The organism is Propionivibrio sp., from assembly GCF_029255185.1.
Lineage (GTDB): Bacteria > Pseudomonadota > Gammaproteobacteria > Burkholderiales > Rhodocyclaceae > Propionivibrio.
The window spans coordinates 1-54,790 of the sequence record NZ_JAPUVO010000075.1; the positions used below are offsets into that span (position 1 = coordinate 1).

General features: G+C 57.4%; 65 protein-coding genes, 1 tRNA gene and 1 pseudogene (1 of these 67 cut by a window edge). 50 read left to right on the top strand and 17 right to left on the bottom strand.

Going from position 1 to position 54,790, the window contains the following annotated elements; genetic code table 11:
• Positions 1-367 precede the first annotated feature (367 nt).
• Entirely contained in the window at positions 368-1,207 is an 840-nt protein-coding gene (locus Q1J43_RS04075; protein ID WP_301101080.1) for a hypothetical protein, read from the bottom strand.
• A gap of 192 nt (positions 1,208-1,399) precedes the next feature.
• Positions 1,400-1,462, bottom strand: a pseudogene (locus Q1J43_RS15870) (hypothetical protein); the annotation flags it as partial.
• A 194-nt stretch (positions 1,463-1,656) separates the two neighbouring features.
• On the opposite strand from Q1J43_RS15870, the gene Q1J43_RS04085 reads away from it, so the two are divergent.
• From Q1J43_RS04085 to Q1J43_RS04150, 14 genes are all read left to right on the top strand, one after another.
• Positions 1,657-2,067 (top strand): helix-turn-helix domain-containing protein, encoded by a 411-nt coding sequence (locus Q1J43_RS04085; protein WP_301101082.1) that lies wholly within the window; start codon positions 1,657-1,659, stop codon positions 2,065-2,067.
• Positions 2,064-2,633: a DUF1376 domain-containing protein gene (locus tag Q1J43_RS04090; RefSeq protein WP_301101084.1), complete on the top strand. Its 570-nt coding sequence runs from the start codon at positions 2,064-2,066 to the stop codon at positions 2,631-2,633. Before Q1J43_RS04085 ends, Q1J43_RS04090 begins: the two co-directional genes overlap by 4 nt.
• Positions 2,626-4,140 carry a DEAD/DEAH box helicase gene (locus Q1J43_RS04095; protein ID WP_301101086.1) on the top strand — a complete coding sequence of 505 codons (1,515 nt, stop codon included), beginning with the start codon at positions 2,626-2,628 and terminating at the stop codon, positions 4,138-4,140. The genes Q1J43_RS04090 and Q1J43_RS04095 overlap by 8 nt, the downstream gene beginning before the upstream one ends.
• Positions 4,127-5,035, top strand: a complete 909-nt coding sequence (locus Q1J43_RS04100; protein ID WP_301101088.1) for a toprim domain-containing protein — start codon at positions 4,127-4,129, stop codon at positions 5,033-5,035. The genes Q1J43_RS04095 and Q1J43_RS04100 overlap by 14 nt, the downstream gene beginning before the upstream one ends.
• A 256-nt stretch (positions 5,036-5,291) precedes the next feature.
• Entirely contained in the window at positions 5,292-5,489 is a 198-nt protein-coding gene (locus tag Q1J43_RS04105) for a helix-turn-helix domain-containing protein (RefSeq protein WP_301101089.1), read from the top strand.
• Entirely contained in the window at positions 5,486-5,929 is a 444-nt protein-coding gene (locus tag Q1J43_RS04110) for a Bbp16 family capsid cement protein (protein ID WP_301101090.1), read from the top strand. Before Q1J43_RS04105 ends, Q1J43_RS04110 begins: the two co-directional genes overlap by 4 nt.
• An 11-nt stretch (positions 5,930-5,940) precedes the next feature.
• Entirely contained in the window at positions 5,941-6,618 is a 678-nt protein-coding gene (locus tag Q1J43_RS04115; RefSeq protein ID WP_301101091.1) for a hypothetical protein, read from the top strand.
• Positions 6,618-7,334 (top strand): hypothetical protein, encoded by a 717-nt coding sequence (locus Q1J43_RS04120; RefSeq protein ID WP_301101092.1) that lies wholly within the window; start codon positions 6,618-6,620, stop codon positions 7,332-7,334. The genes Q1J43_RS04115 and Q1J43_RS04120 overlap by 1 nt, the downstream gene beginning before the upstream one ends.
• A gap of 20 nt (positions 7,335-7,354) precedes the next feature.
• Positions 7,355-7,765, top strand: a complete 411-nt coding sequence (locus Q1J43_RS04125; protein WP_366141838.1) for a DUF5681 domain-containing protein — start codon at positions 7,355-7,357, stop codon at positions 7,763-7,765.
• Positions 7,766-7,777: 12 nt separating this feature from the next.
• Positions 7,778-8,077, top strand: coding sequence for a hypothetical protein (locus Q1J43_RS04130; RefSeq protein WP_301101095.1), 300 nt, complete (start codon positions 7,778-7,780; stop codon positions 8,075-8,077).
• Positions 8,074-8,343, top strand: coding sequence for a hypothetical protein (locus Q1J43_RS04135; protein ID WP_301101097.1), 270 nt, complete (start codon positions 8,074-8,076; stop codon positions 8,341-8,343). Before Q1J43_RS04130 ends, Q1J43_RS04135 begins: the two co-directional genes overlap by 4 nt.
• A 1-nt stretch (position 8,344) precedes the next feature.
• Positions 8,345-8,536 (top strand): hypothetical protein, encoded by a 192-nt coding sequence (locus Q1J43_RS04140; protein ID WP_301101098.1) that lies wholly within the window; start codon positions 8,345-8,347, stop codon positions 8,534-8,536.
• 238 nt (positions 8,537-8,774) lie between these two features.
• The gene (locus tag Q1J43_RS04145; protein WP_301101099.1) at positions 8,775-9,221 is read left to right on the top strand and encodes a hypothetical protein; all 447 of its coding nucleotides are present in this window, start codon (positions 8,775-8,777) and stop codon (positions 9,219-9,221) included.
• On the top strand, positions 9,218-9,478 hold the full coding sequence (locus Q1J43_RS04150) for a hypothetical protein (RefSeq protein ID WP_301101101.1): 261 nt from the start codon (positions 9,218-9,220) through the stop codon (positions 9,476-9,478). Before Q1J43_RS04145 ends, Q1J43_RS04150 begins: the two co-directional genes overlap by 4 nt.
• Positions 9,479-9,671: 193 nt before the next feature.
• On the opposite strand, the gene Q1J43_RS04155 is transcribed toward Q1J43_RS04150, so the two are convergent.
• A tRNA-Met gene (locus tag Q1J43_RS04155) sits at positions 9,672-9,748 on the bottom strand.
• A gap of 2 nt (positions 9,749-9,750) precedes the next feature.
• Here Q1J43_RS04155 and Q1J43_RS04160 point away from each other — a divergent pair.
• Genes Q1J43_RS04160 through Q1J43_RS04180 form a run of 5 tightly spaced genes read left to right on the top strand, consistent with a single transcriptional unit; the run spans position 9,751 to position 13,904 of the window.
• Complete coding sequence (locus Q1J43_RS04160) at positions 9,751-10,194, top strand: hypothetical protein (protein ID WP_301101103.1); 444 nt, start codon at positions 9,751-9,753, stop codon at positions 10,192-10,194.
• A 10-nt stretch (positions 10,195-10,204) separates the two neighbouring features.
• A complete protein-coding gene (gene miaB / locus Q1J43_RS04165) occupies positions 10,205-11,554 on the top strand; it encodes a tRNA (N6-isopentenyl adenosine(37)-C2)-methylthiotransferase MiaB (RefSeq protein ID WP_301101105.1) in 1,350 nt (449 codons plus the stop codon).
• Complete coding sequence (locus Q1J43_RS04170; protein WP_301101107.1) at positions 11,551-12,540, top strand: PhoH family protein; 990 nt, start codon at positions 11,551-11,553, stop codon at positions 12,538-12,540. The genes miaB and Q1J43_RS04170 overlap by 4 nt, the downstream gene beginning before the upstream one ends.
• Positions 12,537-12,998 (top strand): rRNA maturation RNase YbeY, encoded by a 462-nt coding sequence (gene ybeY / locus Q1J43_RS04175; protein ID WP_301101108.1) that lies wholly within the window; start codon positions 12,537-12,539, stop codon positions 12,996-12,998. The genes Q1J43_RS04170 and ybeY overlap by 4 nt, the downstream gene beginning before the upstream one ends.
• A gap of 60 nt (positions 12,999-13,058) precedes the next feature.
• Complete coding sequence (locus Q1J43_RS04180; protein WP_301101110.1) at positions 13,059-13,904, top strand: transporter associated domain-containing protein; 846 nt, start codon at positions 13,059-13,061, stop codon at positions 13,902-13,904.
• Positions 13,905-14,150: 246 nt separating this feature from the next.
• Here Q1J43_RS04180 and Q1J43_RS04185 read toward each other — a convergent pair whose 3' ends face one another.
• The 3 genes from Q1J43_RS04185 to Q1J43_RS04195 all read right to left on the bottom strand — a co-directional run bounded on the left by Q1J43_RS04185 (position 14,151) and on the right by Q1J43_RS04195 (position 15,342).
• Positions 14,151-14,345 (bottom strand): hypothetical protein, encoded by a 195-nt coding sequence (locus Q1J43_RS04185; RefSeq protein WP_301101112.1) that lies wholly within the window; start codon positions 14,343-14,345, stop codon positions 14,151-14,153.
• Between the two features lie 108 nt (positions 14,346-14,453).
• Positions 14,454-14,669, bottom strand: coding sequence for a glycine zipper 2TM domain-containing protein (locus tag Q1J43_RS04190; RefSeq protein ID WP_301101114.1), 216 nt, complete (start codon positions 14,667-14,669; stop codon positions 14,454-14,456).
• A gap of 61 nt (positions 14,670-14,730) precedes the next feature.
• A complete protein-coding gene (locus Q1J43_RS04195) occupies positions 14,731-15,342 on the bottom strand; it encodes a hypothetical protein (RefSeq protein ID WP_301101116.1) in 612 nt (203 codons plus the stop codon).
• A gap of 328 nt (positions 15,343-15,670) precedes the next feature.
• Between Q1J43_RS04195 and Q1J43_RS04200 the strand changes: the two genes are divergently transcribed.
• The 13 genes from Q1J43_RS04200 (at position 15,671) to Q1J43_RS04260 (ending at position 32,961) form a co-directional block, all read left to right on the top strand.
• Positions 15,671-16,780, top strand: a complete 1,110-nt coding sequence (locus tag Q1J43_RS04200; protein ID WP_301101118.1) for a hypothetical protein — start codon at positions 15,671-15,673, stop codon at positions 16,778-16,780.
• A 224-nt stretch (positions 16,781-17,004) separates the two neighbouring features.
• Positions 17,005-18,909, top strand: a complete 1,905-nt coding sequence (locus tag Q1J43_RS04205; RefSeq protein ID WP_301101120.1) for a SurA N-terminal domain-containing protein — start codon at positions 17,005-17,007, stop codon at positions 18,907-18,909.
• 203 nt (positions 18,910-19,112) lie between these two features.
• Entirely contained in the window at positions 19,113-19,493 is a 381-nt protein-coding gene (gcvH, locus tag Q1J43_RS04210) for a glycine cleavage system protein GcvH (RefSeq protein WP_301101122.1), read from the top strand.
• Between the two features lie 68 nt (positions 19,494-19,561).
• The gene (gcvP, locus tag Q1J43_RS04215) at positions 19,562-22,471 is read left to right on the top strand and encodes an aminomethyl-transferring glycine dehydrogenase (RefSeq protein ID WP_301101124.1); all 2,910 of its coding nucleotides are present in this window, start codon (positions 19,562-19,564) and stop codon (positions 22,469-22,471) included.
• A 33-nt stretch (positions 22,472-22,504) separates the two neighbouring features.
• On the top strand, positions 22,505-22,888 hold the full coding sequence (locus Q1J43_RS04220) for a hypothetical protein (protein WP_301101126.1): 384 nt from the start codon (positions 22,505-22,507) through the stop codon (positions 22,886-22,888).
• A 51-nt stretch (positions 22,889-22,939) separates the two neighbouring features.
• Positions 22,940-23,272 (top strand): DUF3301 domain-containing protein, encoded by a 333-nt coding sequence (locus Q1J43_RS04225; protein ID WP_301101128.1) that lies wholly within the window; start codon positions 22,940-22,942, stop codon positions 23,270-23,272.
• Positions 23,273-23,422: 150 nt separating this feature from the next.
• Positions 23,423-26,488: a BPTD_3080 family restriction endonuclease gene (locus tag Q1J43_RS04230; RefSeq protein WP_301101130.1), complete on the top strand. Its 3,066-nt coding sequence runs from the start codon at positions 23,423-23,425 to the stop codon at positions 26,486-26,488.
• Positions 26,478-27,320, top strand: a complete 843-nt coding sequence (dinD, locus tag Q1J43_RS04235; RefSeq protein WP_301101131.1) for a DNA damage-inducible protein D — start codon at positions 26,478-26,480, stop codon at positions 27,318-27,320. Before Q1J43_RS04230 ends, dinD begins: the two co-directional genes overlap by 11 nt.
• Positions 27,321-27,325: 5 nt before the next feature.
• A complete protein-coding gene (locus Q1J43_RS04240; protein ID WP_301101132.1) occupies positions 27,326-30,133 on the top strand; it encodes a site-specific DNA-methyltransferase in 2,808 nt (935 codons plus the stop codon).
• Between the two features lie 146 nt (positions 30,134-30,279).
• A complete protein-coding gene (locus Q1J43_RS04245) occupies positions 30,280-31,584 on the top strand; it encodes a phenylacetate--CoA ligase (RefSeq protein WP_301101133.1) in 1,305 nt (434 codons plus the stop codon).
• Positions 31,581-32,012 carry an ACT domain-containing protein gene (locus Q1J43_RS04250; RefSeq protein WP_301101134.1) on the top strand — a complete coding sequence of 144 codons (432 nt, stop codon included), beginning with the start codon at positions 31,581-31,583 and terminating at the stop codon, positions 32,010-32,012. Before Q1J43_RS04245 ends, Q1J43_RS04250 begins: the two co-directional genes overlap by 4 nt.
• A gap of 55 nt (positions 32,013-32,067) precedes the next feature.
• Entirely contained in the window at positions 32,068-32,373 is a 306-nt protein-coding gene (locus tag Q1J43_RS04255; protein ID WP_301101136.1) for an H-NS histone family protein, read from the top strand.
• Between the two features lie 96 nt (positions 32,374-32,469).
• On the top strand, positions 32,470-32,961 hold the full coding sequence (locus Q1J43_RS04260) for a glutathione peroxidase (protein ID WP_301101137.1): 492 nt from the start codon (positions 32,470-32,472) through the stop codon (positions 32,959-32,961).
• A 13-nt stretch (positions 32,962-32,974) separates the two neighbouring features.
• On the opposite strand, the gene Q1J43_RS04265 is transcribed toward Q1J43_RS04260, so the two are convergent.
• Positions 32,975-33,901, bottom strand: coding sequence for a LysR family transcriptional regulator (locus Q1J43_RS04265; protein WP_301101139.1), 927 nt, complete (start codon positions 33,899-33,901; stop codon positions 32,975-32,977).
• Positions 33,902-33,999: 98 nt separating this feature from the next.
• Here Q1J43_RS04265 and Q1J43_RS04270 point away from each other — a divergent pair, with 98 nt between their 5' ends.
• The 3 genes from Q1J43_RS04270 to ettA all read left to right on the top strand — a co-directional run bounded on the left by Q1J43_RS04270 (position 34,000) and on the right by ettA (position 37,156).
• Complete coding sequence (locus Q1J43_RS04270) at positions 34,000-34,776, top strand: ferredoxin--NADP reductase (protein WP_301101140.1); 777 nt, start codon at positions 34,000-34,002, stop codon at positions 34,774-34,776.
• Between the two features lie 99 nt (positions 34,777-34,875).
• Complete coding sequence (locus tag Q1J43_RS04275; protein WP_301101141.1) at positions 34,876-35,412, top strand: ACT domain-containing protein; 537 nt, start codon at positions 34,876-34,878, stop codon at positions 35,410-35,412.
• 79 nt (positions 35,413-35,491) lie between these two features.
• Complete coding sequence (gene ettA / locus Q1J43_RS04280; protein WP_301101142.1) at positions 35,492-37,156, top strand: energy-dependent translational throttle protein EttA; 1,665 nt, start codon at positions 35,492-35,494, stop codon at positions 37,154-37,156.
• 108 nt (positions 37,157-37,264) lie between these two features.
• Here ettA and Q1J43_RS04285 read toward each other — a convergent pair whose 3' ends face one another.
• Together Q1J43_RS04285 and Q1J43_RS04290 are read right to left on the bottom strand one after the other, a co-directional pair.
• Positions 37,265-37,549: a hypothetical protein gene (locus Q1J43_RS04285; RefSeq protein ID WP_301101143.1), complete on the bottom strand. Its 285-nt coding sequence runs from the start codon at positions 37,547-37,549 to the stop codon at positions 37,265-37,267.
• Between the two features lie 92 nt (positions 37,550-37,641).
• Entirely contained in the window at positions 37,642-37,845 is a 204-nt protein-coding gene (locus Q1J43_RS04290; RefSeq protein ID WP_301101144.1) for a SlyX family protein, read from the bottom strand.
• 89 nt (positions 37,846-37,934) lie between these two features.
• Here Q1J43_RS04290 and Q1J43_RS04295 point away from each other — a divergent pair, with 89 nt between their 5' ends.
• Positions 37,935-38,192: a hypothetical protein gene (locus tag Q1J43_RS04295; protein ID WP_301101145.1), complete on the top strand. Its 258-nt coding sequence runs from the start codon at positions 37,935-37,937 to the stop codon at positions 38,190-38,192.
• Positions 38,193-38,207: 15 nt separating this feature from the next.
• Here the strand turns inward: Q1J43_RS04295 and ylqF are convergent, their stop codons facing one another.
• Positions 38,208-39,092, bottom strand: coding sequence for a ribosome biogenesis GTPase YlqF (gene ylqF / locus Q1J43_RS04300; protein ID WP_301101146.1), 885 nt, complete (start codon positions 39,090-39,092; stop codon positions 38,208-38,210).
• A gap of 86 nt (positions 39,093-39,178) precedes the next feature.
• On the opposite strand from ylqF, the gene Q1J43_RS04305 reads away from it, so the two are divergent.
• The gene (locus Q1J43_RS04305) at positions 39,179-40,009 is read left to right on the top strand and encodes an SAM-dependent methyltransferase (RefSeq protein WP_301101147.1); all 831 of its coding nucleotides are present in this window, start codon (positions 39,179-39,181) and stop codon (positions 40,007-40,009) included.
• A 30-nt stretch (positions 40,010-40,039) separates the two neighbouring features.
• Here the strand turns inward: Q1J43_RS04305 and Q1J43_RS04310 are convergent, their stop codons facing one another.
• Both Q1J43_RS04310 and Q1J43_RS04315 read right to left on the bottom strand, forming a co-directional pair.
• Positions 40,040-40,321: a hypothetical protein gene (locus tag Q1J43_RS04310; protein ID WP_301101148.1), complete on the bottom strand. Its 282-nt coding sequence runs from the start codon at positions 40,319-40,321 to the stop codon at positions 40,040-40,042.
• 101 nt (positions 40,322-40,422) lie between these two features.
• The gene (locus tag Q1J43_RS04315) at positions 40,423-40,971 is read right to left on the bottom strand and encodes a YaeQ family protein (RefSeq protein WP_301101149.1); all 549 of its coding nucleotides are present in this window, start codon (positions 40,969-40,971) and stop codon (positions 40,423-40,425) included.
• Positions 40,972-41,113: 142 nt separating this feature from the next.
• Here Q1J43_RS04315 and Q1J43_RS04320 point away from each other — a divergent pair, with 142 nt between their 5' ends.
• The 7 genes from Q1J43_RS04320 to Q1J43_RS04350 all read left to right on the top strand — a co-directional run bounded on the left by Q1J43_RS04320 (position 41,114) and on the right by Q1J43_RS04350 (position 48,335).
• Complete coding sequence (locus Q1J43_RS04320) at positions 41,114-42,508, top strand: TolC family protein (protein WP_301101150.1); 1,395 nt, start codon at positions 41,114-41,116, stop codon at positions 42,506-42,508.
• Positions 42,505-43,695: an efflux RND transporter periplasmic adaptor subunit gene (locus Q1J43_RS04325; RefSeq protein ID WP_301101151.1), complete on the top strand. Its 1,191-nt coding sequence runs from the start codon at positions 42,505-42,507 to the stop codon at positions 43,693-43,695. Before Q1J43_RS04320 ends, Q1J43_RS04325 begins: the two co-directional genes overlap by 4 nt.
• A complete protein-coding gene (locus Q1J43_RS04330; RefSeq protein WP_301101152.1) occupies positions 43,695-44,417 on the top strand; it encodes an ABC transporter ATP-binding protein in 723 nt (240 codons plus the stop codon). Before Q1J43_RS04325 ends, Q1J43_RS04330 begins: the two co-directional genes overlap by 1 nt.
• Positions 44,411-45,634, top strand: coding sequence for an ABC transporter permease (locus tag Q1J43_RS04335; protein ID WP_301101153.1), 1,224 nt, complete (start codon positions 44,411-44,413; stop codon positions 45,632-45,634). Before Q1J43_RS04330 ends, Q1J43_RS04335 begins: the two co-directional genes overlap by 7 nt.
• An 8-nt stretch (positions 45,635-45,642) precedes the next feature.
• Positions 45,643-46,164 carry a gamma carbonic anhydrase family protein gene (locus Q1J43_RS04340; protein WP_301101155.1) on the top strand — a complete coding sequence of 174 codons (522 nt, stop codon included), beginning with the start codon at positions 45,643-45,645 and terminating at the stop codon, positions 46,162-46,164.
• A 414-nt stretch (positions 46,165-46,578) separates the two neighbouring features.
• Complete coding sequence (locus tag Q1J43_RS04345; RefSeq protein WP_301101156.1) at positions 46,579-47,706, top strand: flavodoxin family protein; 1,128 nt, start codon at positions 46,579-46,581, stop codon at positions 47,704-47,706.
• A gap of 194 nt (positions 47,707-47,900) precedes the next feature.
• Positions 47,901-48,335, top strand: a complete 435-nt coding sequence (locus Q1J43_RS04350) for an OsmC family protein (RefSeq protein WP_301101157.1) — start codon at positions 47,901-47,903, stop codon at positions 48,333-48,335.
• 283 nt (positions 48,336-48,618) lie between these two features.
• On the opposite strand, the gene Q1J43_RS04355 is transcribed toward Q1J43_RS04350, so the two are convergent.
• Positions 48,619-49,419 (bottom strand): Crp/Fnr family transcriptional regulator, encoded by an 801-nt coding sequence (locus Q1J43_RS04355; protein ID WP_301101158.1) that lies wholly within the window; start codon positions 49,417-49,419, stop codon positions 48,619-48,621.
• A gap of 234 nt (positions 49,420-49,653) precedes the next feature.
• On the opposite strand from Q1J43_RS04355, the gene Q1J43_RS04360 reads away from it, so the two are divergent.
• The 3 genes from Q1J43_RS04360 to Q1J43_RS04370 all read left to right on the top strand — a co-directional run bounded on the left by Q1J43_RS04360 (position 49,654) and on the right by Q1J43_RS04370 (position 50,754).
• Positions 49,654-49,839, top strand: coding sequence for a CsbD family protein (locus Q1J43_RS04360; RefSeq protein ID WP_301101159.1), 186 nt, complete (start codon positions 49,654-49,656; stop codon positions 49,837-49,839).
• Between the two features lie 95 nt (positions 49,840-49,934).
• Positions 49,935-50,480, top strand: coding sequence for a divalent metal cation transporter (locus Q1J43_RS04365; protein WP_301101160.1), 546 nt, complete (start codon positions 49,935-49,937; stop codon positions 50,478-50,480).
• Entirely contained in the window at positions 50,431-50,754 is a 324-nt protein-coding gene (locus Q1J43_RS04370; protein ID WP_301101161.1) for a divalent metal cation transporter, read from the top strand. The genes Q1J43_RS04365 and Q1J43_RS04370 overlap by 50 nt, the downstream gene beginning before the upstream one ends.
• 123 nt (positions 50,755-50,877) lie before the next feature.
• On the opposite strand, the gene Q1J43_RS04375 is transcribed toward Q1J43_RS04370, so the two are convergent.
• From Q1J43_RS04375 to Q1J43_RS04390, 4 genes are all read right to left on the bottom strand, one after another.
• The gene (locus Q1J43_RS04375) at positions 50,878-51,183 is read right to left on the bottom strand and encodes a type II toxin-antitoxin system RelE/ParE family toxin (RefSeq protein ID WP_301101162.1); all 306 of its coding nucleotides are present in this window, start codon (positions 51,181-51,183) and stop codon (positions 50,878-50,880) included.
• Complete coding sequence (locus tag Q1J43_RS04380; protein WP_301101163.1) at positions 51,171-51,455, bottom strand: hypothetical protein; 285 nt, start codon at positions 51,453-51,455, stop codon at positions 51,171-51,173. The genes Q1J43_RS04375 and Q1J43_RS04380 overlap by 13 nt, the downstream gene beginning before the upstream one ends.
• 97 nt (positions 51,456-51,552) lie before the next feature.
• A complete protein-coding gene (locus tag Q1J43_RS04385) occupies positions 51,553-52,272 on the bottom strand; it encodes a nucleotidyl transferase AbiEii/AbiGii toxin family protein (RefSeq protein WP_301101164.1) in 720 nt (239 codons plus the stop codon).
• Complete coding sequence (locus Q1J43_RS04390; RefSeq protein WP_301101165.1) at positions 52,265-52,744, bottom strand: helix-turn-helix transcriptional regulator; 480 nt, start codon at positions 52,742-52,744, stop codon at positions 52,265-52,267. Before Q1J43_RS04390 ends, Q1J43_RS04385 begins: the two co-directional genes overlap by 8 nt.
• A 252-nt stretch (positions 52,745-52,996) precedes the next feature.
• Here Q1J43_RS04390 and Q1J43_RS04395 point away from each other — a divergent pair, with 252 nt between their 5' ends.
• The 3 genes in view from Q1J43_RS04395 to Q1J43_RS04405 are tightly spaced (at most 47 nt apart) and all read left to right on the top strand, a layout consistent with a single transcriptional unit that may run on beyond the window.
• Positions 52,997-53,437: a DOMON-like domain-containing protein gene (locus Q1J43_RS04395; RefSeq protein ID WP_301101166.1), complete on the top strand. Its 441-nt coding sequence runs from the start codon at positions 52,997-52,999 to the stop codon at positions 53,435-53,437.
• 11 nt (positions 53,438-53,448) lie between these two features.
• Positions 53,449-54,660: a DUF1343 domain-containing protein gene (locus Q1J43_RS04400; protein ID WP_301101167.1), complete on the top strand. Its 1,212-nt coding sequence runs from the start codon at positions 53,449-53,451 to the stop codon at positions 54,658-54,660.
• 47 nt (positions 54,661-54,707) lie between these two features.
• Positions 54,708-54,790, top strand: partial view of a PIN domain-containing protein gene (locus tag Q1J43_RS04405; RefSeq protein WP_301101170.1) — the beginning only. Its footprint extends 196 nt past the window's final position; 83 of the gene's 279 nt are visible here — the first part of the coding sequence; the start codon lies at positions 54,708-54,710; its stop codon lies beyond the right edge, outside the window.

The window sequence follows — 54,790 nt, forward strand, 5'->3', positions numbered from 1 at the left end:
CGCCTCTATCGCATCACTGAACTCGGCGCTTCCTCCATGTGGGCTGCTATTCGCTTCCGCGAAATCAACTTCCCCAGAGACTTTATTATGACCAAATCATTCGCGCAGTAGAGACAATTGTTAAGGAGAAATTCCATATCTTATTTTTTCCCAGTCTGTTGGCAACGGTATCGCGAAACGAATGCAGTGTTTTTTTGCGGTATTTATAGACCCCAGCCTTGACGGCCAAACCTTCGTTGAAGTCCCGACTTAAGTAGCGCTCACACTTGCCATCGTCGCCGATGGGTAGGCCGAACAGTCGCTGCGTGCCCGTTGCTTTCATATCAGCGACAAAATCCTCAAATCCGATTGCTAGCAATCTTTCATGCTAGGGAATCCGCCGCTCGGAGGCGGGATTTTTGGTTCGGGTCGGCACGGGATGGTTAGGCTCGTGGGTGATGTCCATGCAGAGCACACCGTTCTCCCGAACAATGTCGATCACACGCAACTGAGCGATTTCGTTGGCACGCGCACCTGTAAAAAGCGCAATCAATGGCCCCCAGAACTGATACGGACGTTTCATATTCGAAAAGAATGTGGGCTGAAAAATCTGCTCCAACTCGCTGTCCGTAAAAGCTTCGGCCCCATCGCCAGTGCCGCCGTGGCTACCTTCGGATGGTTTCACAATCCCTGCAAAGGGATTGTCACCCTTGGGGTAGCGCAGAGTCCCAATGGCCCAATCGAAGAAGTCTTGGATAAGGATGAGATATTCCTTGACCGTAGGTTTGGCAATCGGCTTGCCTTCTGGCGGTTTCGCCAATATTTCATCAGCGCAGCTAATCTCCCGCTCGTGGCGAGGAAGTAGTTGTAAGGCTTCGGAAATCCTGACGCACTGAACCGGGCTGACGTCATGGAGCATCTGATTTGCCCCACCGGCAAGTTGCGCAAAAACGTTCAGTCGGCGGCGGTAGGCTGACTGGGTTGATTTGGCGGTGCCGCTCTTGTTTGCCATATAGGACTCGATAGCAGCCTCAATCGTGCAGGCAAGAGCAGGAATGGACACCTTTGGTTTTGATTCTGCCTTAACCGCCAATGCGGCATCGACGATGGCAGAAAAATTATCATGCTCCGCCAACATTTTTTCAGCATCTTCCGCGCTCAGGATCGAGAGGGGGCTCGCTGGACTGACGATCTTTTCGATTTGCCGAAGCTCTTGCGCGGCAAGCACAGGGTCATTGCTGGTTTCTACGCGGCCAAAATCAACGACAGTGCCATCTGGGTGGGTGATTTTCAGATGCCCAAGGATCAGTTCGCGAACATCCTTGGGATCAATGCTGTTCGGGTCAAACGCCATTTGCCGCCTCAACAAACGCAAGAGTGGCAACATTTTAGCCGAGAGACGATATGCCGCCAGTCGTGCCTGTTCTGGGCGCTTTGTGCCAAGGCTTTTGATAAGGCTGCGCTGACCGAGAAGGGCTGCCACGGCATTCGGCAGGACAAGACGAAACTGGTAACCCCCCAAAAATATCCGCTAAGCGCCGATCAATTCGCCGCCCTGAATCAAGTAGTCGCGCAATCTGTCCGCGCCCGCCTTTGCCGCACTGGTAGCTATTTCGGCGTGCGCCCCGTCAAACTGGCAAATGGCCGGCTGGCATTTCCGAATGTACAGGTGACCAAGTGAGCAGCCATCTCGACGACCTGTTCCCCGAGTCTCTGGAGCCGGAGCGCCCGACTCACCAAGCGCCGCAGCTCCAGCCAGTTGTCACCGGCCAGTGCGCCCAAGTGCTCGAACTGATCCGCAAGCACCAGCCGCTGCTCTCGTTCGTGCTGACCGCTGACCACGCGATACCTGAGGCGGCAGCGCGCGTGCATGACCTTCGCGCCAAGGGCTTCAACATCATCACGCAGATACAGCAGGAGGTCGTTTTCCGTGGCCACGTCCGGCACAAAGCGGCAATGTATTCGATTGGCATGCCGGAGTGGATCGCGCCAGCATCGAGCCAGGCCGGGTTCATCGATTCGACGCTGCTCGGCATGATTGCATTCGCCGTTGCGTGCGCCGTTCTGTTGCTTGGGGTGCCGGCATGATCGAGACAAGAGCCCCGCTAAACCTCCTCATCGACATTCAAAAATGGAAGGAGTTGACGCAAACGCTGAGCGCTGCCGAGCGTGGCGCATTCCTGTCCATGAAGATGTTCGTCTGGAGAGCCGGCCCGATACCCGACAGCGATCGTGCCATCGCCCAAATCGCTGGGATGGAATTGAAGGAGTGGAAGAAAGCCCGCAAAGTCCTCGAACCGATGTTCATCGTCAGCGGCGGCGAGTGGTTCAGAACCGACTGGAACGAGGAACTTGAAGAAGCTTACCGCGCCGTCGCAAAGGCGAAAGAAAAGGGGAAGAACGCGATAACGGCCCGGTGGGACCGGAAAAAACGGGGAGAAACGCCGTACTCTGAGAATACTCCGAGTATTCCACAAGTATTCCCCGTGAATACTCCAGCGATACTTAATAATAAGGACAACCCCCCTAGCCAGGAAAAGGAGTTTTTCGACTACAACGACCCGGAGATTGATCGGCTGGTTTCAGGGCATGAAGCGAGGTGGAAAGATCAATCCATCATCGCCATGGCTAGGGAGGGGGCAGACCATGCTTAAGCTGAGCCCGCCCGAGCGGTTCAAACTCCGCGCGTACCAGACCAATGCCGAGCAGCTAATCCGTTCATCGATGGCTAGGGGGGCGAGGCGTACGGCGCTGTATCTGCCCACAGGCGGCGGCAAGACCTTGACCGCGACCAGCATCATCACCCAGGCGAACAACAAGGGGCGCAAGGTGGTGTTCCTGGCGAATCGCAAGCAGCTGATAAACCAGACCAGCGCGGTCCTGACCAAATACGGCATCCGGCACGGCATCCTGCAAGCCGACAACACCCGAGACACCCGCGAGCTTGTCCTCGTCGCGTCAATCGATACGGTGCATGTCCGTGGCCTGCCTGACGACGTCGGCCTGCTCATCATTGACGAGTGCCATGCAGTTGCCGGAAGCGAGAAGTACAAGCAGCTGATGTTCAAGTACAACATGGTGCCGGTCATCGGCTTGACGGCGACACCGTTCTCGGCCGGCCTGGGCAAGCACTACGCCGAACTTGATGGGGCGTTGTTCCAGGAGCTTGTCGTCGGCGCCACAATCAAAGATCTGATCGCAGAAGGTTATCTGGTCGACTGCGACATTTACGCGCCGTCAGAGCCAGACTTGAAGGGCGTCAAGATCGTTGCCGGCGACTATGCCGACAAGCAACTCGGGGAGGCGGTCGACAAGCCCGAACTAATCGGCGACATCGTTTCGCACTGGTTCAAGTTGGCGCGCGGCAAGCAGACGGTCGTATTCGCCTGCAACATTCCCCACTCGAAGCACATCACCGAGTCATTCATCGCGAAGGGCATTGCCGCCGAGCACATCGATTATTTTGACGACGACGCGACCCGTGCCGACAAACTGGCCCGATTCGCCCGCGGCGAAACGATGATCCTGAGCAATTGCAGCCTGCTATCCGAAGGATGGGATTGCCCGAGCACCGAAGTCATGATCCTGGCGCGCCCTACGCGGTCGCTGATCCGCTTCATTCAGATGGTGGGGCGTGTCCTGCGCCCGGCAGATGGGAAGCTCCGTGCGCTGCTGCTCGATCACTCAGGCAGCACTGCCAGGCTGGGGCATCCGTGCGACGACCTGCTGCTCGAACTGGACGACGGCAAACCGAAGAAGTCCGACGTCAAGGACTCGGAGACAAAGGAGAAGTTACCGAAGGCATGCAGCGCGTGTCACTTCATGAAGCCGGCCGGCGTGCATGTCTGCCCAGAATGTGGATTCGCTCCTGAACGTCAGAATGAAGTTCTTGTCGGCGCCGGGGAACTGGTCAAGCTGGAACGAAAGAAACCAGTAGCAAAAGGCGCCAAGCAACACGTCTACAGCCAACTGCTGTTCGTCGAGCGTCAGCGCCGGTACAGGTCGGGATGGGCGGCCAATCAGTACCGGAGCATCTTCGACGTGTGGCCGCGCGGATTGAATGAAGTCACCGCGACGCCCAGCCAGGAGATTCTGAACAAGATTCGCAGCAACCAGATTGCCTACGCCAAGCGCCAGGAGGCCGACCATGCACGCGGCTGAACTGGCTGTTGGTCGCTGGCCTGGGCTGTTGGCTCGGTTCGGCATCGAGCGCAACCTACTCACCGGCAAGCACGTTCCCTGCCCTGCCTGCGAGGGGCGTGACCGGTTCCGATTTGATGACAAGGACGGAAGGGGGACATTCTTCTGTTCGCACTGTGGCGCCGGCGATGGCTTCAAGCTGTTGAATCTCGTCAAGGGATGGGCGTTCAAACAGGCCGCGACCGAAATCGAGAAGGTGGTCGGCACTGTCGCTGCGATTCCGCCAAGGCAGTTGCAGACCGACGTCGAGAAGATCGAGTCCTGCCGGAGAATATGGGGTGAGAGTAAGGTCGTCGTCGCTGGAGATCCGGTTAGCAGGTATCTGGCTCGACGCACAGGCATCAACGTCGTTCCGGCCTGCGTCCGTTTTCATCCGGCGCTTTCGTACCGGCATGACGACGGGAGCGCCACCCGACACCCGGCGATGATTGCCAAGGTACAGGATGCCGATGGCAACGGCGTAGCGATACACCGGACATACCTGACCAACGACGGGCAAAAAGCCAGCGTGCCAACTGTCAAGAAGGTCGTCGGCACGTTGCCTGCGTCAAGCGCTGTGCGATTGGCACCCGCGTCGAGCACCATTGGCATAGCCGAAGGCATAGAAACGGCTCTGAGCGCGTCTGTGCGCTTCAGCGTTCCTGTCTGGTCGTGCATATCTGCCGGCGGAATGGAGAAATGGGCACCCCCGACCGGCACCGAGCGCGTGATCGTGTTCGGCGACAACGACCTGAGCGGTACCGGGCAGGCAGCAGCCTGGATTCTGGCAAAGCGGCTGATTGCCTCGGGGCTCGCCGTCGAGGTGAAGATCCCGAACGAGCCGGGCACGGATTGGGCAGACGGAGTAATCCCGTGAAGAGGCGCAAATTTGAACAGGCTGATTTGCAGTTTGTATCAGGGACAGCACGCGCCGAAAAGTATGCTTATGGCATACCCGACAAAAGCCAATAGCGCGACAGCGGATACATTGTCCGCCAAGCGCTACCGCCAGGACTGGCCGCGCTTGGCAGTCTTTTTTCCAACCTCAGATACAGCCCAAGTATTTAGGGGTGCACGTACTGCAAACGGGGTCATGTACAGTCAAATCCATCTAATCAACCGCGAGCACATCAATGGCCCTTATTACCCTCACTGAAGCAGCCAGCCGCGCCGGGGTATCGCGCTCGACGGCCGAGCGGATGATCGAGCGCGGCCAGTTCATCGCCTGCTATCAACTCCCAACCGGATCACTGCGCTTTGACGACGATGAGCTTGCACAGTGGCTGGCATCCTGCCGCACCAAAACCCAACAGAAAGGCACCCGACCATGATGACCGACGCACTGAATCAACTTTCAACAGCCCAGGCCGTGACCACTACGGCATTGTCGACGAACAGTATCGACCTTGGCCCCCAGCCGGCCAATGCCGGCGATCCTTTGGTCGCCCTGATCACTGTTGATGCCACAGCAACCGCAGCCGGCGCCGCCACGGTCACTTTCCAAGTGGTCAGCTCGGCATCCGCCAACCTGAGCACGCCGACCGTGCTGGCGCAGACCGATGCGATTGGCAAAGCCGAACTGGCCGCAGGCCGGCGCCCGATCGGCCTGGAATTCAACTTCAGAAATCTGACGGCCGGCCATCGTTACTTGGGCCTGCAATACCTCGTCGGCACCGGCCCACTCACCGCTGGCGCCTTCTCATGCGTACTCACCGATACGACGAACGCCAGCGGCCTGTACGGCGCCGCTGGCAGCTTCAAGGTCTACTAATGGAAATTACAATGACATCGAAACTTGCAACTCTCGCCGCGCAGATCGCCGAACTTGAGACCGATCTCGAACTGGCGCAGGCTGCGCACAGAGCAGCATCGATCAACCTGGCCGGCAATGCCGCAGACGGCGAAGCGCTCAAGCACGTGCGTGGCACCGAAATACGGATTGTCGACATCAACGGCGATCTGAAGCTGTTGCGCGATGCGCGGGCCTTCGCCGAAGAGCAAGACCAGAGCGCGGCGGCGCAGTTGCGCAAGGCCGGCGCTGTGGGCAAGCTGCGCGCCACCGAGGTGCTGATTGCCAAACGTCCGGTCGCAGCGGCCAAGGTGGACCGGGCGCTGGTGGTATTGAAGGACGCCGTGCAGGAATGGGTTGATCTGAATCAAGAGGTCAAGGGCGCGGCAATTTCGTTCTATCGCGACGCTCGGCCCGCTTCTCTCACGACGTTTGATCTGTACAGCCAGAGCGGCGCGAGCAGTGACTTATTCCGCTGCGCCCTGAATGCGATCGCCAGCCAGGTTGAAGAAGCAATGCGGCCATGTGAGCCGCGCAGCGTGATGGCGTTTAACTTCGTGCGGTATTCCCCCGACAGCCCCGAACTGGTCGTCAAGGATTCCAAACGCATCGGTGAGCGCCTGATCGCGCACATGAACAGCGTTGCAGCAGCTGAAGGCATGCAGCTGTGATGGAGATGACCGCCCGCACCAATGCCGAGCTTGCGGCCGACATGTACGGCCCGCAAGCGGACGCGCCCGCCACGCCGCCCGCGCCTCAGGCCAGCCCCGAGGGGCAGCGCACGGCGCAGGAACTTGGCGAAGCGCTGTATGGCAAGCCGGCAGCGGATCCGACGCAACAGCCTGCCGACGACGCCCCAATCGTCAAGCGTACGGACGCGGAACTTGCAACGGCCATGTACCCCGAGCCGGAGGAGCCCGTGGTTCTCGATCCCGTGCCGCCCGATGTGGCGGCAATCCGCGACGACATTGCACGGCGCCTGTACTCGGCGCAAGACACGTTCGCGGAGGCAATCCCTGACAAGGTGTTCGCCAACGTCGCAGGGCTCGACCCAGCCGCAGGACGCAAGACCGCGGCTGAACTTCGCGAAATTTCTGCTGACCTGGACCTGGCGCCGCAAGACGTGCAGAAACTGCGCGAGCGCATTACCTACGTGCAGACGAATCAGCCGACCGTCGCCGCCCAGTGGGATGAAACCGTGTCCCTGCTGAACGCTGAATACGGCACCGATGCCAAGCAGGCGCTGCGCGACGCTCGGGCACTGCTACGGCGCGACCCACGTGCGGCACGCGTCATCGAGGCGATGGGCCTGGGCAACGACCCGCAGACCGTGATGATAATCGCCCGGCGCGCCAGGTCAGCGAAAGGCACGGGAAGGATCAAATGACGCGTGGATCGGTGGCGTAATTGGAAAAGAAGGCGCCGAACAGGTGGCCCAAGGGCACAAGCGGAAACCTCGCCGGCCGGACGCCTGGCGTGGAAAAGGTTCGTCAGTTGCTCGACCCGCACCGCGAGGAGCTTGTCGCCAAGGCTGTTGAAATGGCTATGGCTGGCGACGGTATCGCATTGCGCCTGTGTCTTGATCGCATATCACCGCCCCCACGCTCAGAATCGCCGCCAGTGAGGATACCGGGGCTTGCCGCAGGCGGAAGCATGAGCGACAAGGCCAGGGCCATCCTGGCCGCCGCAGGCAAGGCGCTAATCAGTCCCGATACGGCAACCATGATGCTGGGCGCCATTGCCAACGCGGCCAAGATCATCGAGGCGGACGAGTTGGCCGACCGCATTACCGCGCTTGAGTCTAAAACCGCGACTTAAGGAGCCAGCACTATGACATTGCACACCCGCCTTGCCAAGTTGGAAAATCGCAAGGGGACCAGCAGAGACATAGCGCGCATGACCGCCGCCGAGATTGAGGCCGAGCTTTACGAATTGTTTATGCCGGAAAGGCTCGCTGTCATCTATCACTTGGAGCACCCAAACGGACCCTGGGGCGGATTGGTCAAGACCACCAAGACCGTCGAGGACGTCACCTATCAGGACATCTCCGATTGCGAGGGCGTCGACAGCGAGATTCGAGAGATTGCCAGGGCCCTTGCTGCCGATGAATCGCGCGGCGAGCACCCATGAATCACGCGAAAATCATCAGGTGTATTGCGACAAACGACCGAGGTATTGCCATCGGCAAGTATCACCACAACTGCAAGCACTCTGACGAGACCGTCGACAAAATCAGGGACATGCACGAGGTAGAAGGGATGGGCTATTTACGCATCGCCAACGCGCTCAATTTGTCAAAAAGCACGGTCGCCGTGATTTGCCGGTATGAGCGACGGGCACAGACTTACGGAAATTGGAAGACTATCGAGGTGGCGCCAGCAGCGGAGCCTGCGTGATATGCCCCAACCCAAGGCCAGCGAGGGTTTTGCGCATACTGCCGAAGAGGTAGCCGCCTGGCTGTCTGCGCAAGAGGGGCGAACGGTGACCATCGTTGACGTGTGGAAGATCGAGGCGCAGGCGCTGCGGAAGCTGCGCGCGGAGTTTGCCAGGCGCCGGATGTCGTCGCGCGACCTGTTGCCGGATCGGTGACGGATGGGCCTTGACAGGACGCAGATATTTGCCGGATACTTCTCGAACGGTGCTGAACACACCAAGTCAAAAGCGGCGATCCACCCCGAAGCGTGGATTTTTTGCGCCTGTTGGTTTTTACTCTCAATGGGCGGGTTCGTCAGTCCGTAAGGCTGGCGGCATGACTTTTGACATGTGTTCAAAACCCGCCCACCCCCGCATGAACACGGGATTCTGAGACTCATCAAAAGGAGCAATCATGCAAACCAATACCCCCTTGCAACACAGGCCGTTCGACTATCGCCCGACGTCGTTACATCCGTTTTACCGCATCGCCCCCGAGGTCGGGCTTGATGAGGTGCACGATTATCTGAATGCGCGACTGGGCCAACTTTTCGCGCTGCTGGCAACGACTTACGGCGAAGGTGGCGAATCGTTCCGCGCTTGCAACGATGACATTCAAGATGATTACCTGTGGTCATGCGCTACGCTCGCTGACGAATGCCGTGCGCTGTTCGGACAATTTCCTTATCCCGCAACAGCCAAGCCAGACGGAGGCAAACTGGCAAGCGTATTCGAGCAACTGAACCAATTGCATCGAAACGGCGTGCTCATCATCAACCCGCAGGCCGTCAAGCATGAAGTCGACGATGCCCAAGGTTTCCTTGATTGGGCGGGCCAGCAGGCGAAAGGGGGTGCAGCATGAGCGCCGAAACCATCAGCCGCGAAGCCGCGAGCCGTATCAATCCGATTATTGGCAGCCTCTTCACCGAGGACACGCTAGAGGCAGCAAGTTCTCTGCTCAAGTCGGTCGATGCTTTGATGTTGCAACTAGACGACATAGATGTGCCGGCGTCTGGCCTCTACCCACTCTTCAGCATCATTGCAGCGGCAATCGACTACGAGAAGGAAAATCCGCGCCTGTCAGGTTGCGGTAGAGCCAAGCAAATAGCGTCGACCTGACCGATGGCCAGGGGTGCGACGAACACACGACCGGCTGTAATGGCCGGTTTTCTTTTGCATGCGCCGATTGCCGCGCCGGTTCTTTCTCTGGTGCGAGTTGCTTCGTATTGCCCCGCAAAACCTACACAGTGCCTACACAAACCAGAGACAGCAAAAAGCCTCTGCTTTTTACCGTGGCTAAGTATTTGTTTTTTGGTGGTGATGGGCAGAATTGAACTGCCGACCTATGGGTTATGAATCCATCGCTCTAACCAACTGAGCTACATCACCACGTGGGGCGCGAGATTATAGAGTTGCTGGCGCTTTCTGGTCAAGCGTTACAGTCACACAAGGCACGCAAGCTTGACTATAATGGCGCCATGCCACTACCTGCATCCCTTGTTGCGTCGATCATCAGCGCCATTATTGAAGCCGCGGCGCAGAACCCTGCGTCGACAACGGCAAAATACGAAATCTATGCCACGACCCGCACGCTGCCGCCTGAAGCCAAGCTGGGCGTCATGCTGCCGCCGCTGGGCGACGGCATGGTGGTCATCAACGGCCAGCCGATGACGCTGGCGCCGACCGCCCAGTTCCGCAGCCAGCAGAACCTGATCGTCATGCCGATGACCATTCAGGACCAACAAGATGTTGTTTTCATCACTGATGCTTCCGGGTCGATTTATCGCGTCTGGATGATCAGCCCGGCCGAGATTTCGGCGCTCCCCAAAAACTGACTCGAAAAAAATGGCAAAAAAACTGTTCATCCGCACTTTCGGGTGCCAGATGAACGAGTACGATTCGGACAAGATGACCGACGTTCTCGCTGCTTCTGAAGACATCGTCAAGACCGATACCCCGGAAGATGCTGACATCATTCTCTTCAACACCTGTTCGGTGCGCGAGAAGGCGCAGGAGCGTGTTTTTCACGACCTGGGCCGGGTACGGCTGCTCAAGCTAAGCAATCCCGACCTGGTGATCGGTGTTGGCGGTTGCGTGGCCAGCCAGGAAGGCGCGGCGATTGTCGCGCGCGCGCCTTACGTGGACGTGGTTTTCGGGCCGCAAACGCTGCATCGCCTGCCGCAGTTGATCGCCGATCGTCGCCGCCTGGGCCGCTCGCAGGTCGATATCACCTTTCCCGAAATCGAGAAATTCGACAATTTGCCGCCGGCCAAGGTCGACGGTGCGTCGGCCTTTGTCTCGATCATGGAGGGGTGCAGCAAGTTCTGTTCGTTCTGCATCGTTCCCTACACCCGTGGCCAGGAAGTTTCACGCCCCTTCGATGACGTACTGACCGAGGTCGCCGGCCTGGCGGCGCAGGGTGTCAAGGAAGTGACGCTGCTCGGGCAGAATGTGAATGCCTATCGCGGCGCCATGTCGGCCGGTGATGAAAAGGCCGACCTCGCGCTGGTCATTGAATACATCGCTGAAATTCCCGGCATTGAGCGCATCCGCTACACGACCTCGCACCCACGCGAGCTTTCGCAGCGGCTAATCGATGTTTACGCCGCCGTGCCGAAACTGGTGTCGCACCTGCATCTTCCCGTCCAATCCGGCTCCGACCGCGTGCTGGCGGCGATGAAGCGTGGCTATACGGCGCTCGAGTACAAAAGTCTGGTGCGCAAGCTGCGTAGCGCGCGACCGGGGCTCTCGCTGTCGTCGGATTTCATCGTCGGCTTCCCGGGCGAAACTGCCGAGGATTTCGAAAAGACCATGACGTTGATCGACGACGTCGGTTTTGACGCATCCTTCTCCTTCCTGTACAGCGCCCGCCCCGGAACGCCGGCTGCCGAGTTGCACGACGACACGCCGCACGCAGTCCATCTCGAACGTCTGATGCGCCTGCAAAAACGTATCGAGGATCTGTCGCAGACGGTTTCCGAAGCCATGGTCGGCAGCGTTCAACGGGTGCTGGTCGAAGGCCTATCGAAGAAGAACGAAAATGAATTGGCCGGGCGTACCGACAACAATCGCATCGTCAATTTTGACGGCGGGTCTGCCAACAGCGCACGCCTGATTCACCGCTTCGTCGATCTGCTGATCACCTCCGCCATGCCGCATTCGCTGCGCGGTGAAATCCTGACTCGGGCATCATGAGCGCCAAAACCACCGCCCGACCCAGAGCCATCGAGTTATTGCTCTCGCCAATCAATAACCACCAGTTAGCCAATCTATGCGGCGCGCTCGACGAGAACCTGCGCCAGATCGAAACCGCACTCGATGTTTCCATTGCCCGGCGCGGCGAGCGCTTCACCCTGCGCGGCGAGCCGACGCAGACGGCGCGCGCATCCGAAGCGCTGCAAATGTTCTACGCGCAGGCCAGAAATACATTGTCGGTCGATGAGATTCAACTCGGCCTGATCGAGTTGATCAACCGCCCCGCGCGCAAAGCCCTGGCCTTAGGCGGCCTGGCCCCGGCGCTACTGACGCGCAAAACTGAACTGCACGGCCGCACGCCGCGCCAAGCTGAGTATCTGAAGCATATCCAGGAACACGACATCACCTTCGGCACCGGCCCGGCCGGCACCGGCAAGACCTATCTGGCGGTAGCTTCGGCGGTCGATGCCATTGAACGCGAACTAGTGCAGCGCATTGTGCTGACCCGCCCGGCAGTCGAGGCCGGCGAACGACTTGGTTTCCTGCCCGGCGATCTGGCGCAGAAGGTCGATCCCTATCTGCGACCACTCTACGACGCACTCTATGACCTGATGGGTTTTGACAAGGTGGCCAAACTCTTTGAGCGTGGCGCCATCGAAATCGCCCCACTGGCCTACATGCGCGGGCGCACACTGAACCACGCTTTCATCATTCTCGACGAGGCGCAGAACACAACGCCCGAGCAGATGAAGATGTTCCTGACACGTATCGGAATCGGCGCCAAGGCCGTGGTCACCGGCGACGTGACGCAGATCGACTTGCAGCACGGGCAGAAGAGCGGGCTGATCGAAGCGCGCCAGATTCTCAAGGAAGTGCGCGGCATCGCCTTTACCGAATTCCAGAAGGAAGACGTGGTCCGCCACCCGCTGGTCGCGCGCATTGTCTCCGCCTACGAAGCGCACACCACGTCGCTTGAGAGACAATGAGCAGCAAGCGCGTGAACCTTAGCGTGCAATACGCCTGTAATACAGCGCAGTTACCCTTACGCCCGCAGATTCGCGCCTGGGTACGTGCTGCGCTGGGCGCAGACGGCGGTCGCGGCGGGCAGATTACCGTGCGTTTTGTTGATGTCGAAGAAGGGCAGACGCTCAATCGCGACTATCGCGGCAAGGACTACGCGACCAACGTACTGTCCTTCCCTTACGAACAAGAACCGATCGTCTGTGGCGATCTCGTCCTCTGTGCACCGGTCGTCGCACGCGAAGCAAACGAGCAGGGCAAACTGCTGGAAGCTCATTACGCGCATCTGATCATTCATGGGCTGCTGCACCTACAGGGTTACGACCATGAAGCCGGCCAGAAAGAAGCGCACCGAATGGAGGATCATGAGCGCGTAATTCTCGCTTCACTCGCTTACGCCGACCCCTATTCGGACGGTCAGTAGGGCTGCCGGAGACCCGCAATATCACCCGCCACCCATTTCGTTTTACTCCTCACGTGATCTATGGACATACACCCAGACACCCGACCCAGCTTCTTCGAACGCCTCTCTTCCCTCCTCCTGCGCGAGCCGGAAGACCGGGAGCAACTGATCAAACTGCTACATTCGGCGCACGAGCGCAATCTGCTTGACGCCGACGCGCTGTCGATCACCGAAGGCGCGCTGGCCGCCTCTGAAATCAGCGTATCCGATGTGATGGTGCCGCGCGCCCAGATGGAAGTCATCGACATTGACGATCCGCTGGACAAAATCATTGCCCTGCTCAATCGTACCGGGCACTCGCGCTTCCCGGTCATCGACGGCGATCGTGACCAGGTTATCGGCCTGCTACTGGCCAAGGATTTTTTGCGCCTGCAAAGCGCTGACAAATTCAATCTGCGTAACTGGCTGCGGCCGGCCGTCTTCATCCCCGAATCCAAACGCCTGAACGTGCTGCTGCGCGAGTTCCGCGTTTCGCACAACCACATGGCCGTGGTGGTCGACGAATACGCTGGCGTTTGCGGCCTGATCACCATCGAGGATGTTCTCGAACAGATCGTCGGCGACATCGAGGACGAATACGATTTTGACGAGGCCGAAGATACTATCCGGCTCGATCAAAGCGGCCGTTACCGTGTCAAGGCGCAAACAACTATTGAGGATTTCAACGCCCTCCTCGGCACCCATTTTGGCAACGAGGAATGCAACACCGTGGGCGGACTGATCCTGCATCATCTTGGTCGCGTCCCGAAACGCAACGAAGCCGTCGACCTTGACGGCCTGCACTTCCATGTCTTGCGTGCTGATAGTCGCCGGCTCTACACCCTGTCAGTCAGCGTCGCGCCCGACGCCGCGGATGACCCGTCCTAGTGTTTAATTGCATAACTCAACAACCACCGGCTGAAAGCCGGTGGGCTGGTGTTACGGACTGAAAGTCCGGATACGCGTCGACTAAACGACGCGTCTTAATCGGGTTCTATCTTGAATACATCATTTGGCTTCGGTTCAAAGTGGTGATTTAAACCTTATGATCGACAATTAACTAGTCAGAAATTCATTCATCTTAGAACCTGGGGAAACAGTCATCTGCAAGCGATGCTCCTGACCGTGGAAGTATCATTTTTTTGCCGCGTCCTGAATTTTCTCACCGGCCTTTTCGATCTTCTGCCCAACCTTGTCCGCCGCCTTGTCAACTTCCTTGCCAGCGCGTTCTGCCGGGCCTTCCTGCTTCTGGCAGGCGGGCAGTGTTGCAAACAGCGCGCCGATGACCAGGGCAGCGCCGACGGTTTTTCCGAGCTTGATCATGTTCATCGCTTGTATCTCCAGTTAAACCGCTCACCCGCAAACCAGCATTTCGGCTGGCCGCAGGATCAGGGCACAATGGCGCCAGACGTCCAGTCAGGCCCATCGCATCACTCATTACTTGCTGATTTCGTGACCGATGACACCGCCGACGGCAGCACCGCCAACGGTGCCAAGGGCACCACCACCGGTCAGGATGGCGCCACCGACGGCACCGACGCCAGCGCCGATGGCCGTGTTCTTATCCTGATTCGACATCCCGGCACACCCGCCGAGGCAAAACAACACCGCAGCAGCAACCGTACTGAGCGCAACTCTCTGTATCGTTTTCATTGGACCACCTCGTTATCAAACATTGGACTACCGGCATATCGTCAGTGATCAAGTACGACCTTTACTTGCCAGCACTCATTTTTGCCTTGTTCAGGCAGTCATCCTTGCTTGCGCCAGAAAATGCGTCACACTTTTCCTTGGCTACTGTGTACTGGGCCTCACCCTTTTCTACCTTGGCATCCTTGCGCGCCTCGCTAACCTTTATGTTGGCATCGCTACGTGCTTCGGCAGTTTTTTCAGTGGCTGTGGCGTTGGCGCCGGCAGTCGTCTTCTGCGCCTTGGCGTCGGCTTTGGCGGTAGTCTGTGCGGCCTTGGCTTCCTTCACGCAGACATCCTTGACGTTGCCGGACAGGTCGTCACATTTTTGAATGGCCACCTCATAGTCCGCCTCGGCCTTGGCGACGAGTACATTGTAGTGATTCTTGGTGCTTGGCTTGTAGCCGGCTTCGAGTTCAGCCTTGGCCACATTTTCCTTGCCTTTGGCTTCAGCCACGCAGATGTCGTTGGCATTGCCTGAAAGGGCAGCGCAATCCTTCCCGGCGGCCTTGTACTCGGTGGATATCTTGGTTTTGCTATCCTTGTACTCGGTCTTGGTCATGGTTTGCGCCATTGCACCGGCGCTGAATGCGAAACCAATGGCCAGTGCGGCCAATTTGATATTGAACTTGTTCATAATGATTCCTTCATTTAATGGATGGAAAAATGATGCATTGGCAAAATGCCGGATGACCAGTTATCTTCGCCAAGCGTTCTGCTTTTAACCATCACGCTATGCCACGGTACCGATAAAGCACCTTTGTTGGCTCCGACAGGTTGAAGCGTATTGAGAAAATCCGGGATACTCTGTCTGCTGGCGCACACAAGCGATATTCGATTGCCACTGTTTGTTTTCCAAGCACCTGCCGTACTGCGATCGCATGTTAGGATGCGATCCACCGTGTCTTCAGTAAGTATTAAAAGTGCCGATTTCGCATCGGCTCATTGGAGAGTAAAACGATCCTATGTTGCCTTTGCTTTCTGATTCCTTCTGGATTGTTGCCGCAGCGCCGCTGATCTGTGCCGCATTGACGCGCGGGCTGATGGCTCCAGCACAGCGCTATGGTTTGGTCGACCGTCCTGGCGGGCGCAAAAAACATGGCGCGCCAACACCTCTGGTCGGCGGCCTGGCGATATTCCTGACGATCATGCTGGTGGCCGTATTAATGCGCCAACTTCCTGGAAACAGCGAGAGCCTGTTAGCCGCGATGGTCGCGATCATCGTTATCGGTGTTTCTGATGATGCACATGAAATTAGTCACCGTTTGAAATTCATCGTGCAGTTCATTGCGGCGCTGCTGATCGTTTCAGGCACCTCGGTGCATGTCGAATATTTCGGCGACATGCTGGGTTTTGGCCCGATCATGCTCGGCAAGTGGTCGTATATGGTCACCGCCATCGCAATTGTCGGCCTGATGAATGCAATCAACATGATCGACGGACTGGACGGACTGGCCGGAACGCAGACGCTGTTACCGTTTCTGGTGTTCTCGGTCATTGCCTTTGTCGGCAATCGTGCAGAGATTGGACTCGAGATGCTGATTCTTTCCGGAGCGATTATCGGCTTCCTTTACTGCAATCTGCGCACGCCATGGCGGAGTCAGGCCCTCGTCTTCATGGGCGATGCCGGCGGGATGCTGCTCGGCCTGTTGCTGGCCTGGTACTCGGTTCAACTCGCCGGCTCCACCGACGCCGTGATCAAGCCGATCACGGCGGTGTGGATTCTCGCGCTACCCTTGTTTGATATGGGCAGCGTGATGCTGCTGCGGGTCATGCAGCGCCAGAACCCGTTCCATGCCGACCGGCAGCATATGCACTATGTTTTGCTTGACGGGGGCTACTCAGTTGGCCAGGTCGTGGTCATCCTGTCCGGCTTCTCGCTGACCTGCGCCCTGCTTGCGCTTCAGGCGCAGAGCGTCGGTGTTCCGGAATTCGTCATGTTTTACGGATTTCTCGGCCTGTGGGCTGCCTACCTCGCGGCGCTGAACCAGCCGGAACGGATTCGCCTGCTTGCATTCCGCTTGATTTCTCCAAGACGCACGCCGATTTCGAGCAATGACAATGAGTGTAATTAGTGCCTGACCGAAAACATGACGAGTTTTCGTGGTCATGCTATGCTTCGCGGCTGGTCACTCAAGTACTAGCATAGAAATTTCCTGCTTTGTAACCGATTGATTGTTTTACGTTAGCTGTTATTGTTTTTGGAGTGGCTTGCACTCCGCCGATACCCGAAGGCGAACGAAAGTTCGCTTTTTCCATTTTTGCTTCGACCCTTCACTTGAACTAGCGGGCAAATACCATGTTCGACTCCGTACGCAACAACAAGAAAATCGTTCAAATATTTCTGGCGCTGATCACCTTGCCCTTCGCTTTCTTTGGCGTTGATTCCTACGTCAGGAACTCGGGAGCAGGCAATGACCTGGCTAGCGTTGGCGATACCAAGATCACCATTCCCCAGTTCGAGCAGGCCTTGCGTGAGCGCCAGGATCAGATGCGTCGGTCGCTTGGCGCGAATTTCAAGGCGGAGATGATGAATACGCCGGAAGTGAAGCTCTCTGTTCTCAACTCGCTGGTTGATCAACGCCTGCTGTTGCTCGAAGCCGAGAAAAATCGCCTGCTGACCAGCGACGAGGCACTGCGTGATGTCATCAGTAAAATCCCGTCGCTGCAAGAAAACGGCAAGTTCTCAATGAACCGTTACGAAACAGCGCTGCGCGCTCAGGGCATGTCGCAACCGCAGTTCGAGTCCAAACTGCGTCAGGATCTGACGCTGCAACAACTTATTGGCGCCATCGGCGACACCGCTTTTGTTTCGGATACCCAGGCCGAAGCGATGTTGCGACTGCAATCGGAAACGCGCCAATACAGCGAACTGCGGATCACGCCCGAACAGTTTGCCGACAAGGTCAAGATCGACCCGGCAGCGGTACAGAACTATTACGACGACAACAAGGCCCGCTTTGAAGTGCCGGAGCAGGTCCGTGCCGAATATCTGGTGTTGTCACTTGACGCACTGCTGGCCCAGGTGACGGTTGGCGATGCCGAAGTAAATGCCTGGTACGAGACTCACAAGAATCGCTACGAGCAGCCCGAGGAGCGGCGTGCGAGTCATATTCTGATCCTGACCAACGCCGATACCGACAAGGAAAAAGCCAGGGCCAAAGCCGATGAAGTGCTCAAGGAGGTTCAAAAATCACCGGCCAGATTTTCCGAACTAGCCAAACAGCATTCTCAGGATCCCGGTTCCGCCCAGAAGGGTGGTGATCTTGGCTACTTCGGTCACGGCATGATGGTCAAGGCCTTTGAAGACACCGTCTTCAAACAGAAGGAAGGCGAGATTTCCGGTCTGGTGCAATCCGAATTTGGCTATCACATCATCAAGGTCACTGGCATCAAGCCCAGCAAACTGCGTTCACTTGATGAAGCGCGTAGCGAAATCGTCAGTGAACTAAAGGCTCAGACGGCGTCGCGAAAATTTGCCGAGGCCGCCGAGGCGTTCACCAATATGGTCTACGAACAATCGGACAGCCTGGCGCCAGCCGCCGAGAAATTCAAGCTTAGGATCGAGAAATCTGGCCTGATCGCCCGAAATCCTGACCCCAAAACCCTGCCAGCGCTTGGCCCGCTGGCTAACCCCAAGATTCTTGGTGCGCTCTTTTCGGAAGATACGATCAAGAACAAGCGCAATACCGAGGCCATCGAGATTGCACCCAATAGCTTGCTGGCAGCGCGCGTTGTTGAGCATGTTGCGGCAGCCAGCATCCCTTTCGATGCGGTAAAAGCCGACATCGAGAAGCTGCTCAAATCGCAGGAAGTTGCAGCCATGGCCAAGAGATCTGGTGAAGCCCGTCTGGCCGAACTGAAAAAAGGTGGCGAGGACCAATTGGCCTGGTCGCTGGTCAAGAGCGCTTCGCGCATGCAAAGTCGCGACTTGCCGCCGGCCACCCTGCAAGCCATTTTCAAGGCGGATGTCCAGAAGCTTCCGACCTATGTCGGCGCCGGCGTTGACGGCAGCTACATGCTCTACAAGATTGTCAAGGTCAGCCAGCCGGAACAGGTCGATGCCGATAAACGCAAAGGGCTGCAAAGCGAATACGCTTCGATTGTCGCCCAGGAAGACCTGTCAGCCTATCTTTCCAGCCTTCGCCAGCGCTACAAACTAAATATCAACAAAGCGGCCCTGGAATCGAGAGAGCGTCAGTAAGCACCGAAACCAGGGCAAATTTGTTCTACCGCTAACCCATTGATTTACCGTCATTCCGGGCTCTGCACTTCCTACGGTCGCTTGCGCCGGACGATGGATGGTTAGAACAAATTTACCCTGACGAAAAACAATCCCATTGATTTTCGTTGTGTCCGTTGTGGTTCAAGATTTTTTCAAATTAATTTATTTTTCCAGGAGTCACCATGAACGTTCCCGCCAATCTCAAATACACCAAGAGTCACGAATGGGTTCGCAGCGAAACCGATGGAACGATCACCATCGGCATTACCGAGCACGCGCAGGACCTGCTCGGCGACCTCGTGTTCATTGACCTGCCGGATGTCGGCATGGAACTCGCCGCTGAACAGGAAGCCGCCGTTGTTGAATCGGTCAAGGCTGCCGCCGACGTCTATGCGCCGGTCGCCGGCACCGTTACCGCAGTCAACACGGCGCTCACCGACGCGCCAGAATCAGTCAATCAGGACGCCTATGCGGCATGGTTGTTCAAGATGAAGCCGGTCAATCCCGGTGACGTGGACGCACTGCTCGACGCTGCCGCCTACACCGCCAGCGCTGGCGAATAAGCCTTGTCGATCGGGTTAACGGTTTGCGCGTGACCCGACAAACAAATCACCTTGACCCCGGAAACGCCATGCCACAGACCTTCTCCCTGAGCGCACTCGAACAACGCGACGAGTTCATCTCCCGCCACATCGGCCCCTCGCACGCCGACATCAGCGCCATGTTGTCGGTCATTGGCGCATCCAGCCTGGATGCCCTGATCGAGCAGACAGTGCCGGCGGCGATCCGCCTGCCCGCCCCGCTGCCGCTCGCCGATTCCCGACCGGAAGCCGAAGCGCTGGCGGCACTCAAGGTGATTGCCGGCAAAAACAGGATCAACAAGTCGATGATCGGCATGGGCTATTCCGACACGCAAACGCCCAAGGTCATCCTGCGCAACGTACTCGAGAATCCGGGCTGGTACACCGCCTACACGCCCTATCAAGCCGAAATTGCACAAGGCCGACTTGAAGCCCTGCTCAATTACCAGCAAATGGTGATCGACCTGACCGGCCTTGAACTCGCCAACGCCTCGCTACTCGACGAAGCGACGGCGGCGGCCGAGGCGATGACCATGGCGCGGCGGGTGAGCAAGTCAAAGTCCAATCTTTTCTTCGTCGATGCCGGCTGCTTCCCGCAGACCATCGACGTAATCAGGACACGTGCGGGCTTCTTCGGCTTCGAACTGATTTTCGGCACGCCGGAAGAAGCCGCACTGCAGGAAGTTTTTGGCGCCATCTTCCAGTATCCGAACGACGCCGGCGAGATCAACGACTTGACCGACCCGATTGCCGCGGTCAAGTTGCGCGGCGGCGTCGTGGCGGTGGCCACCGACTTGATGGCGCTGGTGCTGCTCAAATCGCCGGGCGCCATGGGCGCCGACATTGCGCTCGGTTCGTCACAGCGTTTCGGCGTGCCGATGGGTTTCGGCGGTCCGCATGCGGCCTTTTTCGCAACCCGTGACGAGTACAAGCGCTCGGTTGCCGGACGCATCATCGGCGTGTCCGTCGATACCCGCGGCAACAAGGCGCTGCGCATGGCGCTGCAGACACGTGAGCAGCACATCCGCCGCGAAAAGGCCAACTCCAACATCTGTACCTCGCAAGTGCTGCTCGCCAACATGGCCGGCATGTACGTGGTTTATCATGGGCCGCAGGGGCTACGCGCCATTGCCGAACGCATCCACCGGCTGACCGCTATCCTCGCCGAGGGACTCAAGCGCGCTGGCATCGAGCTATTGACCAGGAACTTCTTCGACACCCTGCACATCAACCTTGGCACTCGCGCACTCACCGTCTACCAGGCGGCACTCGGCGCCGGCTATAACCTGCGCCAGGTCGGCAGCGGCATCCTCGGCATCGCCTTCAATGAAAAATCAACGCGCGACGATGTCGTCATGCTGATCAAACTGATTGCCGGCATCACGATGGATATCGAAGCCTTCGATGCACAAATCCAGCAACTCGATACCGCCTTGCCGGAGGCGCTGCGGCGTACCGACGCCGTTCTCACGCATCCGGTCTTCAACAGCTACCACACCGAACACGAGATGCTGCGCTACCTCAAGCGCCTGCAGAACAGAGATCTGGCGCTTGACCATGCGATGATCTCGCTTGGCTCGTGCACCATGAAGCTGAACGCCACCAGTGAAATGATTCCGGTCACCTGGCCAGAATTTGGCGACATTCATCCCTTCGCTCCGCTTGATCAGGCACAGGGCTACATGGAAATGATCAGTGAGCTGGAAAGCTGGCTCAAGCTCATCACCGGCTTCGATGCGATCTGTATGCAACCAAACTCCGGAGCGCAAGGCGAATATGCCGGAATCGTAGCCATCACCCGCTATCACGCCAGCCGTGGGGATAGTCAGCGCAACATCTGCCTGATTCCGAAGTCGGCGCATGGCACCAACCCGGCAACAGCGCAGATGTGCGGCCTGCAGATCGTTGTTGTCGATTGCGACGACAACGGCAACATCGACCTTGCTGATCTCACGGCCAAGGCCGCACAGCACGCTGCCAAACTGGCCTGTCTGATGGTCACCTACCCGTCGACACACGGTGTCTTCGAGGAGTCGATCAAGGACATCTGCGCGATCATCCACGCCCATGGCGGCCAGGTCTATATGGACGGCGCCAACCTCAACGCCCAGGTCGGCCTCACCTCACCCGGCGCCATCGGCGCCGACGTCAGCCACATGAACCTGCACAAGACCTTCGCCATTCCGCACGGTGGCGGCGGTCCGGGCATGGGTCCGATCGGACTGAAGGCACATCTGGCGCCGTTTATGCCCGACCATGCTGTGCAGCCAACCGACAGCGCGGCGCGTACACAGCGCGGACACGGTGCTGTTTCCGCCGCACCCTGGGGCTCGGCGTCTATCCTGCCGATCTCGTGGATGTACATCGCCATGCTGGGCGGCAAGGGCCTCATGCGCGCCACCGAAGTGGCAATCCTCAACGCCAACTACGTCGCCAGCCGTCTTAACGCGCTCTACCCGGTGCTGTACACCGGCAAGAACGGCCGCGTCGCTCACGAATGCATTCTCGATATCCGCCCCATCAAGGCTAGCACTGGCATTGCCGAGATCGACATCGCCAAGCGCCTGATGGATTACGGTTTCCACGCACCAACGGTAAGTTTCCCGGTGGCCGGAACGATCATGGTTGAACCGACCGAATCGGAATCAAAAGCCGAACTTGACCGCTTCATCGCGGCGATGACGGCCATCCGCGAGGAAATCGGCAAGATCGAACAGGGCGCGTGGCCGGCGGACAATAATCCACTGAAGAATGCTCCGCATACCCAGGCCGACGTCGTCGATGCCAACTGGAACCGTCCGTACAGTCGCGAAGAAGCCGTTTTCCCGTTGCCCTGGGTTGCCGCCAATAAGTTCTGGCCGAGCGTCAACCGCATCGACGACGTTTATGGTGACCGTAACCTCTTCTGCGCCTGCGTGCCGATGAGTGAATATGAACAAACATCGACAATCCACTCTTGAACTTTTCACCAGATTTCGCTGATCAGACACACGATGTGCAACAAGAACTCGACACGCCAGATTCGCCTTTATCTGCTCGGCGCCTGCATCCTGTTTGCCGGATTGTTGGGCGCTGTGGCGATCTATGTGACAGCGTCTGATGACAACAGCAATGCCATCGCTTATGAAATAGTCAATGGCGAAGCCTACGCCATCATGGCGTATGAATCCAAGAGCTATCGCCATGACCTGGAGCGCTTTGGCGGCAAGGCGGCGGTTATGGCGGATGACTTCAACCGCTGGTTTTCCGGTTTATGGATGGGAAAACGGCTGGCCTACACCCTGGCCGTGCTCGCCACTGGAATCGCCCTGGGCTGCTTCGTGGCGGCCCGCCGATTGTCCAACCATCGCCCGCTCGGCGAGGACCGGGACGGCTAAAACGCGCGGACCGGGCCTTGCACCAGACGCAATTTCGCTGAGGCTGTCGCCATGGACCTACTCGATCTTCTCGGGCTTTTACTGCTGGCCGCTGGCGGCTGGCTCTGGCATGACAGCCTCACAGCTCGCGAAATAGCGGTGTCGGCGACCAAAGCGGCCTGCAACTCCGAGGGCCTGCTGTTGCTCGATGATACCGTTGCCATCCAGCGCATCAGCCTGATGCGGGATGGCGAGGGGGTCTTGCGTGTCCGTCGCATCTATGATTTTGAGTACAGCGATACGGGCAACGATCGCAGCGCAGGAAGCATCGTCATGCTGGGAAGCCGCGTGCTCGTGATCAACCTCAATCTGCCAAACACTCCACCGCGTGCAGTTCTTCACTAACTGCCCGGCGAGGCAGGCGACTGTTTCCGCCTTTGCCGGCGCAGTCGCCAGATTTCGAGTCAACGCGGGTGCTTATGCTGTTACGATAACGGCATTCCGGAAATCAAATATCGAGGGCAGAGATCCTGATCTGCCTCAGAAAAAACGCCAATGAGTAAGCAGTTTTTCGAGAAGCCGATCCTCAACTCGCCCTACGACTATCCCTCGCGCCACTGGGAACTCGATGACACGGGGCAGCCGACCCAGAAAGTCGCGGAGAGCCGTCGCCGAGCGGAGTTCATCACACCGATCCCGAAGGCAAAAAAACAGAAGTCAGCTCAAAAGCAGGACTCGCTGCTATTTGACGAAGGCCTTTCCACCCAATCCCAGCAGTATGCCCATACGGCAATCATCAATGGCGTTCGGCAGGAAGTAGATAAGTGGCGCAGCCTGCCCAGCGCCAGCGATTGGCGTGTCACCCCCGAAACGGCTCGCCTTCTCCAGCATTGGCGGCACCACAAGTTCGGCAGCATCCGTCCTTTTTTCTGCCAGGTAGAAGCCGTTGAGACGGCTATCTGGCTAACGGAGGTGGCTCCCCAGGTTGGCAAAACCGGTGAACGGTTTCTGGAGCATCTGGCCGACGCCAACCCCGAGATCATGCGGCTGGCGCTAAAGCTTGCAACTGGAGCCGGCAAGACAACCGTTATGGCCATGCTCATTGCGTGGCAAACCATCAACGCGGCGCGTCGGCCCAACAGCAAAAAGTTCACGCGGGGCTTTCTCATCGTCTCGCCGGGCCTGACGATCAAGGATCGCCTGCGCGTTCTACAGCCAAACGACCCGGACAGTTACTACGCCAGCCGTGAGTTGGTTCCCGGCGACATGATGAATGATCTTGAGCGCGTCAAGATCGTCAATACCAACTACCACGCCTTCAAGCTGCGTGAGCGCATCGAGATTTCCAAGGGTGGTCGCCTCCTTCTTCAGGGGCGTGGCGGTGAGGAACTGAACACCCTTGAAACCGAAGGGCAGATGATTCAGCGCGTCATGCCTGACCTCATGGGCATGAAGAACATCCTCGTCATCAACGACGAAGCGCACCATTGCTACCGTGAGAAGAAAAATCACGACGACGCGGATGATGTTTCCGATCTGAAAGGTGACGAGAAAAAAGAGGCAGAACAAAACAGCGAGGCGGCCCGCTTGTGGATATCCGGCATCGAGGCCGTCAACCGCAAGCTCGGCGTGGCGCGGGTACTTGACCTGTCTGCAACGCCATTTTTCTTGAGCGGTTCCGGTTACGCCGAGGGCACCTTGTTCCCCTGGACCATGAGCGACTTTTCGCTGATGGATGCCATCGAATGTGGAATCGTCAAGCTGCCGCGCGTGCCGGTGGCCGACAACATTCCGGGCGGGGAAATGCCCAAGTTCCGCAACCTGTGGGAGCACATCGGCAAACGCATGCCGAAAAAAGGCCGTGGTCAGGCCAAGACGCTTGATCCGCTGAGCATCCCCGTAGAACTCCAGACCGCGCTGGAAGCCCTCTACGGCCACTACGAGAAGACCTACAAACTCTGGGAGCAAAGCGGCATCAAGGTGCCGCCATGCTTTATCGTCGTCTGCAACAACACCTCGACCTCCAAGCTGGTTTATGACTTCATCTCCGGTTTTCAGCGGCAGAACGATGACGGCTCATCGACGCTGGAGAACGGGCGCTTGGCGCTGTTCCGCAACTTCGATGAACATGGCAACCTGCTTGGTCGACCACGCACCCTGCTGATCGACAGCGAGCAACTGGAATCCGGTGATGCCTTGGACGATAGTTTCCGCAGCATGGCCGGTCCCGAGATCGCGCAGTTCCGCAGTGAAATCTTTGAACGCGGCGGCAGGCTTGCCGATGAACTGCGGGCTGGCAAGGAACTGGACGACGCGTCACTGCTGCGAGAAGTCATGAATACCGTCGGCAAACCAGGCCGGCTGGGCGACTCCATCCGTTGTGTGGTGTCGGTTTCGATGCTCACCGAAGGATGGGACGCCAACACCGTGACCCATGTGCTGGGCGTGCGCGCCTTCGGCACCCAGTTGCTGTGTGAGCAGGTCATTGGCCGCGCGCTCCGCCGCCAGTCCTACGAACTGAATGAGGAAGGTCTGTTCAACGTCGAATACGCCGATGTCCTCGGCATTCCTTTCGACTTCACCGCCAAACCAGTCGTTGCTCCGCCGCAGCCGCCACGCGAAACGATTCAGGTCAAGGCCATACGGCCAGACCGCGACGTGCTGGAAATTCAGTTTCCGCGTGTGCAAGGCTACCGTGTTGAACTACCCGAAGAACGGCTGACTGCCGAATTCAACATCGACTCGGTGCTGGAGCTCACGCCCGACCTGGTCGGGCCGTCCATTACCCAGAATTCCGGCATCATCGGCGAGTCCGTCAATCTCAGCCTGACCCACTTGGGCGACATGCGCCATTCCACGCTGCTGTTTCACATCACCCAGCGGCTGCTCTACACCAAATGGCGTGACCCCGGCGAAGAAGCCAAGCTTTACCTGTTCGGGCAGCTCAAACGCATCACCAAACAATGGCTCGACACCTGTTTGGTGTGTAAAGGCGGCACCTATCCGGCGCAGCTCATGTATCAGGAACTGGCGGACATGGCCTGCGAACGCATTACCGCCGGCATCACGCGGGCACTGGCCGACGAGCGCCCCATCAAGGCCGTGCTTGATCCGTATAACCCAACGGGTACAACAGCGCACGTCAGTTTCAACACCTCCAAGATGGATCGTTGGGAGACGAACGGGCCGCCGCCCAAGTGTCACCTCAACTGGGTCATCCTTGACAGCGACTGGGAAGGTGAATTTTGCCGTGTCGCCGAATCGCATCCACGCGTCAAGGCGTATGTCAAAAACCACAACCTCGGACTGGAAGTACCGTACCGGTATGGCTCGGAAACACGCCACTACCGCCCCGACTTCGTTGTGCTGGTCGATGATAAAGGCGGCGACGAAGACCCCTTACACCTGATCGTCGAAATCAAGGGCTATCGGCGCGAAGACGCCAAAGAGAAAAAGACCACCATGGACACCTACTGGGTGCCGGGCGTGAACAACCTCAAACAATATGGCCGCTGGGCGTTTGCCGAGTTCACCGAGGTCTATCAGATTGAGTCCGACTTCGCGAAAAAGGTCGCGGCAGAATTCAACAAAATGATCGAAAGGATTGCCCATGAAAACTGAGATTGTCCACTCGCTGACTAACACTTTTGAAGCACACGCCCAACAGACTGAAGGCGGTATCGAATACTGGCTCGCGCGCGACATCCAGCATCTTCTCGGCTATACCAAGTGGGACAACTTTCTGAATGTCGTCTACAAGGCAAAAACCGCTTGTGAAATCTCGGGGCATGCGGTTCCCGATCATTTTGCCGACGTCGGCAAAACGATCGCCATGCCGAAAGGCGCGGAGAAGGAAGTTCCCGACATCATGCTTACCCGCTACGCCTGTTACCTCGTTGCGCAGAACGGTGATCCAAAGAAACAGGAAATCGCTTTTGCCCAAACCTACTTCGCCATCCAAACCCGCCGCGCCGAACTGATCGAGCAACGCTTGCTGGAAAACGAACGTGTTTCAGCCCGCAAGAAACTGACCGAAACCGAGAAAGAACTCTCTCAGGTCATCTACGAGCAAACCGGCGGCAATCAGGATTTTGCGACCATTCGCAGCAAAGGTGATCGGGCGCTGTTTGGGAAAACCACCCAATCGATGAAAGCCCAATGGAAAGTGCCGGATAGCCGGCCGCTCGCCGACTTTGCCCCCACCATCATCCTCAAGGCCAAGGATTTCGCCACGGAAATCACCATTTTCAACGCCAGAGAGCACAGCCTGTCCAGCGAAACCGCCATTTCCAGCGAACACATTGCCAACAACGAGGCCGTCCGCCAAACCCTGCTCGAACGGGGTATCCGGCCGGAGAGTCTGCCCGCTGCCGAGGACGTGAAAAAGGTCGAGCGCCGCCTTGTTTCCGAAGAAAAGAAATCCTTGAAGAATCCCGACGCGCTGGACGCCTGATCGACATGGCAAAAAAACCAAACCAAACGCTCACCGTCGAAACCCTCAAGCACGACGACGCCACGCGCAAGAACATCCCCACCGCCGAATATCAATCGGTGATGCAGAAGGAAGAGCAAAACCCGGTTCGTGTCGCTTACCAGCGCCGCAATCGCGATCTTGACCCGCAACTCGTCTGGCGCGGCAAGGATGAGCAGGACTGGTCTGATCTGGTGGTGCACGCGCCGCCGCTCTATATCCAGGAAAAGGTGCACCCCAAGGTGCTGATCGACGACCTGAAACGACAGACGGATCAGGCCGCAGCAGGCAAAGCGAGCAATCAGCAAGGATTTACCACCGACCTTTTCGCCGATTTCAACGGCCTGCCCGACGACAACGCCAAAACCGAGTTCTATCAGCACGACGCCCACTGGGCCAATCGCATGATTCTCGGCGACAGCCTGCAAGTCATGGCTTCGCTTGCAGAGCGCGAAGGACTGCGCGGCAAGGTGCAGTGCATCTATTTCGATCCGCCCTACGGCATCAAATTCAACAGCAACTTCCAATGGTCAACCACCAGTCGGGATGTGAAGGACGGCAACGCCGCCCACATCACCCGCGAGCCGGAGCAGGTCAAGGCGTTTCGGGATACGTGGCGCGATGGCATTCACTCCTACCTCACCTATTTGCGCGACCGACTCACCGTGGCGCGGGATTTGCTGGCCGACACGGGCTCGATCTTTATTCAGATTGGTGATGAGAATGTGCACCGAGTCAGGGCTGTGATGGACGAGGTATTTGGAGAGAAAAATTTCGTCAGCCTCATCTCAATACAAACCACAACTGGGTTTAAGACAAATTACATCGGAAACATCGCTGATTATGTCTTGTGGTTCGCGAAGGACAAACCAACTGGTAAATCGCGTTCCCCGTTCTATCGCAAAAGTTTTGAATTGGGCGAGGGCAATGCGCGCTGGCTTCTACTCGACGACTTTACCTATCGCGGTGTTTCAGCAGCCGAGAAACGCGGAGAAAGTCCAGTTCCGGCGGAGGCGCTGCCCTATGCGCCAGACAACATTATTTCGCAAGGTCGTGCCAAGGAGCCTCAACCCTTCGAGTTTCGCGGGAAGCACTATGATTGTTGGGATAAGAATTCGCACTGGAAAGCATCCTACCCCTCAGGCATGACCCGCTTGGCCAAGGCCTCGCGAATACATGCCGCCGAAAATTCAATCCGCTATGTGCGGTATCACACAGACTTTGCGCTTGGCATTCATGGCAATGTTTGGACCGACACCGGATCGGGAAACTTCACCGATGACAAGGTCTACGTCGTACAAACCAATACCAAAGTCATAGAGCGCTGCATCTTGATGGCGAGCGACCCCGGTGACCTCGTTCTTGACCCCACTTGTGGTTCCGGCACCACCGCCTATGTCGCTGAACAATGGGGTCGCCGCTGGATCACCATCGACACTTCCCGTGTCTCTCTTGCCCTGGCTCGTGCTCGCATCATGGGTGCTCGCTATCCCTATTTCCTCCTTGCAGATAGCAGTGATGGCCAGTTCAAAGAAGCGGAAATCAATGGCACGGTCCCGTCTAGCGCTCCAACGCGCGGCAGTATTCGCCAAGGCTTTGTCTATGAGCGGGTGACGCACATCATGTTGGAAACCATCGCCAACAATGCCGAAATCGACGTAATCTGGGACAAGTTCCAGCAAACGCTGGAGCCACTGCGTGAACGACTCAACCTGGCGTCAAGCAAGCAATGGCAGGAATGGGAAATCCCCCGTGATGCCGATAGCAAATGGACTGAAGCGACGAAGAAGCTGCACGCCGACTGGTGGCAGCAACGCATCGCCCGCCAGAAAGAAGTCGACGCCTCCATCGCCGCCAAGGCCGAGCACGAATACCTCTACGACAAGCCCTACGAGGACAAGAAGAAAGTCCGTGTCGCCGGCCCGTTCACCGTCGAAAGTTTGTCGCCGCACCGCGTTTTGGCCGTGGATGAAAACGACGAGCTGATCGACCGTGCCGCTGAACCAGAAGCAGGCTACGGTGAGGAACGCGATTTCGTTCAGATGATTCTGGAAAACCTCAAAACCGCAGGCGTGCAACAGGCGCACAAGGAGGACAAGGTTGCTTTCACGTCGCTAACGCCCTGGCCGGGCGATCTGGTCTGTGCCGATGGTCGTTTTGAGGATGCTGGCGGCGAAAAACGCGCCGCCATTTTCATCGGCCCCGAGTTCGGCACCGTTTCCCGCCCTGATCTGGTCGCTGCTGCCCGCGAGGCAGGCGACGCCGGCTTCGATGTGCTGATTGCCTGCGCCTTCAACTACGATGCTCACTCGTCGGAGTTCGACAAGCTTGGCCGCATCCCCGTGCTCAAGGCGCGCATGAACGCCGATCTGCACATGGCCGCCGACCTCAAGAACACCGGCAAGGGCAACCTGTTCGTCATCTTCGGCGAGCCGGACATCGACATCCTGCAAGCCGATGGTGGGCAGATTCGCGTCAAGGTGAACGGCGTCGACGTATTTCACCCCAACACTGGCGAAGTCCGCAGCGATGGCGCTGAAGGCATTGCCTGCTGGTTCATCGACACCGACTACAACGAAGAAGCCTTCTTCGTTCGCCACGCCTATTTTCTCGGCGCCAACGATCCCTACAAAGCCCTCAAAACCACGCTCAAGGCAGAGATCAATGAAGAGGCATGGGCATCGCTCAACAGCGATACCTCTCGTCCGTTCGACAAACCAACGTCAGGGCGAATTGCGGTGAAGGTCATCAATCATCTTGGGGATGAGGTGATGAAGGTTTTCAAAGTTATCTGACAGGCAGTTTTGATAGGCGGTTAGCAGATCACTTCTCCTATCAGCAATTCGGGATAAAAAATTGACTCGAATAAAGCGCCGAAGGATACTCCTGAGCTTGCGCTTTTCATCCCCGATTATGACCGTCCCCTTGTAATTAAAAATCTATGTATTGGGAAAAAGAATTAGAGACCCTGGACAGAAACGCTCTGGAGAAGCTCCAGCTTGAGCGCTTGACGAAGTCGCTGCGTCAAGCTGTAAATGCACCCTGTTATGGTCAAATCCCGGAAATAAACAATGTTATCAAATCGGGATTGAAGTCGATTGAACAGATTCGGGAACTTCCCTTTACCAGTAAAGAAGATTTGAGAAATGGCTTTCCCTGGGGATTTCTTTCGGCCGATAAAAGAGAAGTTGTCCGGCTGCACAGCTCAAGCGGCACCACTGGAAACCCAACCGTTGTTTATCACAACCGGCATGATCTGGAGAGCTGGGCAAATTTGATGGCACGTTCCATTTTTTCTGCTGGCGTGCGTGATACCGATGTATTTCAGAATATCTGCGGTTATGGATTATTTACTGGCGGTCTGGGTTTCCAGTATGGCGTCGAAAAGCTGGGCTGTTTAAGCATTCCTGCCGGTGCGGGAAACAGCTTGCGCCAGATCAAATTAATGCGCGATTTTGGTACTAGCGTAGCCCATGCCATTCCCAGTTATCTCGGGCGATTGTTTGATGTATTCAAAGACGAAGGGCTCGATCCACGCAAAGATACCCGACTGCATACCCTGGTGATTGGTGCCGAACCACACACGGAAGAACACCGTCAGCGAATCGAAGAATTGTTTGGCGTAAAAGCTTATAACTCGTTTGGCCTTTCCGAGATGAATGGTCCGGGCGTGGCGTTCGAATGTACGGAGCAAGATGGTTTGCATATCTGGGAGGACGCTTATGTGGTCGAAATCATCGATCCAATCACGCTGCAACCGGTTGCCATGGGTGAAATTGGCGAATTGGTGATGACCACGCTCGACCGTCAAGCTATGCCTTTGCTGCGCTATCGCACACGTGACTTGACGCGCTTCATTCCCGGCGCATGCAAATGCGGGCGCACCCACCGCAGGCTGGACCGCATCGCTGGGCGGTCGGATGACATGTTTATCATCAAGGGATGTAATGTTTTCCCGATGCAGATTGAGGGCATTTTGCTCAAGCTGCCTGAAGTTGGCGACGATTACCGGATAATTCTTGATACTATGGACGATCAGGACGAAATGATTATCGAGGTAGAAGTCAAAAAAGAGTGGTTCAACGGTGATCTGGCTTTTCTCAATAATCTTGAGCGGCATATCACTCGTCTTGTTCGGGACGAAGTGCTTGTTCGTCCGCTCATAAAACTCGTCGAACCGGGATCAATACCAAAATCGGAAGGCAAGGCGGTGAGGGTTTTTGATCATCGCCAAAATAAGATATGACCTATCAGATTTCAATTTTCCTTGAGAACAAACTTGGCCGTCTGGAAAAAGTGACAGCAGTATTGAAAGACGCGCAGATCAATATCCGTTCCATACACCTTAACCATACTGCCAATGGCTGGGGCATATTGAATCTTGTTGTTTCAAATCCGGAATTAGCGCTTGAACTTTTAAATCAAAGCGGCATGTCAGCCGCGCTGCGTGAAATTGTTGTGGTTAAAATGGCCGATACCCCCGGAGGTCTGGACGAACTACTCAAGTGTATTGCCAAAGCCGGCGTAAACTTCACCAACGCCTATGGGCGAGTCGTCGATGATGGCGGCAACGCTTTTTTTGTTATTGATATCCAGGATATTCCCGATGCACGAGCGAAGCTCGAAAATATCGGTCTCGAAATAATTTCGAACCCGCTGGTGTACGGTGTTTAGTTGTTGTTTGGCAGGATATTAACTATCCTGTTCGTTTAATCACTAAGGAGATGTTATGCCAAGCTATGAAGAATTGATTTCCCAACGCAATGAACTCGACCGCCAAATTGACGCAGCACGTCAAGCAGAGCAGTCTAAGGCCATTGAGACGGTCAAAGGTCTGATCAAACAGTTTCAACTGAGCGCCGATGATTGCGGTTTCAAGCAGCAAAAAGTGGGGGCGAAGGCCAAACAAGCCGTCCCCGCCAAGTTTCGCGGCCCAAATGGCGAAGCCTGGTCGGGACGTGGCCGAGTTCCGGGATGGCTTGCCTCACTTGAGAGTCAGGGGGCCTCGCGGGAGACATTCAGGATCAATTCGTAATCCCGGCTGGCCCGCAGACTTGCCCTGAAACCTCCATGGGTATTAGTCTGCGGACCGCTTGGGCGGATATCAACAACGAACAAAAGAGAAAATGGCATGAACGGATCAAACGCTGATCTGTACAAATTTACGGCAGAACGCCTGCAGGGGAATACGCAGTCAATCGCTGATTACGCCGGCAAGGTTCTGCTCATTGTCAACACCGCCAGCAACTGCGGTTTCACGCCGCAGTACGAAGGGCTTGAGTCGCTCTACCAGCATTTTCAAGAACGCGGCTTGGTGATTCTTGGCTTCCCGTGCAACCAGTTTGGCGCGCAGGAACCGGGTTCGGCCACTGAAATTGCCAGCTTCTGCCAGAAAAACTATGGCGTCAGTTTTCCGATGTTCGCCAAAATCGAGGTCAATGGCGCTGACACCCACCCGCTTTACCGCTACTTGAAAAAATCTGCACCCGGACTACTCGGCAGCAAAGGTATCAAGTGGAATTTCACCAAATTCCTGATCAACCGCGAAGGTGACGTCGTTAAACGCTACGCTCCGGCGCTAGCGCCTGAAGCCATCGCCAAAGATATCGAAGCGCTGCTCTGAGGTCACAACCCGGTCAAGGGATAAACGGCCACTCGATCTCGTCGCTTCGTTTGGCGCCAGCGGTCATCGCGCGGCACAGCCCGATGAATTCACGCATGCCTGCCGTCTGGAACTTTCGCTTGTGCCAGAGAAAATGAAAATGTCGCAACAGATCAAGCTCCGGTGTGTCGATGGCCACCAAGCTGCCGCGCCGGAATGCCTCGCGCAGCGCGAGCCTTGAAATGCAGCCGATGCCAAGACCGAATTCCACTGCCCGCTTGATCGCTTCGGTGTGTTCCAGTTCCAGACGCACTTTCAACTCGGAATGATGGTGACGCAATGCCCGGTCCAGCGTCTCGCGCGTCCCTGAACCTGGCTCGCGCACAATCCAGTGCTCTGCCGAAAGCTCGGCCAGCGTCGCCGAACCCTTGTCTGCCAGGGGGTGGGTCGGCGAACAAAACACCACCAGCTCATCTTCCACCCACGTCTCGACGACCAGGTCGGGATGCCGGCAATTGCCTTCAATCAGCCCCAGATCGAGTTCGTAGCCAGCTACCTGAGCGATGATCGTCGCCGTGTTGTGCACCTGCAACTGGGCTGAACTCTCGGGATGTCGCTTGAGAAAATCGGCAACGATGAGGGTCGCCAGATAGTTACCGATGGTCAGCGTCGCGCCAATGCGCAACCTGCCAAAACCGGCGCGGCCTTCAAGCACTGTCTCGATCGCCTGGGCCCGTTCAATCAGTTCAACCGCCTGCGGCAACAGCGATTGCCCAAGTTCATTGAGGCGCAATGTTTTGCCGACGCGGTCAAAAAGCTGCGTGGCATAGAGCCTTTCCAGTTCGCCAAGCGCCGTGCTGGCTGCAGACTGCGATAGCGAAAGGGCGACCGCCGCGCGTGAAACACTCTCCTGGCGAGCAACCGCAACAAATACCGCCATCTGACGTAATGTAAATTTCATATCCACCCCATGGATATCAGTTATCATAATAATCAATTTTACAGATACATTATCGCGTAATAGTATTCGTCTTATCAAAACTGTTATGGAACGACGCCATGAGTACACTTTCCACCCAGCATGTCCTGTCCGTCCGCCACTGGAACGACAACCTGTTTAGCTTCCGCACCACACGCGATGACGGACTGCGCTTCATCAACGGACAGTTCGTGATGCTTGGCCTTGAACAGGAAGGCCGGCCACTGACGCGGGCTTACAGTATCGCCAGCGCCAACCACGACGAATTTCTGGAATTTTTCAGCATCAAGGTGCCCAATGGCCCGCTGACCTCGAAGCTGCAACACCTGTCGGTCGGCGATGCCGTCGTCGTCAGCCGCAAGCCGACAGGAACACTGGTCCTGCGCGACCTCAAGCCGGGTCGAAATCTCTACCTGCTCGCCACCGGCACCGGCCTGGCGCCATTCCTGAGCCTGATTCAGGATCCGGAAAGCTACGAGCGCTTCGAGAAGGTCATTCTCGTTCATGGCGTACGCACCGTAAGCGAACTGGCCTACCGCGACTTCATCAGCCGCGAACTGCCCACTCACGAGTACTTCGCCGATCTGGTTCGCGACAAGCTGATTTATTACCCGACCGTAACCCGCGAGTGTTTCGCGAACCAGGGCCGAATCACCCACCTGATCGAAAACGGCAAACTGTTTTCCGACATTGGCCTGCCGCTCCTCAATCCGGCGCATGACCGAATCATGATTTGCGGCAGCCCGGCGATGATCAAGGACTGCTGCACGCTGCTCGACAAACGGGAATTCAAAATCTCCCCGCACATCGGCGCGATGGGCGATTACGTCATCGAGCGCGCCTTCGTCGAGAAATAAGCCTCAGAACAGCGCTCCCTGACATCGCTCTGAGCAAACGAATCCTGGTGAAACCAGCCTGCAGGTACAATGGCGCCATTACCCCCTCAGGAGCGCGCCATGAGTCACAGCAACATTTCCCTCGTCCTGACCGTTATCGGCGATGATCGTCCGGGTCTTGTTGAACAACTGGCGACGGTCATCAGTTCGTACCAGGGCAACTGGCTAGAATCATCAATGTCGCATCTGTCCGGCAAATTCGCCGGGATCGTTTGCGTGAGCGTCCCCGAGACGCAACTCGTGGCGCTCAAGGAAGCGCTTGCCGCGCTGCCCGGCCTGCGCATCACGTCGGAGGCCAGCGGACCGACCACCGGCAGCGAAAAAGGCAATAGACGATTGAAGCTCTCTCTGGTCGGCCACGACCGCATCGGCATTGTGCGCGAGGTATCCCAAGTGCTCGCCAGGCATGCGATCAATGTTGAAGATCTCAGCACGCATACGGCCAGTGCACCGATGTCGGCCGAGATACTGTTCCATGCTACCGCCGAACTCACCGCTTCGGCCAGCCTTGACGCCCGCGCCTTGACCAGTGATCTGGAACAAATATCGAACGATCTGATGGTCGATATCACGCTCGACGAAACGATCCGAACCTAACTGAGCGCATTTTCCGCTACAACGCCTTTGCTTACAGAATGCCGGGGCGCTTATCAACCCTCTCCGAAAGCCCGTCTTAATGGCCCAATATGTATTTACGATGAACCGCGTGGGCAAGATTGTCCCGCCCAAGCGCCAGATCATCAAGGACATTTCCCTATCCTTCTTCCCTGGCGCCAAGATCGGCCTGCTCGGCCTCAATGGCTCGGGAAAATCGACCGTGCTGCGCATCATGGCCGGCGTTGACAAGGACATCATCGGTGAAGCCACGCCAATGCCCGGCTTGCACATCGGCTATCTGCCGCAGGAACCCCAACTCAACCCGGAAATGACCGTGCGCCAGGAAGTCGAATCAGGCATGGGCGAAATAATGCAGGCCCAGGAAAAACTCGAACAGATCTACGCGGCCTACGCCGATGAAGGCGCTGACTTCGACAAACTGGCCGAAGAACAAGGTCGGCTGGAGGCGATTATCGCCACCGCCGGTTCGGACCTCGCCAGCCAACTCGAACTGGCCGCCGACGCGCTGCGCCTGCCACCGTGGGACGCGCCGATCAGGAACCTGTCGGGCGGCGAGAAGCGCCGCGTCGCACTGTGCAAGCTGCTGCTCTCCCGGCCCGACATGCTGCTGCTCGACGAACCGACCAACCACCTCGACGCCGAATCGGTCGAGTGGCTTGAGCAATTTCTCGTGCGCTTCCCCGGCACCGTCGTCGCCGTCACCCATGACCGCTACTTCCTCGACAATGCCGCCGAGTGGATTCTTGAACTCGACCGCGGCGAAGGCATTCCGTGGAAGGGCAATTATTCAAGCTGGCTTGAGCAGAAGGAAGCTCGACTGGAAACCGAAGCCAAACAAGAGTCTGGCCGCATCAAGACGATGAAGCAGGAGCTCGAATGGGTGCGGCAGAACCCCAAGGCCCGGCAGTCCAAGAGCAAGGCGCGTCTTGCCCGCTTCGAGGAACTGTCCAGCATTGAATACCAGAAACGCAACGAAACGCAGGAAATATTCATCCCGGTCGGCGAACGGCTGGGCAGCAAGGTCATCGAATTCAAGAATGTCAGCAAGGCCTTCGGCGACCGCCTGCTGATCGACAATCTCTCGTTCAACATCCCGCCCGGCGCCATCGTCGGCATCATCGGACCCAACGGCGCTGGCAAATCGACCCTCTTCCGCATGCTGATGGGCAAGGAAAAAGCCGATTCGGGCGAGGTCGACATCGGCACCACGGTCCGGCTCGCCTACGTCGATCAGAGCCGCGACTGCCTTGATGGCGACAAAACCGTATTCGAAGAAATTTCCGGCGGCTCCGATATTCTTACGGTCGGCAAGTACGAAACGCCGTCCCGCGCCTACATCGGCCGCTTCAACTTCAAAGGTTCGGACCAGCAAAAGCGTGTTGGCCAGCTCTCCGGTGGCGAACGCGGTCGGCTGCACATGGCCAAGACGCTAATCGCTGGCGGCAATGTTCTGCTGCTCGACGAGCCGTCCAACGATCTGGACGTTGAAACCCTGCGCGCGCTGGAAGATGCCCTGCTCGAATTTGGTGGCAGCGTGATGGTCATCTCCCACGACCGCTGGTTCCTCGACCGCATCTGTACCCACATCCTGGCCTGCGAGGGCGACTCGCAATGGAGCTTCTTTGCCGGCAATTACCACGAGTACGAAGAAGACAAGGTTCGCCGGCTGGGCGAGGAAGGTGCGAAACCAAAGCGGATTCGCTACAAGCCGATCTCTCGTTAGTGTTGCCCAATGAAAAAGGCCTGCAAAGTTTAAACTTTGCAGGCTTTTTTTTATTCCCCGAAAACCGGTGTATTACCAGAAATCAGTGGATTTTTTCACGTTCCTTGCTCAGTGTTCTGCCCGCAGGCTGGCTGCAAAGGCGACTTCCATGCTTTCCGGAAACTGGAATTGGGTGAAAGCGCGATGGATCTCGGCTTCATTCACACCTGCGCTGTGATCCTGAAAGCGTATGCCGAGCGGGCGACCGTTGGACGCCAAGGTGGCAAAGGCAAAGCGCCAGCGCTGTGCTTCGGCGAGGCGCTCACGCAACTCAAGCTCATTGCTGATGGCCACACCCGCTTGTTTGAGAGAATCCAGAAACTGGTCGAAGGATTCGGTACTAAGACTGCCCATTTTCAACTCCGTTTGGTTTGGTGAAGAGCCACCATGTGCCTAATAACGCGGCTTCCTGAAAGCGGTTGACACAAATTTCCCGGTTCTTCCGATTAGTAGTGTGGCGGGATTTCGTCGCGCAGGTTCAGTGGCTCGGTGGGCTCGGCATTGGCCTGCATCTGTCCGTAGATATGACGCAACTGCTCTTGCAACAAATCAAGCTGCTGCTGTTGCCGATAGACCGTGCGATTGAGTTCGTCAAGCAGATCTTCGTTCAGGCTGGCCTTGATTTCCAGTTCGGTCAAGCGGTCGTTCATGGCTCAATCCTTAAGGTGGCAAATCGGCCACTGGTCCTAGCAGGAGCCGACGGACTATAATCCCGAGTCATCGGAAGAAGGATAACGCAATGTCGCTCGTTACATGCCGTGCTTGTGACCATCAGGTTGACACTTCGGCGCTCGCCTGCCCCAAGTGCGGCGCCACCGACCCGGCAAAAAAAATCAGCCGGCAACGGCGCGATGCGCGCAACTTCATTATCCAGACGATCATCTGGTTAAGTCTGATCGGCTGCGCCGGTTGGTACGTCTGGAATACGTTAATTCCCGTGGTCAAGCAGTACATCGTCAAGCCGCAAAACGATCAGTCACCGGTGGGTCGGCCGTAAGCCTCCCGTAAGCCTCTATTCCACCACCGCTGGCAATTTGGTTTTCGTATCGAGCATTACGCGGCGCGTCGCAGGCGTTTCCAGGCTGATCCGGCCCAGTTTGCCGTCGCGGTAATCCTGCAACAGTACGCTCGAGGCTTTCTCGAAATCAGGTTCGCCACCACGCATGCGCAGGGCGCGCCGCTTGGCAACCCCTTCTACGACCGCCACGGCATCGATTCCTTCAACCGAGAAGCCATAGCGTTCGGCGAGTAGCACCGGGTAGCGGTCGAGCAGGAGGCCAGCAAGAAATACCGCCACTTCCTCGTCGATGATGGCGTTGCGGCCGACGGCATGGCTCGCGGCAAGCATCAGGCCATCGCTCGGATATTCGATTTTTGGCCACATCAGACCCGGCGTATCGGTGATCGAATGGCGCACGCTGATCTGATGCATCTGCTGCGATTTGGTCACCGCCGGCTCATCGCCGACCTTGGCGATCTTGCGCTTGACCAGGGCATTCATCAAAGTCGATTTTCCGACGTTTGGAATCCCCATGATCATCATGCGCAGTTGTTTGATGTTGTCATTACGGTGCGGCGCCAGGCGTTGACACAGGGCGGGAATGCGCGCCACCTCACCGTGATTCTTGCTCGACAGGGCGACGGCCTTCACGCCATCTTGCTGGTTGTAGTAATCAATCCAGGCCTTGGTCGCTTCCGGGTCAGCCAGATCGGCCTTGTTCAGCACCTTCAGGCAAGGACGCTGGCGGTGCAAGCGCAGTTCACGCACGATCGGATTGGTGCTGGCTTCAGGCAAACGAGCGTCGAGCACCTCGATCACCACATCGATTGACGCCATCGTTTCGGCCGCTTTTTTCCGTGCCGATGTCATGTGACCGGGGTACCACTGAATAGCCATGAAGAATCAGAGCCCGTAAAAAACCGATCATTATCCCATTTGTTCGACCATGCGCCTAAAATGGTCGCTTTTGGCAAACACAAGCCGTGCTGAATATTCCCGAAATCAAGCCCGAACAGTCAATTGAACTCCTCAAGGAACTGCACATCCTGACGCGCGATGGCAAACTGAATCAGGACAGTCGGCGCAAACTAAAGCAGGTGTATCACCTCTTCCACTTCATCGAGCCGCTGCTCACCGAACTGGTCACCGAAAACCTGACGCTGGCCGACCACGGCGCCGGCAAGTCCTACCTGGGTTTCATCCTCTACGACCTGTTCTTCAAGACGCGCGCCAGCGGCCATGTCTATGGCATCGAGACGCGCGAAGAACTGGTTGAAAAATCGTGCGCTTTGGCACAGCGTCTGCACTTTGAGCGAATGAGTTTCCTCAACCTGACGGTTGAAGACTCAATTTCCTCACCCGCCCTGCCCGCGACAATCGACATCGTCACCGCCTTGCACGCCTGCGATACGGCGACCGACGACGCCATCCGCTTTGCACTGTGCAAGCAGGCGCAGTTCATCGTGCTGGTTCCGTGTTGCCAAGCCGAGGTCGCCGCCGTGCTGCGCCAGAACAAGAATGCATCGCTGGCGAAAACACCGCTTTCGGAACTCTGGCGACATCCAATCCATACCCGCGAGTTCGGCAGCCAACTCACCAACGCCCTGCGCTGCCTGATGCTTGAAGCCAACGGCTATCAAGTGACAGTCACCGAACTCGTCGGCTGGGAACACTCAATGAAAAATGAATTGATTATTGCGCGACAGACCGATCAGCCGCGAAAGAACGCGCAAACACGACTACAGGCAATATTGCGCGAACTCAATCTTGAAGAATTGCAAGGCCGCTTTACGCTCTCCGGGGAAAGCGCGTAGCCCCTGATGCCACTCGCCAGACCAGGCGAGTCAGGCAGTAGTATTGACCCGCGTACCCACCGTCTGCCCGCTAGTATTGACCGTAGGCCGGCTTTTCTCAGCCTCGGCTTGAGCGCGATCCGCTGCCTCGCTTTCATCAACAGGCGGACTGCCCTGCGCCTGCCGGGACTCCTGAGTCTGTTGTGACTGTTGGGATTGCTGCGCCTGTTGCGCTTGCCGATCCTGCTCCGGCTGGCGTGCGCGCAACTGGGACGAAGCACTCGCGGCCAAAGCGGCGGCGCTGCTACCTGAAGAAACCGAACCGACGTCCATGATTGACTCCTCCTGCTCCGAGCTTGATCAAGCCCAACAAGCCCATAGTAGATCATTGCTGCGTTGTTTGCCATGATGAAACTTAAAGCAACAGCGGCCACTCATCCGCTCGATCCAAAAATGAGCGCCGGTTCGATACGGACCGACTCCCCCTCCCCGGTAATCAGCATCTCGCCGTCCTGAATCATGCATTGCAGATGCATCGCGCGGTTGGCCAACGCCGCCAGGGCCTGGGTGCTTTCCGGCGGCAGCCGGAACACCGTCAGATTCGGCAGTTTTTCCAGCGTCGCACGGTTTTGTTCCCACCACATTTCCGCCACCCGGCCACCGTAGGAAAACAGGACCACGCGCCTGGCGCGACCCGATGCCTTGCGCAACCAGCGTTCGTCGGGCTGACCGACGACAATCCAGAGGTCGATGATGCCGGTCAGATCCTTAAGCCAGAGGTCGGGCTCTTCGTCGGTCGACAACCCTTTGCCGAAGGTCAGCGAAGGGTCGGCATAACGCATAAAGGCGAGCAGACGAACCATCATGCGCTGGTCGTTTTCGGAAGGATGGCGGGCCAGTGTCAGCGCATAGTTCTCGTAGAGATTGCGATCCATATCCGCAAGCGCGAGATCAACCTTGAAAATCGTTGCCTTGAGTGCCATGAGTATTTTTTGCCAAAACCACGTCATCGCGGCCGGTAACATTGACTAACAGGTCGACGGGCTGACGCCGCGTGAGGAAGAATGAAGGCCGCTATACTAGCGGAAATTTTGACCCGACCGCCAATCCGATTCAAGCGACTCAATGCACGCACTGCGCACACGCTCCGTACTGCTGACCCTGCTTACCCTGGCCAGTGCGTTCGCCCCTAAGGCGATGGCCTTTGGCCCGCTTGATCCTTTCAATACCGAGGCGATCACACCACCACGCCCGCTGCTCTTCCCGGCCGGCGTCCCGTGCCAGGCGCCCCTGCCAAACACCACTTACGATGTCCTGGACGTTGTTGACCTGGCGCTGTGCCAGAACCCGAGGACCCACGAAGCCTGGGCCAACGCCCGCGCGCAGGCCGCCCAGGTCGGCGTAGCCCAGTCCGGCTACCTGCCCAGCCTGGATGGCAAGGCAACAACGAGCCGCTTGCGAACTAATGCCGACAACAGCAATCAGCGCAGCGCTTCACTCACTCTTTCCTGGCTGCTTTACGACTTTGGCGCGCGTTCGGCCAACCTTGAAATAGCCCGACAACTGCTCAGCGCCGCCACCTCAACGCTCGACAACACCGTACAAAGCGTCTTCCAGGCGGCCTTGCAGGCCTACTACAACACCCAGGCGGCACGTGCCGCAGTAATCGCCGCACTGGAATCGGAAAAAGCCAGCCGCGAAAGCCTCTCGGCCGCCGAAGTACGCTACAAGGTTGGCACGGGCACCCCGGCCGACCGGCTGCTGGCGCAAACGGCATGGTCACAGGCTACGCTCAACCGAGTCAAGGCTGAGGGCGCGGTCAAGATCGCCTTTGGCACGCTAGCCAACGTAATGGGAATGAACGCCAGCGTGCCGCTGAAGCTGGCCGACATTGCGCAGGTCACGCCGGACGCTTCATTCGAGGGCGACATTGACGCCTTGATCAGCGAGGCGCAACTGCGCCGCCCTGATCTCAAAGCCGCCCAAGCACAGCTTGATGCCGCCCAGTCGAACATCGAGTACACACGTGCCTCCGTCCTGCCAACGCTTGCGCTGGGCGCCGGCCCAAACTGGTTGGATACGGGAGGTATCTCCAACCATGGTAATTCGATTGGCTTGACGCTCACCCTGCCGATCTTTTCCGGCTTCGAAACCCGCTACAAGGTTCGCTCGGCACAGGCTGCTGCCGACGCGGCGAGCGCGCAGCGCGAAAACCTCCGCCTGCAAGTCGCGCTTGACGTCTGGAGTGCTTACCAGAGCCTGATCACCGCCACCCAAACGATCCGCACCACAGCCGATCTGCTGGCCAGCGCCGAGCAATCGGAACGCGTCGCGCTTGGCCGTTACAAGGCCGGTGTTGGCAGCATTCTTGATGTCCTCAATGCCCAGAGCGCACTGGCTGCCGCCCGCTTGCAGCGCATCCAGGCACTACTTGACTGGCACGTCTCGCGCGCCGCACTGGCCAAGGCCGTTGGCGTACTCGACAGCAGCCTGTTAAACCCCGCGGCAGGAACCCCATGACACCAATCCTCAAGACAAACCTCATCACCCTCGTCGCTGTTTCAATTGTCGGTGGCGGTTTCTACTGGTATCGCAGCAGCGCCGCGCAGTCCCCTGAGCAGCGCTACAAGTTGCAGGCCATCGAAAAGGGCGATCTCACGCAAACTGTCTCGGCCAGCGGCACGCTCAACCCGGTGGTCCTGGTTAGCGTTGGAACGCAGGTTTCCGGAACGGTCACCAAACTTTATGTCGACTTCAACGACAAGGTCGAGAAAGACCAGCCCCTGCTTGAGCTTGACCGTTCGCTGTTTGCCGCGCAGGCCAGGCAATCGGCGGCCAATATCGGCAATATCGCGGCGACGCTTGATCTGGCGCGTGCCAACGAAACACGAATGAAATCGCTGTTCGAGCAGGAGTATGTGTCGCGGCAGGAACTGGAGCAGGCTGTCCAGGCACGCAAATCAGCAGTGGCGCAGCTCGAACAAGCGCGGGCGGCGGCCGACAAGGATCAGGTCAACCTCAACTACACCACCATTCGCTCGCCGGTTTCCGGAATCGTCGTTGACCGCGTTGTCGATCTCGGGCAAACCGTTGCCGCCAGCCTGCAAACCCCGACGCTGATCAAGATCGCGCAGGATCTCTCCGAGATGCGCATCGATTCGAGTTTCGCCGAGGCCGACATCGGCAAGATCAAGGAAGGCCAGAAGGTTCGCTTTACCGTCGATGCCTTCCCGAACAAAACTTTTTCCGGCGAAGTGCAGCAGATCCGCCTCAACCCGACTGTGCAGCAGAACGTCGTCACCTACAACGTTCGCGTCTCGCTGCAAAATCCGGATCAGATTCTGTTGCCGGGAATGACCGCCTACGTCAACATCGGCGTCGCCCGCCGCAGCGATGTGCTGATGGTGCCCAACGCCGCGCTGCGCTTCAAACCCGCCGACGCCGATGAAAAAGGCGCCGCCGCCCAAAGTGCCTCACCGGCCGGCGAGCCAAAGGGCAAGGGGAAGAAACGCGACAGCGCCAGCGGCACGGTTTACGTGATCGACGGCAAGGAGCTCAAGCCGGTCAGCATTCAACTGGGCATTACCGACAATCGCACTACCGAAGTCATCGCTGGCGACCTGAAAGTCGGTGACAAGGTCATCGTCGGAGAAAACAACGCCAGTGCCGGCGGCAAACCCAGCAGCGTCGGCATGAGGCTGTTCTGATGCCCGAAGCAGTTATTCGCGTCGCCGGGCTCGGCAAGTCCTACGTCACCGCCGCCGGGCTGTTCCCGGCGCTCAAGGGCGTCGACCTGACGATCAGGCGCGGTGAATTCGTCGCCATCATGGGGCCGTCGGGTTCAGGAAAATCGACGTTCATGAACCTGCTCGGCTGTCTTGACACGCCAACCATGGGCGATTACTACCTGGTCGAACGCAATGTTGCGCACATGGGGAGCGACGAACTTGCTATCTTGCGCAACCGCACCATCGGCTTCGTCTTTCAGGGCTTCAACCTGCTGCCGCGCATGAGTCTGGAAGACAACGTCGCCCTGCCGCTGGTCTATTCGGGAATCGAGCGTGAAGTGCGCCGCGCGAAGGGCCGCCAAATGCTCGCCCGGGTTGGCCTCGACGGCTACGCAAAATCCCTGCCCGCACGCATTTCCGGCGGCCAGCAGCAGCGTGTGGCGATCGCCCGCGCACTAATCAATTCGCCACGTCTGATTCTTGCCGACGAACCAACCGGCAACCTTGACAGCCATACCGGCGAAGAAATCATGGCGCTCTTTGGCCAACTCAATGACGAGGGAATCACCATCGTCCTGGTCACCCACGAAGCCGACATCGCCGCCCATGCCAAACGGCAGGTCCGCTTTTTCGATGGCCACATCGTGAGCGACATTATCAACGACAGCGCCACCCTGGCGCGGAAACCCGCATCATGCTAGGCGCGATGCTCGGCGAAGCCTGGCACGCCATGGGCTGCAACCGCATGCGCACGGCGCTGACCATGCTCGGCATGGTCATCGGCGTCGGCTCGGTGGTACTCATGATGGCCATCGGCCAAGGCGCCCAATATGCCGTGGCGCAGACAATCAGCACCATGGGCAGCAATCTGTATATCCTGATTTCGGGCTCAACCAATACCTCGGGGGTGCGCACCGGCAGTGGTTTCGGACCGACGCTCAATGTCGCCGACGCCGAAGCCATTGCGGAGCTCGACGACATCAGCAACGTCGCGCCGGTGCACCAGGGCACGCAGCAACTGGTCTATGGCGCGAAGAACTGGAGCGCAACCGTCGTCGGCACCACCCCCGCCTACCTCGACGCACGCGCCTGGACGCTGACCAGCGGCTACGTCTTTGGCGAATCCGACGTGCGTTCGGCAACGCGGGTCGCGCTGATCGGCAGGACGGCTGCTGAAAACCTCTTCGAACCGAATGAGGACCCGCTGGGCAAAACAATCCGCATTCGCCAAACCCCCTTCGTCATCATCGGCACCCTCGGCGCCAAGGGGCAAAACCTCGACGGACGCGACCAGGACGACACCATCATCATTCCGCTCACCACCGCCCAGCGCAAGGTCTTCGGCGTTCCCTTTGCCGGTTCGGTACGCACCGTCGTGCTGCAGGCCAGTTCGGCAGAAGCCATGCCCGCCGTCGAGAAATCGGTTACCGCCCTGCTCCGCCAGCGGCATCGTCTGCGCGAGGACATGGATAACGATTTCTACATTCGCAACCTCGCCGCAGCGGCCGATTCAGCCGCCGAAACGACCCGTGTCATGTCACTTCTGCTTGGCGCCATCGCCTCGGTTTCGCTACTCGTCGGAGGTATCGGCATCATGAACATCATGCTCGTTTCGGTCACCGAACGGACGCGCGAAATCGGCATCCGCATGGCCATCGGCGCTCGCCAGAAAGACATCCTGACCCAGTTCCTGCTCGAAGCCATCATGATTTCAATCGCCGGCTGCCTAATCGGCCTGGTCCTCGGCATTAGCAGCGCCCTGCTGATCAACGCCATCACCAACATGGTGATCGTCATCTCGGGCGGCTCGGTGTTGGTCGCCTTTACCGTTGCCGCTGGCGTTGGCGTATTCTTCGGCTTTTATCCCGCCCGCAAGGCCGCCGCCCTCGACCCGATCGAAGCGCTGCGTTATCAGTAAGACAGGAAATGCCGGTATACCGTCTTGGAATCCACACTCCGCGAATCGACCCGCAAAGCTGGATCGCCCCCAGCGCTTCGATTATCGGCCAGGTGCATCTGGCCAGGAACGTCTCAGTCTGGTGGAACGCCACCCTGCGCGGCGATACCGACCTGATCAGCATCGGCGAGAACAGCAACATTCAAGACGGCTCGGTACTGCATACCGACCAGGGAATCGAGCTCATCGTGGGACGCAATGTCACCGTTGGCCACATGGTGATGCTGCATGGCTGCACGATTGGCGACGGTTCGCTGATCGGCATCGGCTCCATACTGCTCAACAACTCGGTGATCGGAAAAAACTCGCTGGTCGGCGCTAATACGCTGATCCCGGAAGGCAAGGTATTCCCGGAACGCGCCCTGATCATCGGTTCACCGGGAAAAGTCGTGCGCGAACTAAGCAATGAGGAAGTCGCCCGTCTGCCCGACAGTGCGGAGCGCTATGCCGAGAACTGGCAGCGCTATCAGCGTGAGCTACTGGCGATCTGATTTATACGACGGCAAGGAGCCGCTGATGGCACGTCTGATTCTTTTGGGCTAGCTCCAAAACTATTCATTTCGCATCACAAACAGAAAGAAAGCTCCGCCAAAAAGGCGGCGACGCTCAACTTTGCGGAGCGAGGGAATCGCCAACCAACTCACGCACCAGGGTTGCTTCCGTTGCTGTCCTGATATGCGCGATTAGCACCACGTGACCGTTCCGGATGGCATCGAGCCGTAGCGGTCATGTCTTGATTCCTCTGAGTTGTTCTGCTTGAGCATGCCTGTACGGTAGCCAACAAAACGAGCTTTGCGTTCGGCAGCGCACGGATGACCATTCTCCTTTCCAGTAGCCTCGCTCCAGGTTGAACAGTGCCGTGCACCGTAGCTGTCATCGTTAGCCATCCAAAAAGGGAACACCCCATGGAATACCATCAAGCCAACAACGCCAGCCCGGCTGAGCGACAGACGACATCGTCGGTGATCGAGATCCGCACCGGCCAGGCCCCCGGACGTCTGACACGAGCCGAGTTCAGCATCCGTTTTCGTGCCACCTTCATCGACCCTGCCTTCCGCGCCGAAGATCAGTCCATCGAACGTCTTGAAGACATTGCCTGGCTGGCTTATACGGATGGCCGCAAGGCGCCATATACCCAGAAAGCCGGTCCCGGCTACGCCGATCCGGACTATGAGCTGTCAAGCGAGTGGATTGCCACGAAACAGCGCATCGATGAAGCGCAAAAGAACTGGTCCGAACCCTCGACCCCTTCCCGCGTGTTGCTGATCTGCGGTTCGGCCCGCAACGACGGCAGTTGCCCGAGCGAAATCTCGAAATCGTTTCGGCTTCTGGGAATCGCCCGCGAAACACTGGAGCATGCCGGCATCGGAGCTGATGTACTCGATCTGAGTCTGCTCACCTCCGAATACGGCCGCAACATCCACCCGTGCAAGGGCTGCGTGTCGACAGCCATGCCCCTCTGCCACTGGCCGTGCAGTTGCTACCCGAATCACTCGCTCAACCAGACCAATGACTGGATGGCCGAAATCTACGAGCGCTGGACGGCCGCCCACGCCGTGATCATCGTCACGCCGGTCTATTGGTACCAAAGCCCGAGCCCCCTGAAGCTAATGATCGACCGCCTGGTCTGCGCCGACGGCGGCAACCCAGACCCGACGCTGACTTCGGGCAAGAACGCCAATAAAGCAAAGGAACTTGAAATGGCTGGCTGGGACTACCCGCAACACCTCGCCGGACGGGCTTACGGAGTGGTCGTGCATGGCGATGTGACCGGAATTGAAGACTCGCGTCGCGCCCTGTCGGACTGGCTCGACTGGATGGGTTTCATCGATGCCGGAGCACAGGCGCGACTCGATCGCTACATCGGTTACTACGAGCCGTATGCGACCAGTCACAGCACTCTGGACAAGGACGAGCTGATGCAAGAAGAGACGCGCAATGTCGCGCGCGCCGTGGCTAAAACCGTCGTCGAATTGCGTGCCGGGCGACTTCAGGAGGTGCGGCCCAAGCTCTCGCGTCCACGACCGAAATAACAAGCCCGACCGACCTTCACGACACGTTTAACAAATTCATGTGCATTGCCTCAAAAGTGAAGACGCGGACCCGGTCCCCGATCATCAATTCATAGCTCGCCTGCGCTGTCCGTGCGATACCGAACAGACCGTTTGTATCCGTCCCGCTAAGTTCACTCGGCGCCGACCACCAAACTCAGCAAAAGGAGACTCACATGACTGAAAAGACCGCCAGCGTTCATTGGGAAGGCCAGGGCAAGAAGGGCCTGGGCACAATCAGCACCGAGACCGGTGCGCTGAAACAATGTCCCTATGGTTTTGCCAACCGCTTCGAGGATGACCGACGCGGCACCAATCCCGAGGAAATTCTGGGCGCCGCCCATGCGGCCTGCTTCACGATGGCGTTTTCGTTCGCCTGTGACAAAGCGGGATTGGCGACTACCAGTGTGGATACCACAGCCAGCGTGCGCCTATCCAAACAGGGGGAAGGCTTTGTCATCGACCGCATCGCGCTGACCCTGCAGGCCACGGTTCCGGGTATTGATGACGCGACATTTCAGGAGCTCGCCGCCGCTGCCAAACGCGACTGTCCGTTATCGAAGGCGTTGGCCAGTGTCGCGGAGATCACCTTGCTGGCTACATTGAAATAGCATTTTCGAAGAAGCGGATGGCGTTTAGCCATTCAGGAAAGTTGTAAATAATGTAGTCGTGCTTTACACCATCCTTTTCCTGCAACCCCTGATTTGATTTGAAGAAAACGGTTCTTATCCCGAGTCTCTGCGCCCCATACACGTCGTGATACATATCGTTGCCCACAAACACAAGCACAGACGTTCCTTTCCTGTGCATGATGTTCTGCGTAAAAACGGGAGTCTGTTGGCTACCGTACGCAGGCCAATCGAGGGATGAGTACGGTCACAACATAGCCTCTGCTTAACTCCTTGGATACGGCCGCGCACTACGCAATTCAGGTGTCGATTGCGTCGTCACCCGGTCGGATGGGCAAAACTTCACCTCCGGGAGCAGGCGATCAAACTCTTTCTTCACGATCGCGTAGCACTCACAGGCTCGCGCCTCCAACCCCAGTCGATCGAGCACGGAAATGTGACCACGGCGATACCCGATCAAGCCAGCCTTATGCAGCTTGCCGGCGGCTTCCGTAACGCTTTCACGACGCACCCCAAGCATGTTGGCGATCAATTCTTGCGTCATAATCAGTTCGTTCGAGTACAGGCGGTCGAGACTCATGAGCAGCCAGCGGCAAAGCTGCTGGTCCAAAGAATAATGGCGGTTGCACGCCGAGGTCTGCGCCATTTGTGTCAGCAACGCCTGGGTGTAGCGCAATAACAAATTGTGCAATGCGCCGGCACGACGTCCGCCCGAGCGATTGAATTCATCCTTCAGCACTTGTCCCCGAAGCCGATAGGCTTGGCCACCGCTTTGTACGACAGCACGACTGGGCGTAGTTTCACCGCCCATGAAGAGGGATATCCCGATAACCCCTTCATGGCCGACTACAGCGATTTCCGACGATGAACCGTCTTCCATGACGTAGAGCAGGGACACAATCGAGTCAATCGGAAAATAAACGTGACGCAACTGAAACCCGGACTCATAAAGCGCTGCGCCCAAGGGCAACTGCACCGGTTCGAGATGCGGTAGCAAGCGTGCGTATTCTTCAGATGACAAGGCGCCGAGAAGGTGGTTCTGGTGGGGGCTACAAGGAGTAAGCACGAGCATTCCCTCTGACTATCGATCTGCGTCCAAACGATTCATTGACACCTCATTCGAACAAAAGCCCTGCCCTCGTTATAGTTTTTGTGAGAAAGGTATTCCATGTGCCCTACATGAACTATGAGCGCTAGCGCACAGAACGTTTCCGATTCAATGCCTATTCTCCTGATTGGGAGCGTTGCGCCACCGGTTCATCGCTCCCGAGCACTTCCAACAATCACTTAGGAGATCACCATGAACAAGGATCAAACCAGCGGTCGCGTTACAGAAGCCAAAGGTAAAGTAAAGGAAGTTGTCGGCAACCTGGTTGGCAATAAGGATCTGGAGCTGAAAGGCAAGGTTCAAAATACCCGTGGCAAAGCCCAGGCGGCATACGGCGATGCCAAAGCGGATCTCAAAGACGCCATTAAAGGCAATTAATCGCGCTCTGCCTTTGCCGTCGAGTTCATCATTGGAGCGGATCGACGGGAAAGCTGCGCTATTCGTATCTCAGAGCGTCGTCGCTGGTCACTTCCGTGAACGAGATCAAAATTGCACCAGTCAAGAAGCCATCACTGTGGACGAGACTTGGCCCCGGTCTTATCACCGGTGCGGCGGATGACGATCCAAGTGGTATCGCCACCTACTCCCAAGTCGGCGCCGGATTTGGTTACGGGATTTTGTGGACCGCGTTCTTCACCTTTCCGCTGATGGTTGGCATCCAGACGGTGAGTGCCCGCATCGGACGGGTCGCCGGTCAGGGCTTAGCCGCCAACATACGCAAGCATTACCCGCCCTGGCTGCTCTACGGCATCATCACGTTGCTGTTGATCGCGAATACGATCAACATCGCAGCCGATATCGGCACCATGGGTGCAACCCTAAAACTTCTCATCGGCGGCCCCGCCCATTGGTACGCAATCGCCTTCGGGGTGATCTCGCTGGCGCTCCAAGTGTTCGTACCCTTTCCGCGCTATGTGCCGCTACTCAAGGTATTAACCCTTGTTTTCCGCCGGCATCGTGAGCACCGGGTTGCTCGCTGTCCCGATTCTTGCCGGCTCTGCCGCCTACACGGTCGCTGAAGCCTTCAAATGGCGCACGGGCCTCGGCCTCCAACTCTTGCAGGCGAGAGGGTTTTACGCGATTGTGATCATCGCCACGGCCCTCGGCGTCGCGCTGAATTTCACGCCCATTGATCCGATCAAAGCGCTCTTCTGGAGTGCCGTCATCAACGACGTCATTTCTGTCCCGATTATGGTCGTAATGATGCTGATGGCCGTGCGTGCTGACATCATGGGGATTTTCGTTATCACCCCGAAGGCTGACATGCCGCAAAGTGCGGCGGCGCCATCATAGCCAGAGACAATCACCGCGATGATCTTGTCATCCCAGTAACGGGTCAGTGATTCCAGAAAAACCGTGATTTAGTGGATATCAGAGGGAGGCACTGACATCTGAGTCGCCAAAGCGCACAGCGACTCATTCCTCACCTTGCCCCCAATATCCGGCTTCACGTTGATGACGGATCGCAAGAATCAGGACGGCGTCCTGATCTTCTTCGAGGCTATAGAGGGCCAAGTAACCGCTGCGTCCGCGAGATATCACCAGCTCCCGCAATTCATGCTCTACAGGACGGCCGACCAACGGATGACGTATTAATAAATTGACAGCCTCCTCAATCAACTCAACCGTCTCTGCCGCTGCCGAAGCATCAATCTCAATCAGGAAGTCGGTTAGCCTTTCGAGATCGGCAAGCGCTTGTTCCGAATAGCTCAGTTTTGCCAAGATATGGCTTTCGGTTTTGCAAATTTACTTCCGGTAATGCGTGCCTTCAGGTAGGTATGAACCTCGCTTGCATCGTAGCCTTTTCCGGTCTTCAACATTTGTTCTCGTGCCGCGTGAGCATCGGCCACGAAACTGGCCCGCCGTTCTGCTGATGTAGCCGCCTGCTCTATCGCGCGCACCATGAACGCATGTGGCGATATACCTTTCTTCTCGGCAGCGGCAACTGCCCGCTGCTTGAGTTCGTCCGAAAGCTTCAATGATGTAGTGGACATTGTTGGGATCCCTCTCTCGTGATGGTAGCACCAAAGTAACACCTAAGCTATGTGAGTTGCAAGTCGTCGGTAGCAATCCGTGTCAACGAAAACGTGCTTAAATCAACGGCACTGACTGTGGCTTGCTGGCCGCTGCAAGCGCCTTGATATGTTTCCAAAGCACAGCCTTGGGGGTATCCATTTTCATGGCCTCAAGGCATTTCTCTAGCCAACCGGGCTGTTTTAATACATGCTCCACAGCCTTAGCGAGATCGCGTCGGACGCTACCGCCATAGGCGCTTTCTGCTTTAGCGATGGCCATCGGCAGAAGCTTGGGGGACTGCATCATCGCCATGTCGATGAGATCCCGGCTAAAGAAGGCGTCATCACGCCAACGATCAACGTTTGCAAGCAGCTTTGAAGCCATGAGGTCGGTAGGCGTCAGTGTTGCAATACCACACACCCGGTCATCCGATTCTGGTGAGTCAAACTTGATCCGTGCCTCCAAAACAATCTCGAATTTGATCCTGGCATCCCCTACGCCAATCGCAGACTGAATGCTGTACCCCGTGGATCTGATTTCGCGCAGCTCATTGATTACTGCACCTGCTTTGGCAATGGCTTTGAGACTGTCTGCCTCTTTGATTAACTGGTGCAGGTTTCGATACCCCCACAAGTCGGAAACAAGAAAGTCAATATCGACAGACTCTCGGTATTCTCCGTACCGCAGGGTAATTGCCGTGCCGCCCCCGAGGAGGCATCGGTTCCTGGCGAGCAAATCCGCATCCAGTGACTGCAACGCCATTGCAAGCACATGATGGTGTAGCCGGTTATACAAGGAAGAAACCATTCCCATAGGTCTTAACGAGCTTATCGACCACTTTGCGCTCCTTGGCCGTCATCTTCTCTTTGTCGACATGCCGCCAGTTCCGCTCATAAAGATTAAGCGCATCTTTCGCCGGGAGCGCATCAACGCCATGGACGTGCCAAGCCACTTTCTTTAGCTGCGGACAATCTCTGAACGAAACTGTGCTGGGCCATTTTTGCGCATTCGTTTTTTCTTCAGGAGCGCGCTCGACTTCAGCCTCTTGGGCCAGCCCCTTGGGAACAACATCAAATGTCAGCCCGAGAACCTCCATGGCCTCAAAATACATACCCAGGGCCACCGTAGGTTCACCATGCTCTATGCGGTGCAGCGTCACCCGGGAAATCCTCGCAGCCTCTGCGGCAACAACCGTAGAAATTCTCAGACGCTTGCGTTCAGCACGGATGCGCTGGCCGAATTTTTGAAGGGCATTTGCGGTCTTCACGATGCAAATCTTTCCATTAATATGTTTCTCATAGTAGTCAAAATATAATCAGAATCAAGTATCGGAGCACACTACTTTTGTTTCTGTCGCCAGAGCAGAACGGCTAGAATCCGCAGCATGCCAGACGCCGATTACCCCCTTACCTTACTCTGCCACCCAGCAAGTCCGGCGCCGGTAGTGCGCGCGCTCGAAGTGTGGGCGAGGTTGCGACAAGACGGCGCACTCGCTCTTAACTATCGGCTCCGGGGAGACATGGCACGCTTGCTGATCCCGGCGGCGCAGGCCTCGAATCAACCCGATTTACTCTGGGAACATACCTGTTTCGAGGCTTTTATTGGTTTGCGAGACGATACGGCTTACCGCGAATTTAACTTCTCGCCGTCCGGTCAATGGGCGGCTTATGCTTTTTCTGACTACCGACAGCGCGACGAAACACGTGTCCTCAGTGCAGCGCCACAACTCACATCCCGGCTGTTTGCCGGTCGGCTGGAAATGGAGGCAATCATTGCACCGGAAGCGCTGCCTCCCGGCGCGAGCACGCTTCTGCTCGGTCTTTCAGCGGTGATCGAAACTGCCGATGTTGTTGAAGGAAGCCACAGTTACTGGGCGCTGAGCCACCCTTCCGCCCGCCCCGACTTTCACCATCGCGACGCCTTTACGCTGGAACTGACCGTCTCATCCACCCCTGTTTGAAAGCCCCAACGATGCCCGCCATCCAGTTTGGACTCGACCGCCTGCTTGCCGACTCCGCACTGCGCAAGCCGCTGACCGGCAAACGCCTGGCCCTGCTTGCCCACCCGGCCTCGGTCACCGTCGATCTGACACACGCCCTTGACGCGCTGGCGGCACTCCCCGACCTCAGGCTCACCGCCGCCTTCGGCCCGCAGCACGGCCTGCGCGGCGACAAACAGGACAATATGGTCGAGTCACCCGACTTCCTCGATCCACGGCACGGCATCCCGGTGTTTAGCCTGTACGGCACAGTGCGCCGGCCGACGGCCACCATGATGGACACCTTCGATGTCCTGCTGATCGACTTACAGGATCTTGGCTGTCGCATCTACACCTTCATCACCACCCTGCGCTACCTGCTCGAAGCCGCTGCCGAACACGGCAAGACGGTGTGGATACTCGACCGCCCGAACCCCGTCGGTCGGCCGCTTGAAGGGCTGTTGCTGCGTACCGGCTGGGAGAGTTTTGTCGGCGCTGGTCCATTACCGATGCGTCACGGACTAACGATGGGCGAACTGGCACACTGGTTCATTGCCACTTTGAAACTTGATGTCGACTGCCAGGTCATCACCCTCCTGGGCTGGGCGCCCGACGCCGCGCCCGGTTACGGCTGGCCGCTGGGCAACCGCAGTTGGGTCAACCCCAGCCCGAACGCGCCCAATGTCTCGATGGCGCGCTGCTACGCCGGCACCGTCATGCTCGAAGGCACGACGCTTTCCGAGGGACGTGGCACCACCCGTCCGCTCGAACTATTCGGCGCGCCGGACATCGACGCCCAGGCGCTAATTCGCACAATGACCACCCTAGCCCCGACCTGGCTTGCCGGATGCCGCCTGCGTGACTGCTGGTTCGAGCCAACCTTCCATAAACACGTTGGCCAACTGTGCAATGGCGTGCAGATTCACGTTGAAGACGCCAGCTACCAGCACCTCGCGTTCCGCCCATGGCGCCTGCAGGCTCTTGCTTTCAAGGCACTACGCCGAATGCAACCGGACTATCCGCTATGGCGCGACTTTGCCTACGAATACGAAAACAACCGGCTGGCCATTGACCTGATCAACGGCAGCCCGCTGCTACGCGAATGGGTTGATGATCCACAGGCAACGCCGGCCGATCTTGACGCATTGACCCGGCTCGACGAAACCGCCTGGGAGATCATGCGGAAAGATTTCCTGCTCTACTAAAAGGCAAATTCATTGTGTCGTAAAACACATGTTTTACTATTGCGGCGCTGCCGTCTGGCAAACGAAGGGACACGCTCCACACCAGTCTTGAGCAGCGAATCTTGCCTATGTTCGTCGGTCGAATACTGCC

Coding starts and splice junctions, on each gene's coding strand:
- Q1J43_RS04090 (WP_301101084.1), top strand. CDS start 2,064: ATGATCGAGACAAGAGCCCCGCTAAACCTCCTCATCGACATTCAAAAA.
- Q1J43_RS04095 (WP_301101086.1), top strand. CDS start 2,626: ATGCTTAAGCTGAGCCCGCCCGAGCGGTTCAAACTCCGCGCGTACCAG.
- Q1J43_RS04100 (WP_301101088.1), top strand. CDS start 4,127: ATGCACGCGGCTGAACTGGCTGTTGGTCGCTGGCCTGGGCTGTTGGCT.
- Q1J43_RS04105 (WP_301101089.1), top strand. CDS start 5,292: ATGGCCCTTATTACCCTCACTGAAGCAGCCAGCCGCGCCGGGGTATCG.
- Q1J43_RS04110 (WP_301101090.1), top strand. CDS start 5,486: ATGATGACCGACGCACTGAATCAACTTTCAACAGCCCAGGCCGTGACC.
- Q1J43_RS04115 (WP_301101091.1), top strand. CDS start 5,941: ATGACATCGAAACTTGCAACTCTCGCCGCGCAGATCGCCGAACTTGAG.
- Q1J43_RS04120 (WP_301101092.1), top strand. CDS start 6,618: ATGGAGATGACCGCCCGCACCAATGCCGAGCTTGCGGCCGACATGTAC.
- Q1J43_RS04130 (WP_301101095.1), top strand. CDS start 7,778: ATGACATTGCACACCCGCCTTGCCAAGTTGGAAAATCGCAAGGGGACC.
- Q1J43_RS04135 (WP_301101097.1), top strand. CDS start 8,074: ATGAATCACGCGAAAATCATCAGGTGTATTGCGACAAACGACCGAGGT.
- Q1J43_RS04140 (WP_301101098.1), top strand. CDS start 8,345: ATGCCCCAACCCAAGGCCAGCGAGGGTTTTGCGCATACTGCCGAAGAG.
- Q1J43_RS04145 (WP_301101099.1), top strand. CDS start 8,775: ATGCAAACCAATACCCCCTTGCAACACAGGCCGTTCGACTATCGCCCG.
- Q1J43_RS04150 (WP_301101101.1), top strand. CDS start 9,218: ATGAGCGCCGAAACCATCAGCCGCGAAGCCGCGAGCCGTATCAATCCG.
- miaB (WP_301101105.1), top strand. CDS start 10,205: ATGGCAAAAAAACTGTTCATCCGCACTTTCGGGTGCCAGATGAACGAG.
- Q1J43_RS04170 (WP_301101107.1), top strand. CDS start 11,551: ATGAGCGCCAAAACCACCGCCCGACCCAGAGCCATCGAGTTATTGCTC.
- ybeY (WP_301101108.1), top strand. CDS start 12,537: ATGAGCAGCAAGCGCGTGAACCTTAGCGTGCAATACGCCTGTAATACA.
- Q1J43_RS04180 (WP_301101110.1), top strand. CDS start 13,059: ATGGACATACACCCAGACACCCGACCCAGCTTCTTCGAACGCCTCTCT.
- Q1J43_RS04185 (WP_301101112.1), bottom strand. CDS start 14,345: ATGAACATGATCAAGCTCGGAAAAACCGTCGGCGCTGCCCTGGTCATC.
- Q1J43_RS04190 (WP_301101114.1), bottom strand. CDS start 14,669: ATGAAAACGATACAGAGAGTTGCGCTCAGTACGGTTGCTGCTGCGGTG.
- Q1J43_RS04195 (WP_301101116.1), bottom strand. CDS start 15,342: ATGAACAAGTTCAATATCAAATTGGCCGCACTGGCCATTGGTTTCGCA.
- Q1J43_RS04200 (WP_301101118.1), top strand. CDS start 15,671: ATGTTGCCTTTGCTTTCTGATTCCTTCTGGATTGTTGCCGCAGCGCCG.
- Q1J43_RS04205 (WP_301101120.1), top strand. CDS start 17,005: ATGTTCGACTCCGTACGCAACAACAAGAAAATCGTTCAAATATTTCTG.
- gcvH (WP_301101122.1), top strand. CDS start 19,113: ATGAACGTTCCCGCCAATCTCAAATACACCAAGAGTCACGAATGGGTT.
- gcvP (WP_301101124.1), top strand. CDS start 19,562: ATGCCACAGACCTTCTCCCTGAGCGCACTCGAACAACGCGACGAGTTC.
- Q1J43_RS04220 (WP_301101126.1), top strand. CDS start 22,505: ATGTGCAACAAGAACTCGACACGCCAGATTCGCCTTTATCTGCTCGGC.
- Q1J43_RS04225 (WP_301101128.1), top strand. CDS start 22,940: ATGGACCTACTCGATCTTCTCGGGCTTTTACTGCTGGCCGCTGGCGGC.
- Q1J43_RS04230 (WP_301101130.1), top strand. CDS start 23,423: ATGAGTAAGCAGTTTTTCGAGAAGCCGATCCTCAACTCGCCCTACGAC.
- dinD (WP_301101131.1), top strand. CDS start 26,478: ATGAAAACTGAGATTGTCCACTCGCTGACTAACACTTTTGAAGCACAC.
- Q1J43_RS04240 (WP_301101132.1), top strand. CDS start 27,326: ATGGCAAAAAAACCAAACCAAACGCTCACCGTCGAAACCCTCAAGCAC.
- Q1J43_RS04245 (WP_301101133.1), top strand. CDS start 30,280: ATGTATTGGGAAAAAGAATTAGAGACCCTGGACAGAAACGCTCTGGAG.
- Q1J43_RS04250 (WP_301101134.1), top strand. CDS start 31,581: ATGACCTATCAGATTTCAATTTTCCTTGAGAACAAACTTGGCCGTCTG.
- Q1J43_RS04255 (WP_301101136.1), top strand. CDS start 32,068: ATGCCAAGCTATGAAGAATTGATTTCCCAACGCAATGAACTCGACCGC.
- Q1J43_RS04260 (WP_301101137.1), top strand. CDS start 32,470: ATGAACGGATCAAACGCTGATCTGTACAAATTTACGGCAGAACGCCTG.
- Q1J43_RS04265 (WP_301101139.1), bottom strand. CDS start 33,901: ATGAAATTTACATTACGTCAGATGGCGGTATTTGTTGCGGTTGCTCGC.
- Q1J43_RS04270 (WP_301101140.1), top strand. CDS start 34,000: ATGAGTACACTTTCCACCCAGCATGTCCTGTCCGTCCGCCACTGGAAC.
- Q1J43_RS04275 (WP_301101141.1), top strand. CDS start 34,876: ATGAGTCACAGCAACATTTCCCTCGTCCTGACCGTTATCGGCGATGAT.
- ettA (WP_301101142.1), top strand. CDS start 35,492: ATGGCCCAATATGTATTTACGATGAACCGCGTGGGCAAGATTGTCCCG.
- Q1J43_RS04285 (WP_301101143.1), bottom strand. CDS start 37,549: ATGGGCAGTCTTAGTACCGAATCCTTCGACCAGTTTCTGGATTCTCTC.
- Q1J43_RS04290 (WP_301101144.1), bottom strand. CDS start 37,845: ATGAACGACCGCTTGACCGAACTGGAAATCAAGGCCAGCCTGAACGAA.
- Q1J43_RS04295 (WP_301101145.1), top strand. CDS start 37,935: ATGTCGCTCGTTACATGCCGTGCTTGTGACCATCAGGTTGACACTTCG.
- ylqF (WP_301101146.1), bottom strand. CDS start 39,092: ATGGCTATTCAGTGGTACCCCGGTCACATGACATCGGCACGGAAAAAA.
- Q1J43_RS04310 (WP_301101148.1), bottom strand. CDS start 40,321: ATGGACGTCGGTTCGGTTTCTTCAGGTAGCAGCGCCGCCGCTTTGGCC.
- Q1J43_RS04315 (WP_301101149.1), bottom strand. CDS start 40,971: ATGGCACTCAAGGCAACGATTTTCAAGGTTGATCTCGCGCTTGCGGAT.
- Q1J43_RS04320 (WP_301101150.1), top strand. CDS start 41,114: ATGCACGCACTGCGCACACGCTCCGTACTGCTGACCCTGCTTACCCTG.
- Q1J43_RS04325 (WP_301101151.1), top strand. CDS start 42,505: ATGACACCAATCCTCAAGACAAACCTCATCACCCTCGTCGCTGTTTCA.
- Q1J43_RS04330 (WP_301101152.1), top strand. CDS start 43,695: ATGCCCGAAGCAGTTATTCGCGTCGCCGGGCTCGGCAAGTCCTACGTC.
- Q1J43_RS04335 (WP_301101153.1), top strand. CDS start 44,411: ATGCTAGGCGCGATGCTCGGCGAAGCCTGGCACGCCATGGGCTGCAAC.
- Q1J43_RS04340 (WP_301101155.1), top strand. CDS start 45,643: ATGCCGGTATACCGTCTTGGAATCCACACTCCGCGAATCGACCCGCAA.
- Q1J43_RS04345 (WP_301101156.1), top strand. CDS start 46,579: ATGGAATACCATCAAGCCAACAACGCCAGCCCGGCTGAGCGACAGACG.
- Q1J43_RS04350 (WP_301101157.1), top strand. CDS start 47,901: ATGACTGAAAAGACCGCCAGCGTTCATTGGGAAGGCCAGGGCAAGAAG.
- Q1J43_RS04360 (WP_301101159.1), top strand. CDS start 49,654: ATGAACAAGGATCAAACCAGCGGTCGCGTTACAGAAGCCAAAGGTAAA.
- Q1J43_RS04380 (WP_301101163.1), bottom strand. CDS start 51,455: ATGTCCACTACATCATTGAAGCTTTCGGACGAACTCAAGCAGCGGGCA.
- Q1J43_RS04395 (WP_301101166.1), top strand. CDS start 52,997: ATGGCACGCTTGCTGATCCCGGCGGCGCAGGCCTCGAATCAACCCGAT.
- Q1J43_RS04400 (WP_301101167.1), top strand. CDS start 53,449: ATGCCCGCCATCCAGTTTGGACTCGACCGCCTGCTTGCCGACTCCGCA.